This window comes from Amycolatopsis sp. NPDC088138 (genome assembly GCF_044741685.1).
Lineage (GTDB): Bacteria > Actinomycetota > Actinomycetes > Mycobacteriales > Pseudonocardiaceae > Amycolatopsis.
Window position 1 is genome coordinate 924,073 of record NZ_JBIUTB010000003.1, and the last position, 54,780, is coordinate 978,852.

At 70.3% G+C, this 54,780-nt stretch carries 57 protein-coding genes and 3 tRNA genes (1 of these 60 only partly in view); 34 read left to right on the top strand and 26 right to left on the bottom strand.

What is annotated here, in order from left to right; translation table 11 throughout:
* The 14 genes in view from ACIOD2_RS19575 to hypB are tightly spaced (at most 25 nt apart) and all read left to right on the top strand, a layout consistent with a single transcriptional unit that may run on beyond the window.
* On the top strand, positions 1-87 hold the end of the coding sequence (locus ACIOD2_RS19575; RefSeq protein WP_400539736.1) for a HypC/HybG/HupF family hydrogenase formation chaperone. The gene continues 150 nt to the left of window position 1, outside the view; the window shows 87 of its 237 coding nt (coding positions 151-237); the start codon falls outside the window, past its left edge; the stop codon is at positions 85-87.
* An 18-nt stretch (positions 88-105) separates the two neighbouring features.
* A complete protein-coding gene (locus ACIOD2_RS19580; RefSeq protein ID WP_400539738.1) occupies positions 106-795 on the top strand; it encodes an SIS domain-containing protein in 690 nt (229 codons plus the stop codon).
* Positions 792-1,841, top strand: coding sequence for a hydrogenase expression protein HypE (locus ACIOD2_RS19585; protein ID WP_400539740.1), 1,050 nt, complete (start codon positions 792-794; stop codon positions 1,839-1,841). The genes ACIOD2_RS19580 and ACIOD2_RS19585 overlap by 4 nt, the downstream gene beginning before the upstream one ends.
* Positions 1,842-1,854: 13 nt before the next feature.
* Positions 1,855-3,639 (top strand): nickel-dependent hydrogenase large subunit, encoded by a 1,785-nt coding sequence (locus ACIOD2_RS19590; protein ID WP_400539742.1) that lies wholly within the window; start codon positions 1,855-1,857, stop codon positions 3,637-3,639.
* Complete coding sequence (locus ACIOD2_RS19595; protein ID WP_400539744.1) at positions 3,636-4,157, top strand: NifU family protein; 522 nt, start codon at positions 3,636-3,638, stop codon at positions 4,155-4,157. The genes ACIOD2_RS19590 and ACIOD2_RS19595 overlap by 4 nt, the downstream gene beginning before the upstream one ends.
* Positions 4,154-4,771, top strand: a complete 618-nt coding sequence (locus ACIOD2_RS19600; protein ID WP_400539746.1) for a DUF5947 family protein — start codon at positions 4,154-4,156, stop codon at positions 4,769-4,771. The genes ACIOD2_RS19595 and ACIOD2_RS19600 overlap by 4 nt, the downstream gene beginning before the upstream one ends.
* A complete protein-coding gene (locus ACIOD2_RS19605) occupies positions 4,764-5,393 on the top strand; it encodes a DUF6084 family protein (RefSeq protein WP_400539748.1) in 630 nt (209 codons plus the stop codon). Before ACIOD2_RS19600 ends, ACIOD2_RS19605 begins: the two co-directional genes overlap by 8 nt.
* Positions 5,390-6,538, top strand: a complete 1,149-nt coding sequence (locus ACIOD2_RS19610) for a hypothetical protein (protein WP_400539750.1) — start codon at positions 5,390-5,392, stop codon at positions 6,536-6,538. Before ACIOD2_RS19605 ends, ACIOD2_RS19610 begins: the two co-directional genes overlap by 4 nt.
* Positions 6,535-7,032: a hydrogenase maturation protease gene (locus ACIOD2_RS19615; RefSeq protein ID WP_400539752.1), complete on the top strand. Its 498-nt coding sequence runs from the start codon at positions 6,535-6,537 to the stop codon at positions 7,030-7,032. The genes ACIOD2_RS19610 and ACIOD2_RS19615 overlap by 4 nt, the downstream gene beginning before the upstream one ends.
* Before the next feature lie 4 nt (positions 7,033-7,036).
* A complete protein-coding gene (locus ACIOD2_RS19620) occupies positions 7,037-7,309 on the top strand; it encodes a HypC/HybG/HupF family hydrogenase formation chaperone (protein WP_392757908.1) in 273 nt (90 codons plus the stop codon).
* Between the two features lie 9 nt (positions 7,310-7,318).
* Positions 7,319-8,455, top strand: a complete 1,137-nt coding sequence (gene hypD, locus ACIOD2_RS19625) for a hydrogenase formation protein HypD (RefSeq protein WP_326956280.1) — start codon at positions 7,319-7,321, stop codon at positions 8,453-8,455.
* Positions 8,456-8,480: 25 nt separating this feature from the next.
* Complete coding sequence (gene hypE, locus ACIOD2_RS19630; protein ID WP_400540417.1) at positions 8,481-9,557, top strand: hydrogenase expression/formation protein HypE; 1,077 nt, start codon at positions 8,481-8,483, stop codon at positions 9,555-9,557.
* The gene (locus ACIOD2_RS19635) at positions 9,558-9,887 is read left to right on the top strand and encodes a hydrogenase maturation nickel metallochaperone HypA (RefSeq protein WP_400539755.1); all 330 of its coding nucleotides are present in this window, start codon (positions 9,558-9,560) and stop codon (positions 9,885-9,887) included. It begins immediately after the preceding gene.
* 1 nt (position 9,888) lies between these two features.
* Positions 9,889-10,587 carry a hydrogenase nickel incorporation protein HypB gene (gene hypB, locus ACIOD2_RS19640; RefSeq protein WP_400539757.1) on the top strand — a complete coding sequence of 233 codons (699 nt, stop codon included), beginning with the start codon at positions 9,889-9,891 and terminating at the stop codon, positions 10,585-10,587.
* On the opposite strand, the gene hypF is transcribed toward hypB, so the two are convergent.
* Positions 10,544-12,694 carry a carbamoyltransferase HypF gene (hypF, locus tag ACIOD2_RS19645; protein WP_400539759.1) on the bottom strand — a complete coding sequence of 717 codons (2,151 nt, stop codon included), beginning with the start codon at positions 12,692-12,694 and terminating at the stop codon, positions 10,544-10,546. The two genes, hypB and hypF, sit on opposite strands and share 44 nt — an antisense overlap.
* Positions 12,695-12,698: 4 nt before the next feature.
* The gene (locus tag ACIOD2_RS19650) at positions 12,699-13,610 is read right to left on the bottom strand and encodes a LysR family transcriptional regulator (protein WP_400539761.1); all 912 of its coding nucleotides are present in this window, start codon (positions 13,608-13,610) and stop codon (positions 12,699-12,701) included.
* 87 nt (positions 13,611-13,697) lie between these two features.
* Between ACIOD2_RS19650 and ACIOD2_RS19655 the strand changes: the two genes are divergently transcribed.
* The 3 genes from ACIOD2_RS19655 (at position 13,698) to ACIOD2_RS19665 (ending at position 15,821) form a co-directional block, all read left to right on the top strand.
* Positions 13,698-15,026 carry an aspartate aminotransferase family protein gene (locus tag ACIOD2_RS19655; protein WP_400539763.1) on the top strand — a complete coding sequence of 443 codons (1,329 nt, stop codon included), beginning with the start codon at positions 13,698-13,700 and terminating at the stop codon, positions 15,024-15,026.
* 241 nt (positions 15,027-15,267) lie between these two features.
* Positions 15,268-15,621: a hypothetical protein gene (locus ACIOD2_RS19660; RefSeq protein WP_400539765.1), complete on the top strand. Its 354-nt coding sequence runs from the start codon at positions 15,268-15,270 to the stop codon at positions 15,619-15,621.
* Positions 15,618-15,821 (top strand): DUF6186 family protein, encoded by a 204-nt coding sequence (locus ACIOD2_RS19665; RefSeq protein WP_400539767.1) that lies wholly within the window; start codon positions 15,618-15,620, stop codon positions 15,819-15,821. The genes ACIOD2_RS19660 and ACIOD2_RS19665 overlap by 4 nt, the downstream gene beginning before the upstream one ends.
* Here ACIOD2_RS19665 and ACIOD2_RS19670 read toward each other — a convergent pair.
* The 9 genes from ACIOD2_RS19670 to ACIOD2_RS19710 form a co-directional block, all read right to left on the bottom strand.
* Positions 15,818-16,222, bottom strand: a complete 405-nt coding sequence (locus ACIOD2_RS19670) for a VOC family protein (protein WP_400539769.1) — start codon at positions 16,220-16,222, stop codon at positions 15,818-15,820. The genes ACIOD2_RS19665 and ACIOD2_RS19670 overlap by 4 nt on opposite strands.
* Before the next feature lie 103 nt (positions 16,223-16,325).
* Positions 16,326-17,678, bottom strand: coding sequence for a cellulose binding domain-containing protein (locus ACIOD2_RS19675; protein ID WP_400539771.1), 1,353 nt, complete (start codon positions 17,676-17,678; stop codon positions 16,326-16,328).
* The gene (locus ACIOD2_RS19680) at positions 17,675-19,303 is read right to left on the bottom strand and encodes a glycosyl hydrolase family 18 protein (RefSeq protein WP_400539773.1); all 1,629 of its coding nucleotides are present in this window, start codon (positions 19,301-19,303) and stop codon (positions 17,675-17,677) included. Before ACIOD2_RS19680 ends, ACIOD2_RS19675 begins: the two co-directional genes overlap by 4 nt.
* 286 nt (positions 19,304-19,589) lie before the next feature.
* On the bottom strand, positions 19,590-20,984 hold the full coding sequence (locus tag ACIOD2_RS19685; RefSeq protein WP_400539775.1) for a hypothetical protein: 1,395 nt from the start codon (positions 20,982-20,984) through the stop codon (positions 19,590-19,592).
* 150 nt (positions 20,985-21,134) lie between these two features.
* Positions 21,135-21,208, bottom strand: a tRNA-Arg gene (locus tag ACIOD2_RS19690).
* Positions 21,209-21,249: 41 nt separating this feature from the next.
* Positions 21,250-21,339 (bottom strand) — tRNA-Ser (locus ACIOD2_RS19695).
* A 66-nt stretch (positions 21,340-21,405) separates the two neighbouring features.
* Positions 21,406-23,121 (bottom strand): phosphatidylglycerol lysyltransferase domain-containing protein, encoded by a 1,716-nt coding sequence (locus tag ACIOD2_RS19700; protein ID WP_400539777.1) that lies wholly within the window; start codon positions 23,119-23,121, stop codon positions 21,406-21,408.
* Positions 23,122-23,158: 37 nt separating this feature from the next.
* Positions 23,159-25,138 carry an acetoacetate--CoA ligase gene (locus ACIOD2_RS19705; protein ID WP_400539779.1) on the bottom strand — a complete coding sequence of 660 codons (1,980 nt, stop codon included), beginning with the start codon at positions 25,136-25,138 and terminating at the stop codon, positions 23,159-23,161.
* Between the two features lie 18 nt (positions 25,139-25,156).
* Positions 25,157-25,786, bottom strand: a complete 630-nt coding sequence (locus ACIOD2_RS19710; protein WP_392757868.1) for a dienelactone hydrolase family protein — start codon at positions 25,784-25,786, stop codon at positions 25,157-25,159.
* 126 nt (positions 25,787-25,912) lie between these two features.
* On the opposite strand from ACIOD2_RS19710, the gene hisC reads away from it, so the two are divergent.
* The gene (gene hisC, locus ACIOD2_RS19715) at positions 25,913-26,968 is read left to right on the top strand and encodes a histidinol-phosphate transaminase (RefSeq protein WP_400539781.1); all 1,056 of its coding nucleotides are present in this window, start codon (positions 25,913-25,915) and stop codon (positions 26,966-26,968) included.
* Here the strand turns inward: hisC and ACIOD2_RS19720 are convergent.
* From ACIOD2_RS19720 to ACIOD2_RS19730, 3 genes are all read right to left on the bottom strand, one after another.
* Positions 26,958-27,731, bottom strand: coding sequence for a sulfite exporter TauE/SafE family protein (locus ACIOD2_RS19720; protein ID WP_400539783.1), 774 nt, complete (start codon positions 27,729-27,731; stop codon positions 26,958-26,960). The two genes, hisC and ACIOD2_RS19720, sit on opposite strands and share 11 nt — an antisense overlap.
* A 79-nt stretch (positions 27,732-27,810) precedes the next feature.
* The gene (locus ACIOD2_RS19725; RefSeq protein WP_400539785.1) at positions 27,811-28,158 is read right to left on the bottom strand and encodes a VOC family protein; all 348 of its coding nucleotides are present in this window, start codon (positions 28,156-28,158) and stop codon (positions 27,811-27,813) included.
* Positions 28,155-28,769, bottom strand: coding sequence for a GNAT family N-acetyltransferase (locus ACIOD2_RS19730; protein ID WP_400539787.1), 615 nt, complete (start codon positions 28,767-28,769; stop codon positions 28,155-28,157). The genes ACIOD2_RS19725 and ACIOD2_RS19730 overlap by 4 nt, the downstream gene beginning before the upstream one ends.
* A 38-nt stretch (positions 28,770-28,807) precedes the next feature.
* On the opposite strand from ACIOD2_RS19730, the gene ACIOD2_RS19735 reads away from it, so the two are divergent.
* On the top strand, positions 28,808-29,518 hold the full coding sequence (locus tag ACIOD2_RS19735) for a FadR/GntR family transcriptional regulator (protein WP_400539789.1): 711 nt from the start codon (positions 28,808-28,810) through the stop codon (positions 29,516-29,518).
* Positions 29,519-30,331, top strand: a complete 813-nt coding sequence (locus ACIOD2_RS19740) for a class I SAM-dependent methyltransferase (RefSeq protein ID WP_400539791.1) — start codon at positions 29,519-29,521, stop codon at positions 30,329-30,331. It abuts the gene before it with no gap.
* On the opposite strand, the gene ACIOD2_RS19745 is transcribed toward ACIOD2_RS19740, so the two are convergent.
* Positions 30,328-30,825, bottom strand: coding sequence for an FBP domain-containing protein (locus ACIOD2_RS19745; RefSeq protein WP_400539793.1), 498 nt, complete (start codon positions 30,823-30,825; stop codon positions 30,328-30,330). The two genes, ACIOD2_RS19740 and ACIOD2_RS19745, sit on opposite strands and share 4 nt — an antisense overlap.
* A gap of 72 nt (positions 30,826-30,897) precedes the next feature.
* Between ACIOD2_RS19745 and ACIOD2_RS19750 the strand changes: the two genes are divergently transcribed.
* Positions 30,898-32,394 (top strand): adenylate/guanylate cyclase domain-containing protein, encoded by a 1,497-nt coding sequence (locus tag ACIOD2_RS19750; protein ID WP_400539795.1) that lies wholly within the window; start codon positions 30,898-30,900, stop codon positions 32,392-32,394.
* Here the strand turns inward: ACIOD2_RS19750 and ACIOD2_RS19755 are convergent.
* A complete protein-coding gene (locus tag ACIOD2_RS19755; protein ID WP_400539797.1) occupies positions 32,382-33,377 on the bottom strand; it encodes a beta-ketoacyl-ACP synthase III in 996 nt (331 codons plus the stop codon). The genes ACIOD2_RS19750 and ACIOD2_RS19755 overlap by 13 nt on opposite strands.
* Positions 33,378-33,592: 215 nt before the next feature.
* Here ACIOD2_RS19755 and ACIOD2_RS19760 point away from each other — a divergent pair, with 215 nt between their 5' ends.
* The 3 genes from ACIOD2_RS19760 to ACIOD2_RS19770 all read left to right on the top strand — a co-directional run bounded on the left by ACIOD2_RS19760 (position 33,593) and on the right by ACIOD2_RS19770 (position 35,866).
* Positions 33,593-34,066 carry an Lrp/AsnC family transcriptional regulator gene (locus ACIOD2_RS19760; RefSeq protein WP_400539799.1) on the top strand — a complete coding sequence of 158 codons (474 nt, stop codon included), beginning with the start codon at positions 33,593-33,595 and terminating at the stop codon, positions 34,064-34,066.
* Positions 34,067-34,107: 41 nt separating this feature from the next.
* Entirely contained in the window at positions 34,108-35,307 is a 1,200-nt protein-coding gene (locus ACIOD2_RS19765) for an MFS transporter (protein ID WP_400539801.1), read from the top strand.
* A 154-nt stretch (positions 35,308-35,461) separates the two neighbouring features.
* Positions 35,462-35,866 (top strand): SsgA family sporulation/cell division regulator, encoded by a 405-nt coding sequence (locus ACIOD2_RS19770; protein WP_400539803.1) that lies wholly within the window; start codon positions 35,462-35,464, stop codon positions 35,864-35,866.
* A 99-nt stretch (positions 35,867-35,965) separates the two neighbouring features.
* Here the strand turns inward: ACIOD2_RS19770 and ACIOD2_RS19775 are convergent, their stop codons facing one another.
* A complete protein-coding gene (locus tag ACIOD2_RS19775) occupies positions 35,966-37,069 on the bottom strand; it encodes a S1 family peptidase (RefSeq protein WP_400539805.1) in 1,104 nt (367 codons plus the stop codon).
* 448 nt (positions 37,070-37,517) lie between these two features.
* On the opposite strand from ACIOD2_RS19775, the gene ACIOD2_RS19780 reads away from it, so the two are divergent.
* Both ACIOD2_RS19780 and ACIOD2_RS19785 read left to right on the top strand, forming a co-directional pair.
* A complete protein-coding gene (locus ACIOD2_RS19780; protein ID WP_400539807.1) occupies positions 37,518-40,418 on the top strand; it encodes an ATP-binding protein in 2,901 nt (966 codons plus the stop codon).
* 133 nt (positions 40,419-40,551) lie between these two features.
* Complete coding sequence (locus ACIOD2_RS19785) at positions 40,552-41,160, top strand: hypothetical protein (protein ID WP_400540419.1); 609 nt, start codon at positions 40,552-40,554, stop codon at positions 41,158-41,160.
* Between the two features lie 34 nt (positions 41,161-41,194).
* On the opposite strand, the gene ACIOD2_RS19790 is transcribed toward ACIOD2_RS19785, so the two are convergent.
* A complete protein-coding gene (locus tag ACIOD2_RS19790) occupies positions 41,195-41,920 on the bottom strand; it encodes a G1 family glutamic endopeptidase (RefSeq protein ID WP_400539809.1) in 726 nt (241 codons plus the stop codon).
* Positions 41,921-42,131: 211 nt separating this feature from the next.
* Between ACIOD2_RS19790 and ACIOD2_RS19795 the strand changes: the two genes are divergently transcribed.
* Positions 42,132-43,151, top strand: coding sequence for a LysR family transcriptional regulator (locus ACIOD2_RS19795; protein WP_400539811.1), 1,020 nt, complete (start codon positions 42,132-42,134; stop codon positions 43,149-43,151).
* A gap of 6 nt (positions 43,152-43,157) precedes the next feature.
* On the opposite strand, the gene ACIOD2_RS19800 is transcribed toward ACIOD2_RS19795, so the two are convergent.
* Genes ACIOD2_RS19800 through ACIOD2_RS19810 form a run of 3 tightly spaced genes read right to left on the bottom strand, consistent with a single transcriptional unit; the run spans position 43,158 to position 45,892 of the window.
* A complete protein-coding gene (locus tag ACIOD2_RS19800) occupies positions 43,158-44,213 on the bottom strand; it encodes an ABC transporter substrate-binding protein (protein ID WP_400539813.1) in 1,056 nt (351 codons plus the stop codon).
* 1 nt (position 44,214) lies between these two features.
* Positions 44,215-45,096, bottom strand: coding sequence for an ABC transporter permease (locus ACIOD2_RS19805; protein ID WP_400539815.1), 882 nt, complete (start codon positions 45,094-45,096; stop codon positions 44,215-44,217).
* Entirely contained in the window at positions 45,086-45,892 is an 807-nt protein-coding gene (locus ACIOD2_RS19810) for an ABC transporter ATP-binding protein (RefSeq protein WP_400539817.1), read from the bottom strand. Before ACIOD2_RS19810 ends, ACIOD2_RS19805 begins: the two co-directional genes overlap by 11 nt.
* Positions 45,893-46,082: 190 nt before the next feature.
* Here ACIOD2_RS19810 and ACIOD2_RS19815 point away from each other — a divergent pair, with 190 nt between their 5' ends.
* Both ACIOD2_RS19815 and ACIOD2_RS19820 read left to right on the top strand, forming a co-directional pair.
* Positions 46,083-47,666 carry an ATP-binding protein gene (locus tag ACIOD2_RS19815; RefSeq protein WP_400540421.1) on the top strand — a complete coding sequence of 528 codons (1,584 nt, stop codon included), beginning with the start codon at positions 46,083-46,085 and terminating at the stop codon, positions 47,664-47,666.
* Complete coding sequence (locus ACIOD2_RS19820) at positions 47,663-48,322, top strand: response regulator (RefSeq protein WP_400539819.1); 660 nt, start codon at positions 47,663-47,665, stop codon at positions 48,320-48,322. Before ACIOD2_RS19815 ends, ACIOD2_RS19820 begins: the two co-directional genes overlap by 4 nt.
* 1 nt (position 48,323) lies before the next feature.
* Here ACIOD2_RS19820 and ACIOD2_RS19825 read toward each other — a convergent pair whose 3' ends face one another.
* On the bottom strand, positions 48,324-48,953 hold the full coding sequence (locus tag ACIOD2_RS19825) for a hypothetical protein (protein WP_400539821.1): 630 nt from the start codon (positions 48,951-48,953) through the stop codon (positions 48,324-48,326).
* Positions 48,954-49,143: 190 nt separating this feature from the next.
* Positions 49,144-49,962: an SDR family oxidoreductase gene (locus ACIOD2_RS19830; protein WP_400539823.1), complete on the bottom strand. Its 819-nt coding sequence runs from the start codon at positions 49,960-49,962 to the stop codon at positions 49,144-49,146.
* A 139-nt stretch (positions 49,963-50,101) separates the two neighbouring features.
* Between ACIOD2_RS19830 and ACIOD2_RS19835 the strand changes: the two genes are divergently transcribed.
* Positions 50,102-50,899, top strand: coding sequence for a trypsin-like serine peptidase (locus ACIOD2_RS19835; RefSeq protein WP_400540423.1), 798 nt, complete (start codon positions 50,102-50,104; stop codon positions 50,897-50,899).
* Positions 50,900-50,916: 17 nt separating this feature from the next.
* On the top strand, positions 50,917-51,141 hold the full coding sequence (locus tag ACIOD2_RS19840; protein ID WP_400539825.1) for an RNA-binding S4 domain-containing protein: 225 nt from the start codon (positions 50,917-50,919) through the stop codon (positions 51,139-51,141).
* On the opposite strand, the gene ACIOD2_RS19845 is transcribed toward ACIOD2_RS19840, so the two are convergent.
* Positions 51,138-52,094, bottom strand: coding sequence for an Ldh family oxidoreductase (locus tag ACIOD2_RS19845; RefSeq protein WP_323328957.1), 957 nt, complete (start codon positions 52,092-52,094; stop codon positions 51,138-51,140). The genes ACIOD2_RS19840 and ACIOD2_RS19845 overlap by 4 nt on opposite strands.
* 102 nt (positions 52,095-52,196) lie before the next feature.
* Between ACIOD2_RS19845 and ACIOD2_RS19850 the strand changes: the two genes are divergently transcribed.
* Positions 52,197-52,478 carry a DUF2277 domain-containing protein gene (locus ACIOD2_RS19850; protein ID WP_400539827.1) on the top strand — a complete coding sequence of 94 codons (282 nt, stop codon included), beginning with the start codon at positions 52,197-52,199 and terminating at the stop codon, positions 52,476-52,478.
* 40 nt (positions 52,479-52,518) lie between these two features.
* Positions 52,519-53,355 (top strand): patatin-like phospholipase family protein, encoded by an 837-nt coding sequence (locus ACIOD2_RS19855; RefSeq protein WP_400539829.1) that lies wholly within the window; start codon positions 52,519-52,521, stop codon positions 53,353-53,355.
* Here the strand turns inward: ACIOD2_RS19855 and ACIOD2_RS19860 are convergent.
* Positions 53,342-53,737 carry a hypothetical protein gene (locus tag ACIOD2_RS19860; RefSeq protein ID WP_400539831.1) on the bottom strand — a complete coding sequence of 132 codons (396 nt, stop codon included), beginning with the start codon at positions 53,735-53,737 and terminating at the stop codon, positions 53,342-53,344. The genes ACIOD2_RS19855 and ACIOD2_RS19860 overlap by 14 nt on opposite strands.
* Before the next feature lie 67 nt (positions 53,738-53,804).
* On the opposite strand from ACIOD2_RS19860, the gene ACIOD2_RS19865 reads away from it, so the two are divergent.
* Positions 53,805-53,891, top strand: a tRNA-Ser gene (locus ACIOD2_RS19865).
* Positions 53,892-53,914: 23 nt separating this feature from the next.
* On the opposite strand, the gene ACIOD2_RS19870 is transcribed toward ACIOD2_RS19865, so the two are convergent.
* Positions 53,915-54,388 (bottom strand): MarR family winged helix-turn-helix transcriptional regulator, encoded by a 474-nt coding sequence (locus tag ACIOD2_RS19870; RefSeq protein ID WP_400539833.1) that lies wholly within the window; start codon positions 54,386-54,388, stop codon positions 53,915-53,917.
* Positions 54,389-54,780 lie beyond the last annotated feature (392 nt).

Genomic DNA, 54,780 nt, shown 5'->3' on the forward strand with positions numbered 1-54,780 from the left:
GTGAGCGTGGCGCTGGTCTCGGCCGGCGTCGGCGACCGAATCCTGGTGCACGCCGGAGAAGCCATCGCTCGCCTGGAGAATTCCTAGCCGAGGAGTTGACGCGCCATGACGCGGGAACAATCCCCCGTGGGCGCGGACGGTCTCGAAGCGCTGTACCCGTTCCTCTACGCGGGGACCAGTGACGTCGACGCCGTCCTCGATCAGGTCGAAAAGTCCACTGTGGACAAGGTGCACGAGATCGTCGCCCTGCGGGCGCAGGTGCTGGCGGCCGACCGCGAGCGCCTGTTCGCCTGCGCGCAGGACGTCGCCCGCGCGTTCGCCGGTGGCGGCCGGCTGCTCGCGTTCGGCAACGGTGGCAGCTCGACCGACGCCCAGGACCTCGCGAGCCTGTTCCTCAGCCCGGCGGGGGACGCCCGTCCGCTGCCCGCGTTCGGGCTGACGAACGACATCGCGGTGGTGACCGCCCTGTCCAACGACATCGGGTTCGACGTCGTGTTCGCCCGGCAGCTGGCCGCGTTCGGGCGTCCCGGTGACATCGCGGTGGGCCTGTCCACCAGCGGGAACTCCGCGAACCTGTTGCGCGCTTTCGACGAAGCCGCCCGGCGCGGCATGGTGACCGTCGGCATCTCCGGTTACGACGGGGGGAAGATGGCCGAGCTCGACAGCGTCGACCACCTCTTCGTCGTCCCGTCGCCTTCCGTGCACCGCATCCAGGAAGCCCAGACGACCCTTTACCACGCGCTGTGGGAACTCACCCTCGGCGCGCTCGACGAGCTTGGGGTTGATCAGCCGTGACGCACGCCCAGCAAGAAGAGAAGCCCATTCACATCCTCTGGATCAACGCCGGCCTGTCGTGCGACGGCGACTCCGTCGCGCTGACCGCCGCCACGCAGCCGAGCATCGAGGAAATCGTCCTCGGCGCCCTGCCCGGCCTGCCCAAGATCGCGGTCCACTGGCCGTTGATCGACTTCGAGTGCGGTCCCGAGACGGGGGCCGACACGTTCATCGAGTGGTTCCACAAGGCCGACCGCGGTGAGCTGGACCCGTTCGTTCTGGTCGTCGAGGGGTCGATCCCGAACGAAGCGATCAAGGAAGAGGGTTACTGGTGCGGCTTCGGGAACAACCCCGAGACCGGCCAGCCGATGACGACCAGCGAGTGGCTGGACCGGCTGACGCCCAAGGCGCTGGCCGTGCTGGCGGTCGGCACCTGCGCCACCTACGGCGGCATCCACGCGATGGAGGGCAACCCGACCGGCGCCATGGGCGTGCCCGACTACCTGGGCTGGGACTGGAAGTCCGGTGCCGGCATCCCGATCGTCTGCGTGCCCGGCTGCCCGACCCACCCGGACAACCTGTCCGAGACCATCGTCTACCTGCTCTACCAGGCCGCCGGCCAGGCGCCGATGATCCCGCTCGACGACCACCTGCGGCCGCAGTGGCTCTTCGGCGCGACCGTGCACGAGGGCTGCGACCGCGGCGGCTACTACGAGCAGGGACAGTTCGCCGACACCTACGACTCCCCGAAGTGCCTGGTGAAGCTGGGCTGCTGGGGCCCGGTCGTGAAGTGCAACGTGCCCAAGCGCGGCTGGATCAACGGCGTCGGCGGCTGCCCGAACGTCGGCGGCATCTGCATCGGCTGCACCATGCCCGGCTTCCCCGACAAGTTCATGCCGTTCATGGACGAGCCCCCGGGCGCGCACGTGTCGTCGCTGGCCAGCGGCGCGTACGGGTCGGTGATCCGGCGGCTGCGGCAGATCACCGAACGCAAGCTCGACAAGGAGCCCAAGTGGCGGCACACGGGCAAGAAGCTCAACACCGGCTACAAGTCCTCGTGGCGCTGAAAGGGATCGGGACATGACGGACAAGGGCGTCAGCACCAAGGGCCGGACCGACCTCGTCGAGATGGCCTGGGACCCGATCACCCGGATCGTCGGCAGCCTCGGGATCTACACGAAGATCGACTGGGCGGCCAAGCGCGTCGTCGAGTGCCACAGCACGTCGTCGGTCTTCCGCGGTTACAGCATCTTCATGAAGGGCAAGGACCCGCGCGACGCGCACTTCATCACCAGCCGGATCTGCGGGATCTGCGGCGACAACCACGCGACGTGCTCGGTGTACGCCCAGAACATGGCCTACGGCGTCCGCCCGCCGCACCTGGGCGAGTGGATCCTCAACCTCGGCGAGGCCGCCGAGTACATGTTCGACCACAACATCTTCCAGGAGAACCTGGTCGGGGTGGACTACTGCGAGAAGATGGTCGCCGAGACCAACCCCGGCGTCCTGGAGCAGGCCAACCGCACCGAAGCGCCGCACGCGCGCGACCACGGGTACAAGACCATCGGCGACATCATGCGCTCGCTGAACCCGCTGGAAGGCGAGTTCTACCGGGAAGCCCTGCAGGTCTCCCGCAGCACGCGCGAGATGTTCTGCCTGATGGAGGGCAGGCACGTCCATCCGTCCACTTTGTACCCGGGCGGCGTCGGCACGGTCGCCACCGTGCAGCTGTTCACCGACTACCTGACCCGGCTCATGCGCTACGTCGAGTTCATGAAGCGCTGCCTGCCGATGCACGACGACCTGTTCGACTTCTTCTACGAAGCCATCCCCGGTTACGAAGAGGTCGGCCGGCGCCGGATCCTGCTCGGCTGCTGGGGCAGCCTGAACAACCCGGAGTACTGCGACTTCAGCTACGAGAACATGGAGTCCTGGGGCCGGAAGATGTACGTGACGCCCGGCGTCGTCGTCGACGGCAAGCTCGTCACCACCAGCCTGCTCGACATCAACCTCGGCATCCGGATCCTGCTCGGCAGCTCGTTCTACGAGGACTGGGCCGACCAGCCGATGTTCGTCACGCAGGACCCGCTGGGCAACCCGGTCGACCAGCGCCACCCGTGGAACCAGCACACGATCCCGCGCCCGGCCAAGCGCGACTTCGACAGCAAGTACTCGTGGACGATGTCGCCGCGCTGGTTCGACGGCAAGGACCACCTGGCCCTCGACACCGGCGGCGGCCCGATCGCGCGCCTGTGGGTGACCGCGCTCGCCGGGCTCGTCGACACGCCCTACGTCAAGTCGACCGGGCACAGCGTGACGATCAACCTGCCGCGCACGGCGACCAAGCCCGAGGTCAGCTTCGAGTGGAAGATCCCGCAGTGGAGCAACGCGCTCGAGCGCAACCGCGCCCGGACGTACTTCCAGGCGTACTCGGCCGCGATGGCCCTGCACTTCGCCGAGCAGGCGCTGGGTGAGGTCCGCAAGGGCAACACGAAGACGTGGGAGCCGTTCAAGGTCCCGGACGAGGGCGTGAGCTGCGGCTTCACCGAAGCGGTGCGCGGCGTGCTGTCGCACCACATGGTGATCAAGGGCGGCAAGATCGCGAACTACCACCCCTACCCGCCGACGCCGTGGAACGGCAGCGTCCGCGACAACTTCGGCACGCCGGGCCCGTACGAGGACGCCGTGCAGAACACGCCGATCTTCGAGGAGAACACGCAGGAGAACTTCAAGGGCATCGACATCATGCGCGCGGTCCGCAGCTTCGACCCGTGCCTGCCCTGCGGCGTCCACATGTACACCGGCAAGGGCAAGGTCGTCGAACGGCTGCACACCCCGCACGCGTTCGGCGGGGAGATCGCATGACGGACGTCGGCCAGGTCGGGGAACGCATCGAGCGGCTGCTGGGCGAGTTCTCCGGCCCGGACGCCGAGGTCGCCGAGGAGCTCGTCCACACGCTGCTCGAGTTCTACGGCGCGGGGCTGGAACGGATCGTGGAGATCGTCGACCGCCCGCTGCTGGACCGGCTGGCCGAGGACGACCACGTCCGGGGCCTGCTCGTGCTGCACGACCTGCACCCGAAGTCCACGCACGAGCGCGTCGCCGAGGCGCTCGACAAGGTCCGGCCGTTCCTCGGCTCGCACGCCGGCGACGTCGAGCTGGTCGAGATCGACAGCGAAGGTGTCCTGAAGCTGCAGCTGCAGGGCACGTGCGACGGCTGCCCGTCGTCGACCGTCACCGCGAAGTACGCCATCGAGAAGGTGGTGCGGGAGGCGGCGCCGGAGATCTCCGACGTCGTCGTGGCCGGGGTGGTGCCCGAGCAGACCGGCCCGGGCGGACGTCCGCTGCTGCCGCTGGTCGACTGCCCCGTGGAGGTCCCGTGACGGGCGGACTGCGCCGGTTCCGCAACCCCGTCCAGCGGACGGCACCCGGCGAACGGTGCGAGCTGTGCGCCGAGCCGATCGGCGGCGAGCACGGGCACGTGATCGACCTCGAATCGCGGGCGATCATGTGCACCTGCCGGGGCTGCTACCTGCTCTTCACCCACCGCGGGGCGGGCGGGAAGCGGCACCGCGCGGTGCCGCAGCGGTTCCGGCACGCCCCGCGGTTCGGCCCCGGCACGGCGTTGTGGGAGTCGACCGGGATCCCGGTGAAGACGGCGTTCCTGTTCCGCAACTCGGTGCAGGACCGGACGGTCGCGTTCTACCCGAGCCCGGCGGGGGCGACCGAGTCGCTCCTGCCGCTCGGCACCTGGGACGAGCTGCTGGCCGAGACTCCGGGGTTCGCCGACGTCTCCGACGACGTCGAAGCGCTGCTGCTGAACAAGCTCGACCTGGGTTTCGAGTGCTTCCTGGTGCCGATCGACGTCTGCTACGAGCTGGTCGGGATCGTCCGGACGACGTGGCGCGGCTTCGACGGCGGTACCGAGGCGCACGAGGCCATCGACGGTTTCTTCGCGAACCTGCGGGACCGCAGTGAGGTCGTGGCGGATGGCTGAGCTGACCTTCGACTGCATCGACGTCCAGCCGCTGAAGTACGCGGCTTCGCCGACGCTGGCGTTCAAGCTGCGGATCACCGAGCTGTCCGGGCAGCCGATCCACGCGATGGTGCTGCGCGTCCAGATCCGCATCGAGCCGCAGCGGCGCCGCTACGCCGACGACGAGTCCGAGCTGCTCACCCACCTCTTCGGCGACCGCTCCCGCTGGGGCGAGACGCTGAAGCCGTTCCAGTTCACGACGGTGTCGGTCATGGTGCCCGGCTTCACCGGCGCCACCGAGATCGACGCCGAGGTCCCGTGCACCTACGACCTGGAAGTGGCGGCCGGCAAGTACTTCCACGCGCTGGCCGAGGGCGTCGTGCCGATGGTGCTGCTGTTCAGCGGCACGGTGTTCGGCAAGGGCGGGCCCGGGTTCTGGGTGGAGCAGGTGCCGTGGCACGCCCAGGCCGAGTACCGGATGCCGGTGAAGGTGTGGGACGAGCTGGTCGAGCGCTACTTCCCGAACGTCGCGTGGATCAAGCTGCCCAAGGACACCGTCGACGCGCTGCTCAAGTACAAGGCGCGGCACGCGATCCCGACCTGGGAGGCGGCGATGGAACGACTGCTGGCCGGTGAGCCGTGAACGTGCTCGAGCAGGCCCGCGCGGTCGGGGACGCCGTGCTCTACGAGGGTTACCTGCTCTACCCGTACCGCGCGTCGGCCGGGAAGAACAAGGTGCGCTGGCAGTGGGGTGTGCTGATGCCGCCGTCGTACGCCTCGGCCGACATCGGCGAGCACGCCTCGGCGCGCGTCGAATGCCTGCTGGAACCGCTCGCGCACACGATCCTGCACGTCAAGCTGCGGTTCCTGCAGACGCGGACACGGCTCGGGTGGGACGAAGCCGTCGAGCACGAGATCGACTTCGAGCTGCCGCTTTCGGAGCTCCCGGTCGAGTCGCCGTTCCAGGTCCCGGGCGAGCTGGAGGGCACGAACGAGCTGTCCGGCGTCCTCACCGTCCGGGTCGACCCGCTCGACGGGCCGTTCGGCGGCACCCGGCTGCACGTCGAGCTGCACAACACGACGTCGTGGCCCGCCGACGGCGTCCGCGAGCACGCTCTCCGGCACGCGCTGCTCGCCGCCCACCTCGTGCTCGGCGTCGACACCGGGCACTTCCTGTCGATGCTGGACCCGCCGGAGTGGGCGAAACCCGCCGTCGAAGCGTGCCGGCAGGAACGGCTCTGGCCGGTGCTGATCGGCGACACCTCGCGCAGCACGGTGATGCTCGCGTCGCCGATCATCCTCTACGACGACCCGTCGATCGCGCCGGAAAGCCCGGGTGACCTCTTCGACGGCACCGAAATCGACGAGATCCTCACGCTGCGCACGATGACCCTGACCGACGAGGAGAAACGCGAGGCCCGCGCCACCGACCCGCGTGCGGCGGCGATCGTCGACCGGGTCGACACGATGCCGCCCGAGCTACTCGAACGGCTGCACGGCGCCGTCCGGTCCGTGCGGCCGGTCGAGCCGTCGGTGACCGTCGCGGGCGTCCGCGTCACCGCGGGATCGCGCGTGCGGCTGCGGCCGAACCTGCGCGGCACCGACGCCCAGGACATGTTCCTCACCGGCCGGGACGCCACCGTCCGGCTCGTCCTGTCCGATGTGGACGGTGGCACGCACGTCGCGGTGACCCTCGACGACGACCCCGGCGCCGACCTGCAGCACGCCCACGGCCGGTACCGGTACTTCTCCCCCGACGAGATCGAGCCCCTGGAGGTCGCGGAATGAGGCCACGAGTGCTGGTGGCGGGCATCGGCAACATCTTCCTGAGCGACGACGGCTTCGGCGTCGAGGTGATCAAGGAGCTCGAAGGCACCGAACTGCCGGAGTGGGTGCAGATCGCCGACTACGGCATCGCGGGCATGCACCTGGCCTACGACCTGCTGGGCGGTTACGACACGACGATCCTGCTCGACGCCACGCCGCACGGGAAGCCACCCGGCACGCTCTCGCTCATCGAAGCCGACGTCGACGACCTAGCGGCGTCGGCGTCGATCGACGCCCACGGCATGCAGCCCGAGGCGGTGTTCCGGCTGTTGCGGCTGCTCGGCGGGGACGCCGGGCGCGTGCTGATCGTCGGCTGCGAACCCGGGTGCCTCGACGAAGGGATCGGGCTGTCGCCGGCGGTCCAGGCGGCGGTGCCGGCCGCGGTCCGCGCCGTCACCGAACTGGCTTGGGGCACCAGCCCGACCCTGCCCGACAAACAGAAGACGGAGGTCTGAGCCCATGTGCCTCGGGATTCCGGGCGAGATCATCGAGATCAGCGAGGATCGACCGGACCTCGCGAAAGTCTCGGTCAGCGGCGTCAAGCGGCTCATCAACATCGGCCTGCTGGACGACGACCCACCGGTGCCGGGCGACTGGATCCTCATCCACGTCGGCTTCGCACTGTCCAAAATAGACGAAGCGGAGGCGGCGGCCGCGCTGGACTTCCTCGAGAGCATCGGCAAGGCGTACGAGGACGAAATGGCCGCGCTGCTCGAATCGCAGATCGAATAAGGAGACGTCATGCGTTTCGTCGACGAGTTCCGCGACGCGGAGAAGGCGCGGGCGCTGTCCGCGAAGATCACGTCGCTGTGCGAGCCGGGCCGCCAGTACAAGTTCATGGAGGTCTGCGGCGGGCACACGCACACCATCTACAAACACGGCCTGGAGGACTACCTGCCCGAGAGCGTCACGCTGGTGCACGGCCCCGGCTGCCCGGTGTGCGTGATCCCGATGGGCCGCGTCGACGACGCCATCCACATCGCGCGCCAGCCCGGCGTGCTCATGACGTCGTTCGGCGACATGATGCGCGTGCCCGGCTCCGGCGGGAACTTCTTCGACTCGAACGCCGAAGGCACCAACATCCGGATGGTGTACTCGCCGCTGGACTCGCTGAAGATCGCCCGGCAGAACCCGGACCTGCGGGTCGTGTTCATGGCCATCGGCTTCGAGACGACGACGCCGTCCACCGCGATGACGCTGCTGCGCGCGGCCGCCGAGGGCATCGAGAACTTCTCGGTCTTCGCCAACCACGTCACCATCATCCCGGCGATCAAGGCCATCCTCGACTCCCCCGACCTGCGGCTCGACGGCTTCATCGGCCCGGGGCACGTCTCGACGGTGATCGGCTGCCGTCCGTACGAGTTCATCGCCCGCGACTACGGCAAGCCCGTTGTCGTCGCCGGGTTCGAGCCGCTCGACATCCTGCAGTCGATCTACATGCTGATGGTGCAGCTGTCCGAGAAGCGGTCCGAAGTCGAGAACCAGTACTCCCGCGTGGTGCCGTGGAACGGGAACATGGTCGCGCTCAAGGCGATCAACGAGGTCATGGAGCTGCGGCCGTACTTCGAGTGGCGCGGCCTCGGGTTCATCTCGCACTCCGCGATGGCCGTCCGCGAGAAGTACGCGTCCTTCGACGCCGAGCGGATCTTCGAGATCCCCGGCCTGCGGGTCGCCGACCCGAAGGCGTGCCAGTGCGGCGAGGTGCTCAAGGGTGTGCTGAAACCGTGGGAGTGCAAGGTGTTCGGCACCGCGTGCACCCCGGAGACACCGATCGGGACGTGCATGGTCTCACCCGAAGGCGCCTGCGCGGCGTACTACAACTTCGGGCGGTTCAGCCGCACGCGCGTCCGGGAGGCGAGCCGGCATGAGCACGTCTGAGCAGCGCTCGACGATCCCGGTGCCGATGACGACGTCCGACCGCGAGCAGCAGGTGCTCGACCGGATCGACCGCGCCCGGCGCCGGCGTGCGAAGGTCCGCGAGGAGCGCATCACGCTGTCCCACGGCGCGGGCGGCAAGGCGACGCAGACGCTCATCGAGGCCGTGTTCCTCGACGCCTTCCGCAACCCGCTGCTGGAGCCGCTGGAAGACGCGGCGACGTTGACCATCGGCGACGCCCGCCTCGCGCTGACCACGGACTCCTACGTCGTCTCGCCGCTGTTCTTCCCCGGCGGCAACATCGGCGACCTGGCGGTCAACGGCACGGTGAACGACCTCGCCGTCTCCGGCGCGCGGCCGCTGTACCTGACCGCGGGGTTCATCCTCGAGGAGGGTTTCCCGGTCGAGGACCTGCTGAAGATCGTCGAGTCGATGAGGGCGGCGGCTGAATCCGCCGGCGTCCAGATCGTCACCGGCGACACCAAGGTCGTGCAGCGCGGCAAGGCCGACGGCGTCTACATCAACACAGCGGGGGTCGGTGTCCTCACGCGCACCGGCCTCGGGGTGGCCACCGTGAAGCCCGGAGACGCCGTCCTCGTCTCCGGGCCGATCGGCGACCACGGCGTCACGATCATGCTGGCCCGCGGCGAGCTGGACATCGACGCCGACCTGGAGTCCGACACCGCGCCGGTGCACGACCTGGTCGCCGGCCTGCTGGCCGCGGTCCCGGGCGTGCGCGCGATGCGGGACGCGACCCGCGGCGGTGTCGCGACGATCCTCAACGAGATCGCCAAGGCGGCGGACGTCGCGGTGGTCGTCGACGAGAACACCATCCCGGTCCGCACCGAGGTCCGCGGCGCGTCCGAGCTGCTCGGCATCGACCCGCTGTACGTCGCGTGCGAGGGCCGGATCGTGGTGGTCGTCGACGGCGCGCAGGCGTCGGACGCGCTGGAGGCGTTGCGCTCGCACCCGCTGGGCGCGGACGCGGCGGTGATCGGCCGCGTCGCCGACGACCCGCCGGGCCTGGTGCTGCTGAACACGGCGTTCGGCGGCACCCGGATCGTGGACCTGCTGGTCGGGGACCCGCTGCCGAGGATCTGCTGAATGCACGAAATGTCGATCACGCAGTCGGTCGTCGACGCGGTCGTCGCTCGCCTCGGCGAGGCGAGCGTGTCGTGCGTCCGGCTGGAGATCGGCCGGCTGTCCGGCGTGGTGCCGGACAGCGTCCGCTTCTGCTTCGACGTCCTGTGCAGCGGCACCTCGCTGGACGGCGCCCGCCTGGAGATCGAGGAGCCGTCCGGGCGGGCGCGCTGCCGCGACTGCGGCGCCGAGTTCACCCTGGACGACTTCATCCTGCTCTGCCCGTGCACCAGCGCGAACGTCGAAGTGCTGGCCGGGCGGGAACTGCGCATCACATCGGTAGAGGTGGTCTGACATGTGCGACACGTGCGGTTGTTCCGACACCACGGACGTCCGGCTCACCGACCACGGCCACACGGTGGTGCTGGAGCAGGACATCCTGGCGAAGAACGACGACCTGGCTTCCCACAACCGCACGCACCTGCGCGCGGCCGGCGTCTTCGCGATCAACCTGATGAGTTCGCCGGGCGCCGGCAAGACGACGTTGCTGGAGCGCACCATCCGCTTTCTGGACACACCGTGCGCGGTGATCGAGGGCGACCAGGAGACGATGCTGGACGCCGACCGCATCAAGGCCACGGGCGCCCCGGTCGTCCAGATCAACACGGGTGCCGGCTGCCACCTGGACGCGTCGATGCTGCACCGGGCGCTGCACTCGCTGGCGCCGCCGCCGGGGTCGACGTTGTTCATCGAGAACGTCGGCAACCTGGTCTGCCCCGCGCTGTTCGACCTCGGCGAGGCCGCGCGCGTGGTGATCCTCTCGGTGACCGAGGGGCCGGGCAAGCCGCTGAAGTACCCGCACATGTTCGCGGCGACGGACCTGGTGCTGCTGAACAAGGTCGACCTGCTGCCGTACGTCGACTTCGACGTCCCACAGTTCGTCGAGGACACCAGGCGAGTGAACCCCACGGCGGTGATCCTGCAGGTCAGCGCCACCCGCGGCGACGGCCTCACCGAGTGGTACGACTGGCTACGGCAACCTGCCCGAAGCTGATCCCGCCGTCGTTCGTCGGCACCCTCTGGTGAGTCAGCACGCGGAATCCTTGGCTCTCCAAGTTTTCCACGGTCCGATCGAGCAAGAAGACGTTCTGGAACACACCCCCGGACAACGCGACGGTGGTGCTGCGCTCACGGAACCGGTCGCAGGTCCGGGCAATGGCGTCGGCGACACCGTTGTGGAACCGCGCGGCTCGCGTCGCCGTGCTGCTGGGGTCGTCCAGAAGAGCGGCGATGAGGTCCTCACCGTGAACGACGTCGTCGATCCGCGCCCGATAGGCGGTCCGCTCGGCCGGATCGGCGAGCTGTTCCAGCTCGATGGCGGCCTGACCTTCGTAGTTGACGGTCTCCCGCACCCCGAGCAATGCCGCGGCCGCGTCGAAAAGTCGTCCCGCACTGGACGTCAACGGTGAGTTGAGACCGCTGCGGATGAGCTTGACGACGTCCTCCCGCGCCGGCCGCCCCAGCGCGTCCACATAGGACTGGCCCATCCGCCAAGGCTGCCGGATGGCTTGCGCCCCGCCAGGCATCCTCACCTGCCTCAGATGCGTGAGGCGCTCGTAGGTGGTGAGGTCGGCGAGGAGGAACTCACCACCCCAGATGGTGCCGTCGGGCCCGAACCCCGTCCCGTCGAAGGCAACCCCGAGCACGGGCCCGTCCTCGCGATTGTCGGCCAGGCAGGAGGCGATGTGGGCGTGATGGTGCTGCACGCCCAGCAGCTCGACGTCCTGCTCGAGTGCGTATTTCGTGGACAGGTACTCGGGGTGCAGGTCGTGCGCGATGAGCACGGGGTCGACGGCGAAGAGCCGTTCGAAGTGGGTGATGCCTTCGGTGAAGGACCTGAGCGTCTCGTAGTTCTCGAGGTCGCCGATGTGGTGCGAGACAAACGCGTGGCGGCCTTTGGCCAGGCAGAAGGTGTTCTTGAGTTCGGCACCACAGCCGAGAAGGTGCAGTTTCGTGGCGTGTTTCAGGCTGACGGGCTCGGGCGCATAACCCCGCGAACGCCGTTGCAACTGCTCCCGGTTACGCACAATCCGCACCACGGAATCGTCGGTCCGGATGTGAATAGGGCGATCGTGGGTGAGCACAGCGTCGGCGATGGTGTCCAGCCGCTTCAGTTCCTCATCGCGGTAGACGATGGGCTCATCGGAGACGTTGGCACTGGTCAGCACGATCGGCCCGGTCTCCTGGAGCAGAAGATGGTGCAGCGGAGTGTAGGGCAGCATGACCCCGATCCGCCGATTCCCGGGCGCGACAGCCTGTGCCAGCTCCCCCTTCTTCGGCAGCAACACAATGGGCCGTTGCCGACTGCTCAACGCCGTTTCCGCAGCCTCACTCACCTCGGCGATTTCCCTGGCCTGCCTCAAATCGGCGACCATGACAGCAAAAGGCTTGTCCTCCCGATGTTTCCGCGCACGCAGCTTCCGAGCGGCCTCTTCATGCCGAGCCCCGACAGCGAGGTGATAACCGCCGAGCCCTTTGACGGCCAGAACTCCCCCTTGCGCCAACGCCGCAGCAGCTTCGCGGATCGCGTCACCACCCCCGGGCTCGAACCGCAAGGCAGGCCCGCAAGCCGGACAACAGACAGGCTGGGCGTGAAACCGCCGATCCCCGGGGTCGTCGTACTCCCGCTTGCACTCGGCACACATCGCGAACCCGGCCATGGTCGTGAACGGCCGGTCATAGGGAACCCCGGTAACAATGGTGAACCGCGGTCCGCAGTTGGTGCAGTTGACGAACGGATACCGATAACGCCGATCGCGCGGATCCCCCAGCTCACGCAGGCAGTCGTCGCAGGTGGCGGAGTCGGCGGAGATCAGGGTATCGGCAACACCCCCGCCGGGACTCTCGACGATGACAAACCCGACGTCACCCTTCGCCGCGATTTCCCGGACCTGAACCTCGTCGACAACAGCCAGTGGCGGCGCTTCGGTCTTGAGCGCCGCCAGAAAGGCGTCAACGGCCTCCCCTTCGACCTCGGCGAAAACCCCGCGAACGTCGTTTCCGACGAATCCGGCGAGCGCGAGCCGCGAGGCAAGCTGGTGCACGAAGGGCCGAAACCCCACCCCCTGCACAACCCCGAAAACCCGGACGGCCACCCGCACGCGCTCAGTCTGCGCCCACACCGGACCATTCGGCCAGCGCCGGGAGGTCCGGTTGCTGCCGCAGGGCGTCCAGCACCACGTTGACCGCCGCTCGCAATGGCGACCCACGACGCACCGCCGCCACGATCGTACGGTTCACCGGCGTTGTCAGCTCGCGCGTCGCCACCCGATACCGGCGGTCCACGGCCAAGCCCGGGAGCAGCGCGATCGAGAGCCCGGCCTCGACGTGCTGCAGGGTCATCAGGTAGTTGGCGAAGCGGCACACCACCCGCGGCTCGAAGCCGGACTCGCGGCACAGGCGCAGCGTCAGGTTCGCCATGTACGACTGCGGGACGTCCAGGGCCCACGGCTCGTCCGCGAACGCCGCCAGGGAGACGGGCGGGCCGCCCGTGGCCGTCACCAGCACGATCGGGTCGGTGGCCAGCGGGACGATGTCCAGGTCCGGGCCCAGGGGCAGCTCGACGAAGTCGGTCGTCGTGATGATGACGTCCGCGTCGCCGCCGCGCAGGGCCGGGATGCTCTCGTGCGGCTCCAGCTCCAGGAGCTCGACGTCCAGGTGGGGGTACGCCGCCGCGAGGCGGGTCGTCGCCGGGACCGCCATCGTGTGGATCGCGCTCTGGAACGCGCCGAGGCGGACCAGGCCGACCGGCTCGTCGCCGAGGCCGCGCAGCTCCGCCTCGACCGTGTCCATGTGGTCGAGGATCGCTCGCGCGCGCCGCGCCAGCATCAGGCCGGCCGGCGTCAGCCGGACCCGGCGGCCGGTGCGTTCCAGCAGCTGGGTGCGGGTTTCCGCTTCGAGAACGGCCAGCTGCTGCGACACGCTCGACGCGCTCAGGTTCGCGTCCTGTGCGACCGCGCGGACCGTGCCCAGGGTGTCGAGGCGGCTCAGGAGCCGCAGGCGCCACGGGTTCAACATCCACTCATTGTTGTGCAGGAAAACCGAACAAGACAGTCGGAATTGTGAGATGGACGTGACGCTCGAACCGGACTTACCGTCAAGGGCATGGCTGCTCCGACTTCCGAAACCACCTCCGCAGACGTCTTCTGGGCCGACGCCGACAAGCACCTGGTGCGCTACGGCGGCGCCTTCACCCACGAAATCATCGACCACGCCGAAGGCAGTTTCGTCTTCACCGAAAACGGCCGCCGGATCCTCGACTTCACGTCCGGCCAGATGAGCGCGATCCTCGGGCACTCGCACCCCGAGATCGTCGACACCGTCCGGCGGCAGGCCGCGAAGCTCGACCACCTGTTCAGCGGCATGCTGAGCCGCCCGGTCGTCGACCTCGCGCGCCGCCTCGCCGAGACGCTCCCGGCCCCGCTGGAGAAGGCGCTGCTGCTGACCACCGGGGCCGAGTCCAACGAGGCGGCCATCCGGATGGCCAAGCTCGTCACCGGCAAGCACGAGATCGTCTCGTTCGCCCGGTCCTGGCACGGCATGACGCAGGCCGCGGCGAGCGCCACCTACAGCGCCGGCCGCAAGGGCTACGGGCCCGCCGCGCCCGGCAACTTCGCCATCCCGGCGCCCAACGCGTACCGCCCGGACTTCACCGACGCCGACGGTCACCTGGACTGGCGCCGCCAGCTCGACTTCGGGTTCGAGATGATCGACGCGCAGTCGGTCGGCAGCCTGGCCGCGTGCATCGTCGAGCCGATCCTCAGCTCCGGCGGCATCATCGAGCCGCCGCCCGGCTACTTCGCCGCGCTAATGGAGAAGTGCCGTGAGCGCGGCATGCTGCTCATCGTCGACGAGGCCCAGACCGGCCTCTGCCGCACCGGGAACTGGTACGCCTTCGAGCGCGACGGCGTCGTCCCCGACATCCTCACGCTGTCCAAGACGCTCGGGGCCGGCCTGCCGCTGGCCGCCGTCCTGACCAGCGCCGAAATCGAGCAGGAGGCGTACGACCGCGGCTTCCTGTTCTTCACCACGCACGTCGCCGACCCGCTGCCCGCCGCGGTCGGCAACACCGTGCTCGACGTCCTGGCCCGCGACCACCTCGACGAACGCGCGCTGCAGCTGGGCGGCCTGCTCCGCCACGGCCTCGAGCGGATCGCGCACCGGCACGAGGTCGTCGGCGACATCCGCGGCCGCGGCCTGCTGGCCGGCCTGGAACTGGTGGTGGACCGGGAAACCAAGCGCAGTTCGGACGAACTGGGCGCGCACGTCACCCGCCGCTGCCTCGAACTGGGGCTGCACATGAACATCGTGCAGCTGCCCGGAATGGGCGGGGTGTTCCGGATCGCCCCGCCGCTGACGGCGTCCGAGGAGGAGATTTCCCTCGGGTTGTCCATCCTCGACGAGGCGATCGGAGACGCCGTCAAGACGCTTTGAGACCCGTTCGTGGCCCCGACGGGGGATCCACCGTGGTGAGTGCGGCCGTCCGTCCCCCAGACATATCCACAACCGATCGGGTTGTGGACAACTTGCCTCGCAACACCGGCAACGGAGCCCTTCGTCGGTAGGCCCCGATACGCTGGACAAGGGCACGCCCCCCTAGGGAGGGCGGGTGGCCGCCTGGGCGGCGGATGGCTGCGCGGGATGAGGTGGCCCGGGGCATACGCCCGCTCGCTCAGTGAGGCCGGGGCTGGTGTTCGGCCGCGACAGCGTCCCGGTGGCGATCGCCGTCTCCGTGATCGGCCTGGTCGCGCTGTTCGCCGAGTGGCGCGACCCGTCGCTGCCGGTGGACCGCCCGGTGCCGCGCCGGGCGTGGGTGTGGTCGGCGGTGGCGCTGAGCTGGTGCGGCTGGGAGCTGCTGTCGTTCGTCTTCGAGCAGGCGGCGGGCGGCCTGTCGCTGACGCACCCGACCATGAGCGACCTGGTCGACCCCCTCCTGACGAGCCGGTGGGTCCAGGCGCCGGCGATCACGGGCTGGTTCGCGGCGGGCGTCGCGATGCTGCGCGCGGCGGCCGCGGCGAGGCGATCGTGAGCAGCCGGGTCGTCACCGAGCTGGGCTTCGGCCTGATCGTTCTGGCCGCCATCGGCCTCTGGGTGGCGAGCCACCTGCTGCCGAAGCGGATCCCGAAGCTGACCAGCGTGCTGGCCGTGGTGATGCGACGGCGGAGTGCGCGGATCGCGTTCGTGCTGGCCTGGTGGTGGGTGGGCTGGCACTTCTTCGTGGGCCACTAGCGCGCCCACTTGGCGATGGCCTGCTCGGTGACCGGCCTGAAGAGGTTGACCAGCGTGCCGTCCGGGTCACGCAGGAGCAGGGAGCGGTTGCCCCACGGCATCGTCGTGGGCTCGTTGACGAACTCGATGTCACCCTGCTGGAGCCGCGCGTACTCGGCGTCGACGTCGTCCACGAGGAACTCGATGATCGCGCTGTGGTTGTCGGCCGGCCGTGCCGAGCCCGGGGCGAAGATCCCGACCGTGCGCGTGCTGCCGATGGCGAGGGTGAACGACGGCGTCTCGACCTCGGCGAAGTCCGGCGTGGCCCAGGTCGCGGTCAGGCCGGTGACGTGCTCGTAGAACCCGACGAGCCGCGCGACGTCGTCGGTGATGATGCGGAGGGAAGCGATCTTCGTGGTCATGACGACGACGTTAAAGCCAATACCGGACAGGATCCGCCCGGTATAAGAAAGAACCTCCTTGCCGGCCCGGGGAGCCGGCAAGGAGGCCTCTTTCAGGACGGCGTCAGAAGCCCGCCGTCACCCTGGTGAAGTCCCAGTCGTTCTGCGCGATGCCACTGCACGCCGACTGCACACCGCCGCCGGGACACCCGCGGTCCCGGTTGACCGACCAGAACGCCAGGCGGCCGATCTTGTTCGTCTTGGCCCAGTTCGTGATCTGGGTCCACGTCGAAAGATCGGTCAGCTCCTGCTGATCGGACAGGCCGTTCATGCCCGAGATGCCCACGTGGTTGTACGCCGTGGCGTCGTTCCAGCCGAACGTCGACTTCAGCTTGTCCCGCAAGCCGTTCGCCGCGCCGGTCGTGCTGGCGTACATGTTGGCGCCGCCGCCGAAGTCGAACGGCATGATCGTGTAGATGTCGACCCCGGCGCCCAGCGCCTTCGACTGGTCGATGAGCCGGTTGCCGTAGTAGTTCGGGCCGGTCGTCGAGGTGCCGAAGGTCAGGATCGTCTGGATCCCGGGGTTGTTCTGCTTCACGATCTTCAACGCGTTCAGGATGCGGTCCTGCACGGCCTCGTTCTCGAACTCGTCGGAGTTCTCGATGTCGATGTCGATCGCCTTGAGGCCGTACGCGTTGATCACCTGCTGGTAGGCGCCGGCCAGCGCGGCCGGCGTCGAGCAGTTCGGGCCGAGCTTGTTGCCGCTCCAGCCACCGAACGACGGCACGACCTGGCCACCCGCCGCCTTGATCTGCGCGATCGCGGTGGCGTCCGCGCTGCCGCTCAGCGGACGGCTGCTGTCCCACGCCGGGTTGCAGCCACCGGAGGCGTTGACGAACGCCATGGTGAACCACTTGACCCCGGTCGCGTTCATCACCGTCTGCGGGTTCGGCGGGCTGCCCCAGCCCATGTAGAGGTACGGCGCACCGCGCCCACCCGGCTGGTTCGGGGGCGTGGTGGTCGGCGGGGGCGTCGTCGTAGGCGGCGGTGTCGTCGTGGTGGGAGGAGTCCCCCCGGCCGCACACGACCCACCGTTGAGCTTGCAGTTCGACGGCGCGACGTACGAACCCGAGTACGTCACGTTGAAGCCGAAGCTCGCGCTGCCGCCGTTGCCGACGTTGCCGTTCCACGTGTTCTTGACCGTGACGTGCTGGCCGGCCGCGGTGTAGCTGCCGTCCCAGAGCGACGCGATCTTCGCGCCGCTCGGCAGGTCGAACTCCACCGTCCAGGTCGGCAACGCCGAGCCCGAGCCGTTGGCGATCGTGTACTTGCCCTCGTAGCCGGTGCCCCAGTCGGAGCCCTTCGCGAAGGTCGCGGACACGCCGCCCGCCGCGTTCGCCGGCGCGATCACGAACATCGCGCCGATCGTGGCGGCCGCGGCCGCCAGCCCGAGTGCGGGCAACCACCGGCGGGTCACGACAGGCCGTTCTTCATCGCGCTGATCAGCTCACCGTTGGTGGTGTCACCGGACAGCTCCCAGAAGAACGCACCGCCGAGGCCCTGCTGCTTGGTGTAGCTCATCTTGCCGCCGATGGTCGACGGGGTGTCGTAGCTCCACCAGTTGCTGCCGCACTTGGCGTACGCGGTGCCGGCGATGGTGCCGGTCGACGGGCAGGCCGTCTTGAGGATCTTGTAGTCCTCGATGCCCGCCTCGTACTTGCCCGGCGCCGCACCGGTCGCGGTGCCACCCGGCGTCGACTGCGTGACACCGGTCCAGCCGCGGCCGTAGAAGCCGATGCCCAGCAACAGCTTGCTCGCCGGGACACCCTTGCTCTTGAGCTTCTGGATCGCGGCGTCGGAGTAGAAGCCCGGCGTCGGGATGCCCGAGTACGACGTCAGCGGCGAGTGCGGGGCGGTCGGGCCCTGCGGGGCGAAGGCGCCGAAGTAGTCGTACGTCATGACGTTGAACCAGTCGAGGTACGGCGCCGCACCGGCGTAGTCGGCGACGTCGAGCTTGCCGCCGTTGGTGCCGTCCGCCGAGATGGCCGAGGTGACCAGGAACGACGAGCCGAACTTCGACCGCAGCGCGGAGATCAGGTTCTTGTAGGCTGCGGCACCACTGGCGTCACAGCTCAGGCCGCACGCGTTGGGGTACTCCCAGTCGATGTCGATGCCGTCCCAGACGTCGGCCCAGCGCGGGTCCTTCAGCAGGTTGTAGCAGGACTGCGCGAACGCGGCGGCGTTCTGCGCGGCCTGGCCGAAGCCGCCGGAGTACGTCCAGCCGCCGAACGACCAGATCACCTTGAGCCCGGGGTGCAGGCGCTTCAGCTTGCGCAGCTGGTTGAAGTTGCCGGCGACGGGCTGGTCCCAGGTGTCGGCGACACCGTCGACGCTGGTCGAGGCGTCGTAGGTCTTCTGGTAGTCGGCGTACGGGTCGTCGTTGGCCGTGCACTGGCCGTTCTTGACGTTGCCGAACGCGTAGTTGATGTGGGTCAGCTTCGCCGCCGAACCCGAGGTCTCGATGTTCTTGACCTGGTAGTTGCGGTCGTAGACGCCCCACTGGACGAAGTAGCCGACGTTCTTCAGGCCACCGGGCGGGGGCGGCGTGGTGGTGGTCGGGGTCGTCGGCGTGGTGGGCGTCGTCGGGGTGGTCGTCGGCTGGGTCGGGGTCGTCGGCGTGGTGGTGGGGGTGCCACCGCCGGCGTCGCAGGAGCCGCCGTTCAGCTTGCAGTTCGCCGGCGCGGAGTAGGTGCCGGAGTAGCTGACGTTGAAGCCGAAGCTGGCGTTGGCGCCGTTGCCGACGTTGCCGTTCCAGGTGTTCTTGACGGTGACGTGCTGGCCGGCCGCGGTGTAGCTGCCGTCCCAGAGGGAGGCGATCTTCGCGCCGGACGGGAGGTCGAACTCCACCGTCCAGGCGGCCAGCGTCGAGCCGGAGCCGTTGGCGATCGTGTACTTGCCCTCATAGCCGGTGCCCCAGTCGGAGCCCTTGGTGTAACTGGCGCTGACCCCACCGGCGGCACTCGCCGGCACGGTGATCAGGCCGACGGTGATCGCGCCGACCGCGGTGAACAGACCGAGGAGGTGCCATCTCTTTCTGGACATTCGTCTCCCTTGACGCAGGTGCTTGTGCGACGTTCCGGGCACGGCGTTCACGAACACCACCGACGGGGACCAGTTGGTGTTTTTGTGCCGTTTGCGAAGACGGTACGTGGTCCAGACCAATTATGGAAGCACCAGTACGGAGAGTGCCGAAAGGCGGCTGAACGGCTGATTTCCGTGATCGGCGTTGCGCGTTTACTGGTCCAGTCCAGTTACGCAAAGCAGCCGTTCAAGGGACGGCGAAAGGGAACTTCCGGTTCGCCGCCGAGGTGGTCTTGCGGCGCTCGCGTCAGCGGTTTTCGTTCAGCCACTCGTCGGCGCCACCGATCGGGTCGTGCCCGCTGCCGGTGAGTTTCGCGGCGTGCCGGCGCAGGGCCGCCTCCACCTCGGCCTCGTTCTGCCCGATCCGGTCGGACGCGATCTCCAGGTGCTCCGCGCTCGCCTTGATCTCCCACGCGAGGTCGAGCACGAGGTCCTCGGCCAGCGACACCAGCGCGGTCCAGGCCGCGCAAGGCCCGTCCGGCGAGTCGGAGACGTCGATCTCGGCCGGCCGCATCCACTCGCGGGAGCACCCGCCGCCGGAGTTGAGTGCGTCGGACGCCACGTAGAACTCGTGTCCGATGTGGGGCAGCGTTTCCGCGGCGAGGAAGTGCAGGTCGCCGAGGTCGACCTTCATGCCGGCGAGTTTCGTCTCCTCGAGCAGCTTCGGCTTCGGCATGGCGAAGGAGCTGGGATGACTGGTCACCGTTTCCATCCCTTCGGTGATCAGCCGCTTGATCTCGGTCTCACCGTCGCGGGCCTGGTTCGTCAGCGTCTTCAGCGCGTCCGTCGCCTTGCCGATCACCTCGTCCGGTGAGCTGCCGGCGAACTGCACCTCGGTCTTGTTCGGCGGACTGGCCGCGTCGAGCAGCGTGGCCAGCGCCGGGAGCGCGGCGGTGACCCCGGCCAGGACCGGCGCGATCGGGGTGGGGAACAACGCGGCGACGCCGAACACAGCGGTGACGATGGCGAGACCGTCGTTGACGACGCCCCTGCCCCGGTCTTCCATCGCCTCGAGGGTGCGCCGGGCGATGGTGAGGACGTCTTCCCGGGCCTTGCGCCAGATCTCCTGCTCAGCGCACAGGGTCGCCCCGGCCAGCGCGGCGACGGCGTACTGGCCGTGGATCACGGCCGGCAGCGGAGTGCAGAAGTTCTGGTCGAACGCGAGGATCATCGCCCCGTTCATGTCGTCCCCGCCGATCTTCTTCTGCAGGAATTCGACGTCCTTGAGCACGGGGTTGCCGACGCCGCTGACCTTGTTGCCCTCACTGGTCATCGAGATGGTCCAGGCGGCTTCGCGGAGCTGCTCGAGGTACGGCTCGAAGCCATCGGGGTCCGGAAGGTTCCGCCACGGCCGGAACAGGTCCCGAACGGCCGACTCGAAGTGGCCGTAGATGAGCGTGCCGGCGTCGTTGCCGGACCCGTACTCGAAGCCGTCGACGAACGAGACCCCGAACCCGAGCACCTGGCCGCCCGACGTCCGCTCCGGCTTCCCCGGCGGCGTGATCTGGAGCCCGTCGCTGCCCATCTCCCGCTCGTAGTTGCCTTGGATGTTGAGCGCCCAACCGTGGGAAGACATGTAGAACTCGATCGCCCTGTCAATGATCTTCTCGACGAGTTCGTCGACCTCGGCCGCGTTCGTCATCGCCGTCCCTTCCGTGCCCCGACAGATCACTGGAGCCACGCGCGAAGGGGCCGAACGGGTTAGTGCGCAAACTGATCCGGCTATTCACCGAAAAGAAAGAAGCCCCCCTGCAAGCAGGAGAGCTTCTTGTACTGCTGTCTCAACCAGACGTGCGCCCGAAGGGATTCGAACCCCTGACCTTCTGATCCGTAGTCAGATGCTCTATCCAGCTGAGCTACGGGCGCGTGTTCAGTTGTAACCTAGCACCCGGCTAACCGAGTACCAGCGGAGGCTCCGGGATTTGAACCCGGGAGGGGGGGTTACCCCCAACCGCATTAGCAGTGCGGCGCCATAGACCAGACTAGGCGAAGCCTCCTGGGCCCAACGACCACTGCTCAGATAGGTTACACACCCCCCGAACCCCCTGTGTAACCACCCCCCGTCACGCCCGGCGCAGCAGTCTGAGCAGGCGTGGAGATCGTCCGCCGAGGCCTTCCGCCTCGAACGTCGCGATGCCCACCCGGGGTAGTTCGCGGACTCCGGGGTAGACCAGGTACCTCGGGACCCAGCGCGGCTGGAACTTGGCGTTGAACTTGTAGAGCGTCTCGATCTGGATCCAGCGCGAGAAGAAGTGCAGCACCTTCGCCGCCGTCTTGGCCACCGGGCCGGCGCCGATGCGCTGGCCCTGTTCCATCAGCGCGCGGAACGCCGCGAAGTTCAGCGACACCTGCGTGACGCCGTGGCGGGACGCCGACAGCAGCAGTTCCGAGATCATCAGCTCGTTGACGCCGTTGTCGGCCGTGCGGTCGCGGCGCATGACGTCCAGGGACAGCCCCGCCGCGCCCCACGGGACGAACTGGAGGACACCCCGCACGCGCCCGCCTTGCTCAGCCGTCACCAGCACCGAACCCTTGTCCCCCATGCGCCCCAGGGCCATCGAGAAACCACGCTCGGTGTCCGTGCCGCGCCAGTTCGCCGCCAGGACCTCGAGCTCGGCCAGCTCGCCCGGGCGCAGGTCCTCGGTCCGGCGCACCAGGACCTTGTAGCCCGCGCGCTTCGTGCGGGCCGCCGCCTGGCGGACGCCGCGCATGATGCGGCCGTCCAGCGTGAAGCCGCCGACGTCGACGACGGCTTCGTCGCCGATCTCCAGGACCTCGAGCCCGAAGCGGGCCCAGACCGTCGCGCCCAGCTCCGAGACACCCATCGCCGCCGGGACCCAGCCGTTGCGCTTGCAGACCTCCAGGTACTCCTCGATCGCACCCGGCCAGGCTTCGTGGTCGCCCAGCGGGTCGGCCGAGCAGAGCGCGACGCCGGCGATCACGCGGTAGGTGACCGCGGCCTTGCCCGTGCGGGAGAACACCGCGAACTTGTCGCGGCGCAACGCGAAATAGCCCAGTGAGTCACGCTCGCCGTGCTCGTCGAGCAGCTTGCGCAGGCGGGTGACCTCGTCGTCGGACAGCCGGGGCGCCGGTTCGGCCGAGCGCAGCAGGAAGTACGCCGAGACCAGCACCGCCGCGATGCCGAACAGCAGGCCGACGGCCGCCGTCAGGTCTTCCAGCCACATGCCGTGGAACACCGCCGGCCCGCTGACGCCGACCAGCGCGAGCGACGACTCCGCCATCCGGTCCGCGAAGCTCATCGGTTCCAGCACCGCGCGCGACGCCACCGACAGCAGGATCAGGTTGATCACGAACCCGGCCAGCGCGAGCTCCGCGAAGCTCCGCACCGCGCGCCAGCGCCCGACCACCGGGTCCGGCTTCGCGACGAAGTACTTCCTGGTCGCGATCAGGCCGACCAGCAGCACGACCGAAACCATCCCGGCGCCGAAGACGTGCTTGAGGCCGATGTGCGACACCGTGAGCAGCACCGTCGCGCCGACGGCCAGCTGCCACGCGCGCCGCTTGCGCCGCCGCAGCCCGGCGGCCAGCAGCACCAGCAGGACACCGGTGACCAGCGCGACGGTCGCCGCGGCCACCGTCGCCTCCTGCGGCAGCTCCAGCCACTCCGACAGGTGCCCGCGCAGGTTCCGGCGCCCGGCCGGGACCAGGACTGCGACGAGCGTCATCAGTCCGGCCAGCCGGGTCACCCAGGTGATCACCCCCACGGAAGTGGTCCCCGCCACCCGCCAGGTGGTCTGCGCGCGAGTCCCCGTCACCACCTGTGCAACCCGTTGCAGGCGATCATGCTTCCCCCATTCACCCCCCGGCGAGCTCCACGAACGGCGTCAGCGCCGCCGGGTTGGCCAGCGCGTCACGGCTGACGGCCCGGTCGGGAGCCACACCGGCGAGGATCTTCTTCACCGGTACCTCACACTTCTTACCGTTCAAGGTACGAGGTATCTCGGAGACCACGACGAACCGATCGGGTACATGGCGCGGTGACAGGGCGCTACGGAGCTCTTTCCGCAGCGTGGGCTCGATGTCCTCGATCTTGACGCGGTCGGCGAGCACCACGAAGCAGATCAGCCTGCCGTCCTCGTTCCCGGCCGCCGAGGTGTCCACGACCAGCGAGTCCGCGACCTCGTCGTAGCCCTCGACGACGCGGTAGAACTCCGCGGTGCCCATCCGGACGCCGCCGCGGTTGAGGGTCGAGTCGCTGCGGCCGTAGATCACCGCCGACCCGCGGCTGGTGATCCGGATCCAGTCGCCGTGGCGCCACAGACCCGGGTACATCTCGAAGTACGCCTCACGCAGCCGCGAGCCGTCCGGGTCGTTCCAGAAGAACACCGGCATCGACGGCATCGGCTGGGTGATGACCAGCTCGCCGACCTGCTCCACGACGGCGTTGCCTGCCTCGTCGAACGCGTTGACCGCGGCACCGAGCGCCGGGCAGGAGAGCTCACCGAGCCAGACCGGGACGTCGGGCGCCGACGCCACGAACGCCGCGCACAGGTCGGTGCCGCCGGAGACCGAGCAGATCTGCACCTGGCCGCCGACCTCGTTCACGATCCACCGGAAGCCTTCGACGCTCAGCGGCGCGCCAGTCGAGCCGACCGCGCGCAACGCCGTCAGGTCGTAGCGCTCCGCGGGCTTGATGCCGGCCTTCAGGCAGCTCTGGATGAACGGCGCCGACGTGCCGAAGTACGTGACGCGGTGCTGCTCGGCCAGGTGCCAGAGCGCGGTCAGGTCCGGATGGCCCGGGCTGCCGTCGTACAGGACGATCGTGGTGCCGACCAGCAGGCCGGAGATGAGGAAGTTCCACATCATCCAGCCGGTGGTGCTGAACCAGAAGAACCGGTCGCCGGGGCCGAGGTCGGTCTGCAGCGCGAGCGCCTTGAGGTGCTCCAGCGTGATGCCGCCGTGGCCGTGGACGATGCCCTTGGGCAGGCCGGTGGTGCCCGACGAGTAGAGCACCCACAGCGGGTGCGCGAACTCGACCGGCTCGAACGCCAGCGCCGCGCCCTCGTGCGCCGCGAGCAGCTCGGCCCAGTCGTGCGTGCCTTCCATGCGGCCGTCGCCGACGTACTCGACGAGCACGGTCGCGGCCAGCGACGGCAGCTTCTGCTGCAGGTCGGCGACGGTGGTGCGGATGTCGAACCGGCGGCCGTTGTAGGCGTAGGCGTTGACCGCGAAGAACAGCTTCGGCTCGATCTGCACGAACCGGTCCGCGACGGCGCGGACGCCGAAGTCCGGCGAGCACGACGACCAGATCGCACCGAGGCTCGCCGCGGCGAGGAACGCGACCAGCGTCTGCGGGCAGTTCGGCGCCAGCGCGACGACGCGGTCGCCCTTGCCGACCCCCAGTTCGACGAACGCGGCCCGCGCGGCGGCGACCTGCGCGCGCAGGTCGCCGTAGGTGAGGTGGTTCGCGAAGCCGTCTTCGCGGTGGAAGATCACCGCGGTCTCGTCGTCACCCTTCGCGGCGCCCGCGACGCCGGGGGTGAGCGCGTGCTCGGCGTAGTTCAGCGTGCCGCCCTCGAACCAGACGGCGTCCGGCATCCCGCCGGAGAGCACCTCGCCCGGCTGGTCGTGCCAGCGAACGCCGAGGAAGTCCGCGACCGCCGCCCAGAATTCCGGGACGCGCTCGACGGAGAACTCCCAGAGCGAGGCGTAGTCGTCCACCTCGACACCGCGTTCGGCGCGCAGCCACCGGCGGAAGGCTTCGATCTTGGTGTCGGCGACGTGGCCCGGCTCGGGGCGCCAGAGGACTTCGGGAGCGTCGGCGGTGTACGTCACTCCCCGAGCGTAATCCGCCTAACGCAGGTGTGCGTCGAACCAGTTGAGGGTGCGCTGCCAGGCCTCCGCGGCCGCGCCGGGGTCGGCGTCGAAGCGGTGGTTCGCGCCCGGGTAGTGCACGACGTTGGTGGCCACCTTCGCCGACGCGGCCGCGTCACGCAGGCGCTCCACCTCCGCGCCGCCGGCTTCGTCACCGGCGTCGCCGTACATGCCGAGCCACGGGCTGGTGAGCTTCCCGGCGATCTCGACCAGCGTGGGCAGCTCCGCGGCTTGCTGGCCGCCGACGCTCACCGCGGCGCCCAGCCTCCGGTGCGAGGCGACGACCAGCGCGGCCGAGCCGCCGAGGTCGAAGCCCATCACGCCGAGGAGATCACCCTGGACACCGCGTTCGACGAGCCAGGCGAGTGTGATGTCCGTCGCGTCGAGCAGGTCCTGCTGGGTGAGGCGCCGGCCGTCGAGGTGCGGGGTGACGGTCAGCCAGCCCTCCGTCGCGAGGCTGGCGAGCAGCAGCTTCACCCCGTCGGTGACCCCGTCCGCTTCGTGCAGCACGACCAGGCCGCCGCGTAGCGCGCCTTCGGGTTCCGAAAACGTGAGGCGCAGGGCCGCGCCGTCGGTGCGCTGGTAGTCCACGGTGCTGGTCGACGTCATTGCGTTACTCAATCACTTCGAGGTGAACGGAAGGAACCCCGGCGCCCGCCCGAAGGGAGTCGCGGGACGGCGGCCGGAAAAGATACGGTTGCGGGGCCGTACCGCTGAACCCGAGGAGCGCCGAAGATGTCGTCCGTGTCCCCGCGTGCCGATCTCGAATCGTTGCCGAAATACATCCCTGGCCGGACGATCGAAGGCGCGATCAAGCTGGCGAGCAACGAGGTGCCCGGCGGCGCGCTGCCGAGCGTCGCGGCGGCGATCGCCGAGGCCGCGGCCGGCATCAACCGGTACCCGGACACCGGCTCGCAGGCGCTGCGGGAGCGGCTGGCGCGCGACCTGGACGTCCCGGTCGAGCGCGTCGCCATCGGCTGCGGCTCGGTTTCCCTGTGCCAGCAGACGATCCAGGCGGCCTGCGCCCCCGGTGACGAGGTGCTCTTCGGCTGGCGCTCGTTCGACGCTTACCCGATCGTGACGCAGGTGGCGCACGCCGTGCCGGTGCTGGTCCCGATCACCGAGGGCCAGGAGCTCGACCTCGACGCGATGCTGGCGGCGATCACCGACCGCACGCGCGTCGTCTTCGTCTGCAACCCGAACAACCCCACCGGCACCGCGGTGCGCCGAGCCGAGCTGGAGCGGTTCCTGGACGCCGTCCCCGAGCGCGTGCTCGTCGTGCTCGACGAGGCGTACAAGGAGTTCGTCACCGACCCCGAGGTCCCCGACGGCGTCGAGTACACGCGCAGCCGCTCGAACGTCATGGTGCTTCGCACGTTCTCGAAGGCGTACGGCCTCGCGGGCCTGCGGGTCGGTTACGCCGTGGCGCCGGAGGCGATCGCGGACGCGCTGCGGCAGGTGTACGTCGCGTTCTCGGTGAACATGCTGGCCCAGGTGGCGGCGCTGGCGTCGCTCGACGCCGCGGACGAGCTGCTCGCGCGCTGCGAGGACATCGTCGCCGAGCGCGGCCGGGTGCGGGACGCCCTGATCGCCGCCGGGTACCAGGTGCCGGAGACGCAGGCCAACTTCGTCTGGCTGCCGCTGGGTGACCAGGCGGTGCCGTTCGCCGAGCACGCGCTGGACCGCAAGCTGGTGGTGCGCCCCTTCGCCGGCGACGGTGTGCGCGTGACGATCGGCACGCCCGAGGAGAACGACCTGTTCCTGGCGGCGGCGCGCGAGTTCAGCCGCTGAACTGCTTGACGACCAATTGGATGACGGCCGCGGTGCCGACCACGACGATCACGCCGCGCAGCACCGCCGGCGGCAGCTTCCGGCCGATCTTCGCGCCGAGGAAGCCGCCGGCGGTCGAGCCGACCGCCAGCCACAGCACGACGGGCCAGCTGATCGGCGCGACGAACGCGTAGATCAGCCCGGCGACGACGTTGACCACAGCGGCCAGGACGTTCTTCACGCCGTTGAGCTTCTGCAGCGGTTCCGACAGCAGCATGCCCATCACGGCCATCAGCATCACACCCTGCGCGGCGGTGAAGTACCCGCCGTAGATGCCGATGAGGAAGATGAAGAACATCAGCAGCGGGCCGGCTTTGTGCTCGGCGCCGTTCTCTTCGCGGCGCTTCGCGACCCACTTGGACACGCGCGGCTGCACGATCACGAGGACCACGGCCAGCCCGACGAGGATCGGGACCACGGCCTCGAAGGCGTCCTTCGGCAGCGACAGCAGCAGGATCGTGCCGCCGATCGCGCCGAGGAACGACGCGACGGCGAACTTCGCCGTCTGCCGCCAGTAGCCCTTGAGCTCGTGCCGGTAACCCCAGGCGCCGCTGAGCGTGCCGGGGGCGAGCCCGATCGCGTTGGAGGTCGTCGCCGTCACCGGCGGGTACCCCAGCGCGACCAGCACCGGGAACGTCACCAGCGTCCCCGACCCGACCACGGCGTTGATGGTCCCGGCCCAGATCCCGGCGACCAGGACGATCGCCGCGTGCCACCACGTCATGAAGCACTCACGTGCGGAGCCTAAGCATCGTGGCCGCGTCCCGCGACGCAGATGTGTCTGGTCAGACACCCACCGCGCTTCAGGACGGTGCGAAGACGCAGAACTCGTTGCCTTCCGGGTCGGCGAGGATGTCCCACCGGATGTCGTCGTCCTCGGCCCTGACCAGGGTCGCGCCCAGGGCGAGCAGCTCCGCGCGGTCGCCCACGACGTCCAGGTGCATGCGGTTCTTGACCGTTTTCACTTCGGCGACCGGGTTGAGCCAGATCAACGGGCCCTTGCCGTCGGGGTCGGCGATCGGGATCGGGTCGGTCGGCGGGCGCTCGGTGGCCGATTCGTGGCGGACGTAGCCGATGGCCTGGCACCACCAGTCCGCCAGGGCCTGGTGGTCGTTCGCGTCGAGCGCGAGGTCCTTGAACCGTGCAGTCATGCCGCTTCCTCTTCCGGTACGTGAGCGGGGACCACCGAGGACACCACGCGCCAGCCCAGCGCGCCGTACAGGCCGCGCCCGGCTTCGCTGGCCAGCAGGACGCTCGTGGGCGCCGACGCCGCCACGCCCAGCCGGTGCACGACCACCTTGCCGAGGCCGCGCCGCCGGTGGGCCGGCTCGGTGACGATCTGGTCGAAGACCGCGACGCCCGCGGCCACCGCGACCCGGCCGCGCGCCGCCAACGCGCCCTCCGACGTCACGACCACCTCCCAGACCGGCCCGTCGCCGGTCACCGCCACCTCGTACGACGGCGGGGCCTCGGCCGCGGGGCCGACGCCGGCCGACGTCATCAGGTACTCCGTCTCCCCCGCCGTCCACGCCGGGGTCAGGCCCGCCAGCACCGCTTCGCGCGGGCCGCACGCCTTCAGCCACGTGCCGGGCTCCGCGACCGACCGGGCGCGCGCCGCCACCGTGTCCGGTGTGCGCAGCAGGTAGCGCACCCGGTGCCCGGGCCGGCCGACGTCGACGCGGTGGCCGTCCGGCTCCGCGACCGGGGGCGGTGCCGCCCGCGACACCGCCCAGCCGCGCACCCACGCTGTCAGAGCGTCCATGCCCGCGATCATGGCAGCCACCCCCGACAATTCCCGGCGTGCGGCAGGATGGGGCCGTGGGCGAGGACACCGAGCAGGTCTGGAGCGCGACCGTCGACCACCTGCGCGCGATGATCGACTCCGGCGAGCTGGCGCCCGGTTCGCGGCTGCCCGCCGAGCGCGTCCTGTGCGAGGAGCTGGGCATCAGCCGCGGGTCGCTACGGCAGGCGCTGCGCGTGCTCGACTCCATCGGTTACGTCCAGATCCGCGCCGGCTCCGGCACCTACGTCGCCGAGCAGCGCGAGCAGCCGCTGAGCACCTGGTTCACCGAGCACGACCAGCTCGTCGAGAAGCTGTTCGACCTGCGCGCGACCGTCGAGCCGACGCTGGCCGACCGGCTCGCGCGCCACGCGACGGCCAAGGTCGTCAGCCGCCTCGAGGACAACGTCGCGGAGATGGCGCAGGCCGCCGCGGACGGCGACATGCTGCGCGTCATCGCCACCGACGCCGAGTTCCACCGGGTGATCGCGCAGAACGCGGGCAACGACGACGTCGCCGGGCTGCTGCGGTCGGTCCTCGCGCTGGTCGGCGAGGAGCGGCGGGCCGCGCTGCGGCTGCCGGGGCAGATCCGCAAGGCCGTCGACGACCACCGCGCGATCCTCGACGCGATCCGCCGCTCGGATCCGGCCGAAGCCCGTGAACGCACCCTCAAGCACCTGGTGGACGCGAAGACGTACGCGCACGACTTCGCCGCGCACCCGGAGGACTGAATGGAAAAGGTTCACTTCACCGAAGAAAAGGCCACCATGCTGGCCACCCTCTACGGCCGCGCGCTCGACAGCCGCGAGGCGAACCCGGTGCTGGGCGACCGCGCCGCGGACGAGGCCGTCCGGCAGATCGACTACGACTTCACCAAGCTCGGCATGACCCGCGACGCCGCGGTGAGCGTCGTCCTGCGGGCCAAGCCGATCGACGAATGGGCCGCGGAGTACCTCGCCGCGCACCCGGACGCGATCGTGCTGCACCTGGGCTGCGGCATGGACACGCGGTTCCAGCGCCTCGCGCCGCCGGAGACCGTGCACTGGTACGACGTCGACTACCCCGAGGTCGTCGACCTGCGCGAGAAGCTCTACCCGGCGGCGCCGAACCACACGAACATCGGCACGTCCGTCGTCGACTTCGGCTGGCTCGACCAGGTGCCGTCGGACCGTCCCGCGCTGATCGTCGCCGAGGGCCTGACCATGTACCTGACGGCCGGCCAGGGCACCGAGCTGGTCCGCCGGCTGGTCGCGAAGTTCCCCTCCGGCGAGCTGATCTGCGACCTGTTCAGCAAGCTGGGGATCAAGGCGCAGAAGCTCAACACGCCGGTCCGCAAGTCGGGCGCGACCCTGATCTGGGGTGTCGACGACCCGCGCGAGCTGGAGCGCCACGGCCTGACGCTGGTGTCCTCTTTGGACGCTGGCCACTGGACGACCCCGGAGGTCATGGCCCGGGTCCGGCCGATCACGCGCCTGCAGCTGCGGATGCTGAAGTACTTCCCGCCGCTGGCGAAGATGGCGCACATCGTCCGGTACCGCTTCTAACGGGACTCGAGCACCCGCGCGACGAACTTGTGCACCTTCTCCTCGAGCCGCGCGAGACGCTCTTCCAGCGTGATCGTCTCGAACGGCTGCGGCACGTCGGACTTCAGCTCGCCGCGCACGTACTGGCAGCAGCCGAGGTTGCCGCAGGCGTAGACGCCCAGCGTGTTGCCCTCGCGGCCGAGCTTCCCGGCGCGCTTGCCGGAGAACAGCGTGACGTCGGCCAGGCCGTGGGTCGTGGTGCAGAAGCCGCAGATGCTGCTGCGCAGCCGTGACTTCGGCGACGGCGCGGCCCGCAGCGCGAGACCGACGACCTCGCCGTCGTAGGGCAGCACGAGGTAGGCGCGCCCCGGTGCCTTGGGGTCGCGCCAGCCCAGGAACTCCCGCCGGTCCCACGGGATCTCCTCGGGCCGGGCGGGCAGCGTCACGCCCTTGGCCTCACCGCGGGTGCAGTTGACGAACGAGGCCCGGATCTCCTCCTGGCCGAGTGGCTCCATGATCGGCACCGTAACCGGCGGTGCGGCGCTGCGGCCACGCCTTTTACCGCCGCACCCCATACGATCGACGCCGTGCGCAAGAGCGGCGGGAGGTTCCGGATCGTGCTGCGCACGAGCCTGGGCTTCGCCGGGCTGGGGCTCGGCTCCAGCGTCGCCGGGTCGGGGGTCGTCGCGCTGCTCCTGCTGCTCCAGGGCTTGCCCAACGACGTCGGGGACCGCGGCTGGATCCTCGGGCTCACCGCGGCCGGGATCGTCGCCGTCTCGCTGCTCGCCGGGACCGTGTGGACGGCCTGGCTGCAGCGGCGGACCGCGATCTGGTTCGTGCTCGGGCGCCCGCCCGCCGAAAGCGAGGCCAGGCGTGCACTGCGGCTGCCCGTCGACATGGCCGTCGTCAGCGGGACGCTCTGGCTGATCGGGACCACCGTCCTGGGCGTGCTGGCCGGCGTGCTCGGCTCGGCGGCGGACGCGGCCGCGATGGCCACGACCATCGGGCTCGGCGGCCTGACCACCGTCGGGCTCACCTACCTGGCCGCCGAGTGGGTCGCGCGGCCGGTGATGACGATCGCGCTCGACGTCGTGCCGCCGCGCGGCTCGCTGCCGGTGACCGTGCTGACCCGGCTGATCGTGACGTGGGCGCTGACCTGCGGCGTTCCCCTGGTCGGCGTGCTGCTCGTCGCGACCCCGCCGGACCTCGGCTCGGGTGACCACACCGCGAGCCTGATCATGCTGTCGGTCATCGGCCTGGTCGTCGGCGCGCTCGGCACCGGCCTGCTGGCCCGGGCGGTCGCCGCGCCGCTGCACCGGCTGCGCGTGGCGCTCGACAAGATCGCGCGCGGGGACAACGAGGTCGTCGTCGACGTCGACGACTCCAGCGAGATCGGGCTGCTCCAGACGTCGGTGAACCAGCTCGCCGCCGGGCTGCGGGAGCAGGCGCGGATGCGGGACCTGTTCGGCAGGCACGTCGGCGCCGAGGTCGCCCGGCACGCGCTGGAGTACGGCGCGTCGCTGTCCGGCGACGTCCGCGACGTGACGGCGTTGTTCGTCGACGTCGTCGACTCGACCGCGCTCGCCTACCGGACGCCGCCACAGGAGCTGGTCGGGAAGCTGAACCGGCTGTTCGCCGTCGTCGTCACCGCGGTGAACGCGCGCGGCGGGCTGGTCAACAAGTTCCAGGGCGACGCCGCGCTGTGCATCTTCGGCGCCCCGACGCGCCTGTCGGACGCGCCGACCGCCGCGCTGGCCGCGGCCCGCGCGATCCGGGACGCCGTGCGCGAGACCGGCGAGCTCGACCTCGGCATCGGCGTCTCGAGCGGCCCGGTGTTCGCCGGGCAGCTCGGCAGCAGCAGCCGCCTCGAGTACACCGTGATCGGGGACGCCGTGAACGAGGCCGCGCGGCTCACCGAGCTGGCCAAGGCGACGCCGTCACGGATCCTCGCGAGCGACGCCGCCGTCTCCGGCGCGCTGCAGGGCGAGCGGGCGTTCTGGGTCGAGCACGGCGAGCTCGAGCTGCGGGGCCGCCAGGAGCCGACGCCGACTTGGACAGCCGGCCCGCAACCTCAGGACAGCTGACCCAGATCCGGCCAGCGCAGCACCGTCGAGCCCCAGGTCAGGCCCGCGCCGAACGCGCTGAGCAGGACGCGGTTGCCGGGCGCGAGCGTGCCGTCGCGCCGGGCGTCGTCCAGCGCGAGCGGGATGGACGCGGCGCTGGTGTTGCCGACGCGGTCGATGTTGGCGACCACGGCGTCGGCGGGCATGCCGAGCTGCTTCGCCGTCGCCTGCAGGATCCGGATGTTCGCCTGGTGCCCGACGAAGCGGTCGACGTCGCCGACCATCCAGCCCGCGCGCTCCAGGACCGTCCGCGACGACTCGGCCATGCGCGCGCAGGCGTGCCGGAACACCGCGGTGCCCTGCATCGCGAGGAAGCGGTCACCCGGGTCGTCGGAGAGACGGCGACGCGAGCCGCCGGCCTCGACCCACAGCAGGTCGGCGTGCTCCCCCTCGCTGTGCAGGTCGAACGGCCCGAGCGCGCCGGGCTCGTCGGCGTCGCCGGCCCGCAGGACCACCGCGCCCGCGCCGTCGCCGAAGATCGGGACGGTGGTGCGGTCCTCCGGGTCGATGAGCGTGGTGAAGGTGTCGGCGCCGATCACGAGCACCCGCTCGGCGAGCCCGCCCGCGATGAAGCCCGCGGCGGTGGCCAGGGCGTAGACGAACCCGCTGCACACGGCGTTGACGTCGAACGCCGCGGCCGTGCCGAGCCCGAGCCGGGCGGCGACCTGCGGCGCACTGGCCGGGCAGGGCTGGTCGGGCGTGGAGGTGGCGAGCACGACCATGTCGGCACCGCCGTCCGTGGAGGCCAGCGCCTTGCGGCCCGCCCCGACGGCGAGGTCCACAGTGGACTCCCCGGGGCCGATGACGCGACGCTCGCGGATGCCCGTGCGGGTGCGGATCCACTCGTCCGAGGTGTCGAGCCGGGCGGCGATCTCGTGGTTGTCCAGGACTTTTGTCGGCAACCACGAACCGATTCCGGTCAACACGGCGGCAGGTGCGGGCACGGGAGAGCCTCCCCACGCCGGCGGGTTGGCGGAGACGTCCGGCTGGTCTCTCCACTTGTATGGGCTACCCCCTGGTAGACCGGTCAGTTGTGTTCCAGGTCACTGAAAAAGTTGTTTCATCTTCCCGGCGTCCGGAGTAGTGAGCGCCGTCACGAGCGAGTGAGCCGTCGGAGAACTCGCGGCGAATCGTCGGTGGTCCCGGTTAGCCTGCTGAGGTGCAGACTCCCGACCTCGACCAGCTGGACATCGCCATCCTCGCCTGCCTCCAGGCGGACGCCCGCACCATCGCCGAGACGATCGGCGCGAAGGTCGGCCTCTCGGCCGCGGCGGTGCAACGGCGGATCAAGCGGCTGCGCGAGGCGGGCGTCATCGAGCGTGAGGTGGCCGTGCTGTCGCCGCAGGCGCTCGGGCTGAGCATGACGTTCGTGGTCATGGTCGAGATGGAGCGGGAGAACCTCGCCGTCCTGGACGCGTTCCGCCGCCAGGTCCTCGGCGACGACTGCGTCCAGCAGTGCTACTACGTCACGGGCAGCGCCGACTTCGTGCTGATCGTGACGTGCCCGGACATGGCCGGCTTCGAGGCGTTCACCCGGCGGATGTTCTTCGACAACCCGAACGTCCGGCACTTCACCACGAGCGTGGCGATGGACCGGGTCAAGGTGGGCCTCAACCTGCCGCTGGGCCCGTAGGCGGGCCGATATCCTGAAGCGCTGTCCACCTGGGGGAAAGCATGCTTCGGAATCGTCGGATCTTCCTGGTCGCGACCCTGATCGACGCGCTCGGCAGCGGGCTCTGGGGTCCGTTCGCCCTGCTCTTCCTGGTGCACGCCCAGGGCCTCGGCCTGCTCGACGCGGGCACGTCGCTCAGCACCGGCGCGCTGCTCGCGCTCGTCTCCGGCCCGGCGACCGGCGCCGCGATGGACCGGTTCGGGCCGCGGGCGCTGCTCATCACCGGCAACCTGGTGCGGCTCGTCGCGTTCTGCGCGTACCCGCTGGTGCACACCGGCTGGCAGGTGATCGTGGTCTCGGTCGTCGCCGGGGTGGGCGACCGGCTGTTCTGGACGTGCAACGCGCCGATGGTCGGCCGGCTCACCGAGGGCCGGGACACCGACCGCGTGCTGGCCACCCAGACCGCCGGGCGGTTCGCCGGCGCGGGGATCGGCGCCGGCGCGATCGCCGTGCTGCCCGCGATCACCAGCCCGTGGGCCTTCCACCTGCTGGCGTACGTCAACGCGGCGAGCTTCGCCGTCGCGGCCGTCCTGATCCGGCTGCTGCCGCGGGCCGAAGCCCACGCGGACCGGCCGTCGGGTAGCTGGCGGGCGGTGCTCGGCGACCGGCCGTTCACCGGCTTTTGCGTCACCCACATGGCTTTCACGCTCGCCAGCGCGAGCAAGTTCGCGGTGCTGCCGATCATCGTCCACGACCTGCTGCACGGTCCACAGTGGATCGCCGGGACGGCCATCACGCTCGGCACGGTGGCCGTCGTGCCGGGGCAGCGCCCGATCGTCGCGTTGCTGGCCGGGCGCAGCCGGACGGCCGGGCTGATCGGGGCCGCGACGATCTTCGCGGCCTGCTTCGGGCTGCTGATTCCACTGGACGCGGTTTCGCTGCCGGTGGCGACCGGCTTGATCCTCTTCACGAGCCTCGGCTTCTCGATCGCGGAGGCGATGTTCGGCCCGACCGCCACCGCGGCGGCCGCCGCGGCCGCCCCGCCGGGTGCCGAAGGACGGGCGAGCGCGATCTTCCAGCTCTCCTGGGGCCTCCCGATCGCACTCGCCCCGGGCCTGCTCGCCGCCCTGCTCAGCGCCGGCAACGCCCTGACGTGGTCGGTACTGGCCCTGACCTGCGCGGCAGCCGTCCCAGCCCTGCTCGTCCTGCGCCGGAAACTGCCGGAAGCGCTGCGCGAGCCGTCACCATCAGTCGTGGCCTGAACGCAAGGGGTATGTGCCCGGCGTTACACCACAATGGACGGATGCAACCGATCAAGTGAACGTGAGAGTTTCTCCGTCATGACCGTAGGCCCAGGTCATCTCCTCCTCGAACAGTTCGCGCCGCGCGAACCACCGCGAGACTCCAGGAGGGGCCGTGCACACCGAAGCCGTACACCAGAGCCAGTTCGTGGTGCTGAACGAGAGCACCACGCCCGTCCTGTCCCGCCTCTCCTTCCACGCGGAAGAGCCGTTCGCGGCCACCGTGGCGTTCCGGACCGAGCGCGGCCGGTGGATCGAGTGGACGTTCGCCCGTGACCTCCTCGTCGAGGGCCTGGACGAGCCGGCCGGCCTCGGCGACGTCCGCGTCCGCCCGGACCTGTCCGAGGACGACGACTTCCTGACCCTCGAAATCGAGTCACCGGACGGCTATGCGTCGTTCGAGCTGGAGCGTGAAGACATCCGGACGTTCCTCGAGGCGTCCTACGAGCTGGTGCCGCTCGGCGAAGAGAGCGCGCACTTCGACGTCGACGGGCTGATCGAGGAGATCAGCAACGTCTGACCCCTGAAACCTCCCATTCCCGCGGCGAGGAACGAAGGGCGGGTTTCGGCAGCGCTGGAGGCTGCCGAAACCCGCCCTTTCGCTGTTTCAGAAGACAGATCAGCCGAGCCGCAGCGTGGTGCCGGTCGCCGAGAGCGCCGCGCCGATCGGGAAGAAGTACGTCACGGTCGTGTTGCCGCCGGACAGGATGCCCTGCGCCGAGTTGCCGGCGATGAAGCCGCCGCCCGAGTCACCCGCGGCCGAACGGACGTTGGTCGCGGTCATGCCGTTGACCGTGCCCTCGGCGTAGCGGACGCTCTGGTTCTTGGCGCCGACCGTGCCGCAGGTCCAGCCGGTGGTCGAGCCGGCCTTGCAGACCGAGGTGCCGGTCGCCGCGTTCGACGAGCCGCGCACCGCGGTGCCGTTGTTCATCTGGCCGACCGGGGTCCAGCTGCTGTTCGTCCGGACCGAGGCGTAGTCGCTGCCCGGGAACCGGTAGGTGCCCCACGAGCCGAGCGCGGCGCCGTTGGACCCGGTCAGCGCGCCGCCGCCGGTGAGCGCGGCGCAGTGCCCGGCGGTGAGGAAGCCGGTGGTCGTCGAGAACCCGACCGAGCAGCGCGACGAGCCGCCGATGTAGTAGGCGTCACCACCGCGGATGTTGGCGTACAGGGAAGGCTTCGCCGTCGTCTCGAGGATCGTGATCGACGACTTGTCCACACCGGACTTCGCGATGAACGTGTCGGCCGCGCTGTTGTGGCCCTGCAGCACGGTCATCGTGACGCGGTTGGTGGTGGAATCCACGCCCCAGCCGGTGATCGAGGCGGGCGCCGAGCGGTCGGCCGCGTTCAGGGTGTCCACAGTGGAGTCGAGCTGGCGCGCGCTGAACTTCACGAGCTCGGCTTCCGCGCCCGCTTCGCGGATCTTGCCCAGCAGGGCGGCGTTCGTCGTCTCGACGTGCGCCTTGCCCGTCGTGGCGTTGTAGGTGACGCCGCCGAGTGCGTCGCCGAGGGTCGCGGAAACGGCTTCCGAGACCTTGTTCGCGACGTCCTCGCTCTTCAGCCGGGCCACCGCCTGGTCGTGGGTCAGGCCGAGGTCGCGCTGCATCGCGGGCACGATGTCGGGGTTCAGCAGGTCCTGGCCGGACGCGGGAACGGCGATCGCGGCGAGCGCGCCCGTCGTCATCACGGCTACGGCAGCGGCACCGAAGAGTCTGGCGATCTTCATGCTTCTCCCTAGTGGTGGTTACGCGCGGCTCCCCACCGGCCACGCAGAGGAACTCCCCCGGCAGAGCGTCCCCGTTGTGGGCGTTACGGTGCAATCCGGGCACCGAGCGAATGGGTATACGCATTCACCTCGGACGTATCCCCTGCTCCAGGCGGCCCCAAGAGGGTTGTGTCACCCGGTCGGACAGGTCCGTAAGTAGGGTTTCCGCGAACTACTTTCGGTAGTCGGCGCCCCTCCCGGAACGCGTTAACCACTGCCGGAACGCCTGAGCCGCCGACGTTTCCGGCGCGCGGCGACGCGGGACCGGCGATTCCACCGGCGAACCGGTGACAGCCGGTAGGCAGACGTGCGAGCACGGTACCGACCACCTATTCGGTTAAAGGTTTACGGACCGTTGAGCGCTGCTTAGGCTCCGCGCACAGCCCCCGGTGTGCGTCGAGGAGGTCATATGTGGCTGACCGCGCCCCGCCCCACCTCCGTCTCCGTCCGGTCCGGACCGGCCCGCCTGACCGGCCGCGACGCCGAGCTCGACGCCGTCGCCGGCGTGCTCCGGCAGCGCCCGGCCGCCGTGGTGATCGAGGGTGAGCCCGGCATGGGCCGCACCCGCCTGCTCGCCGAGATCGCGCGACGCCCCGAGTTCGACGGCGGCCGCGTGCTCGGCGGCGCCTGCCAGCCACTGCGGGAACCCTTTCCCTACGGCCCGATCCTGGACGCGCTGCGGTCCGCGGGCGACGCGCCGCTCGGCCCGCTCAGCCCGGTCGCGGGTGTGCTGCGGCCGCTGCTGCCCGAGCTCGCGGAAGCGCTTCCCCCGCGGCCCGAGCCGCTGGCCGACCCGGTCGCCGAGCGCCACCGCGTGTTCCGCGCGGTGCGGGAGCTGCTGACCGCGTGCGGGCCCGCGCTCGTGCTGATCGACGACCTGCAGTGGGCCGACGAGGACACCCTCGACCTCCTGCGGTTCCTCGCCGGGTCGATGCCGCCCGAGCTGGCCGTGGTCGTCACCCACCGGTCCGCCCCCGACGCCCGGCCCGGTCCGCCCTTCCGCACCGGGCCCGACGTGCACACCGCGCGCGTCGCGCTGGGCGCGCTCGACGTCGCCGCGGTGCGTGAGCTCGCCGTCGAACTCCTCGAACTGCCCCGCGTCACGGCCGAGTTCGCCGCGAAGCTGCACGAGTGCACGGCCGGGATCCCGTTCGTCGTCGAAGAAACCCTGCGCGCCCTGCGAGACGCGGCCGAACGGCTCCCGGTCGGCGAAGTCCTCTCCGACCGGTTGCTGGAGAACCTCGAAGTCCCGGTGCTGCTGCGGGAAGCCGTCACCGAACGGCTTTCCGGACTGCCCGAGCCGGCGGTGCGGCTGGCCGGCGCCGCCGCGGTGCTCGGGGTCGGCGCCGAAGCCGGGGTGCTCGGCGAACTGGCCGGGCTGTCCGACGACGACCTGCGCACGGCGTTGCTCGCCACGCTGTCCGCCGGGGTGCTCGGCGAGGCCGGCGACAGCAAGTACGCCTTCCGGCATCCGCTGGCGCGCAAGGCGGTCTACGACACGGTGACCGGACCGGAACGCGCGCTGCTGCACGCGCAGGCGATCCGGGTGCTCGCCGCGCAGCCGTCACCCCCGCTCACGTTGCTCGCCCGGCACTCCCGCGCGGCGGGCCGCGTCGACCAGTGGCGCCACTACGCCGAAGCCGCGGCCGACGAGGCGATCGCCCGCGGCGAGACGTCCCGCGCGATCGACCTCCTGCAGTCGGTGCTGGCCGAGCCTGGCCCGGCGCAGTCCGACGTCGGGCGTGTGGCGGGAAAGCTGAGCCAGGTCGCGCTGCGAGGTTTCCGCCCGGACGTCATCGGCACGCTGGAGCACGTCCTCGAAGAGGTGGCGCTGCCGCCGTCGGTGCGCGGCTCGATCCGGTTGAGCCTCGGCATGCTGCTGGTCCGGACCATTGGGCAGCTCGGCCGCGGCCGCCTGGAGGTCGAGCGCGCGGTCGGCGAGCTGGTCGATCGGCCCGACCTGGCCGCGCGCGGGATCACCCTGCTCGCCCAGCCGATCGACGGGCTGACGCCGGTGTCCTGGCACGAGCTCTGGCGCGCCCGCGCGGGTGAGGTGTACGACCGACTCGAGGACCCCGAGCTGCGGCTGGCCCTGACGGCCGACCGGATCGCGGCCGCTTCGCACGTCGGCGACGGCTCGGCGTGGACCGAGTTCGAGGCGATGTCGGACACCGTCGGCACGGTCGCCGAGCGCGTCCAGCTGGCCCGGCTGTGGTGCAACCTCGCCGACGGGCAGGCGTGGGCCGGCTACCTCGACCGGGCGCAGCGGCTGGTGACCGAAGGCGTCCGGCGCGCGACCGACGCGGGCGCGCTGTACGCGATCGGCCTGATCCAGGGCACCCGCGTCCGGCTGGACTGGGTGCGCGGGCAGTGGGCCGGCCTCGCCGAAACCGCCGAGCAGCTGCGCGACAGCTATCCGGAGCTGGGCCCGATCGTCATGGAGTCGTCGCTGGTGCTCGGCGGGCTCGCCGCCGTCCGCGGGGAGTTCGCGGCCGCGCAGCGGCACCTGACCGCGGCGGGCGTGCACGCGCCGGACCAGGGCCCGATCCCGGTGGTGCTGTCGGCCGCGGGCGTGCTGATCAGCGTCCGCCTCGCGACCGACGACGTCGACGGCGCGTGCGCGGTGGCCGACACGGCGGTGGCCGCGGCCGGGCGCAAGGGCGTCTGGATCTGGGCGGCCGCGCTGGTCCCGGCGGCGGCGCAGGCGTACGCGCGGGCCGGGCGCTGGCCGGAGGCGGACAGCGTGGTGGAAGCGTTTGCGCGGGGCATCGAAGGCCGGGACGCACCGTTCGCGACGGCCGCACTCGTGGCCGGCCGGGCCGTGCTGCTCGAAGCCCGCGGCAAGCACCTGGCCGCGGCCGCGCTGTTCGACGAAGCCGCGGCGGGCTACGGGGCGTTGCCGATGCCCTACCCGGCGACGGCCACGCGGGAGCGGGCCGCGATGTGCCGCCTCGCCGCCGGCAACCGGGACGCAGTGGACGAGCTGACCGCGGCGGCCGAGGCGTACGAGCAGCTCGGCGCCACCCGCGACGCCGGGCGTTGCCGTCACCAGCTGCGTGAGCACGGCGCGTGGGCGCCTTCCCAACGCGGGCGGCGGGGTTACGGCAGTGAGCTGTCCCCGCGCGAGCGCGAAGTGGCACGGATGCTCGCCGAGGGCCGGACCAACCGCGAGATCGCGGACGGCTTGTTCCTGTCGCCGCGCACGGTCGAGCAGCACGTCGCGAAGGTGCTGCGGAAGCTCGGCGCGCGCTCCCGCACGGACGTCGCGCGCAAGATGCCCGCGGACGTGACGACCGCGCCCGCGGGCTGAGCACGCCGAGGTCGGCTTCGCGCTGTGGTGCTCGCTGGCGGGGCGACCGTGATCGACCTACCGTGACCCGGTGACCGAAGAGGCTGTTCCCGCATGGCGCCGCCGGACCGCCGGTGAGACGCGCTGGCCCGCGATGGGCGTCGTCGTGGCCACGCTCGCCCTGCAGCTGGCCCTGCCGGGCGAGGTCGCGGTGCGGCCGTGGTGGCTGCTGCCTTCGCTGTCGGCGTTGCTCGTGGGCTCGTTGCTGCTGGTCAACCCGGGCAAGATGGACCACTTCAGCGCCGTCGAGCGGGTGATCTCGCTGCTCGTGGTGGCCGCGGTGACGCTGGTCAACGGCGGGTCGGCGGTGCTGCTGGTCTACGGCATCGCCACCGCGACGCTCACCGCCCCGGCGGGCGCGGTCCTGCTCAGCGGCGGCATCGTCTACTGGACGAACATCGTGGCCTTTTCGCTCTGGTACTGGGAGTTCGACCGCGGTGGCCCCGGTCGGCGGGCGCTGGGCCGCCACGTGTTCCCGGACCTGCAGTTCCCGCAGATGGCCGACCCGGACCTGGCGAAGCTGGACTGGGAACCGTCCTATTTGGACTACCTGTACTTCTCGTTCACCAACGCGGCGGCGTTCAGCCCGACCGACGTCCTGCCGCTGCGGATCTGGGCGAAGATGACGATGATGCTGCAGGCCGCGATCTCCCTGGTGCTGGCCCTGATGGTGGTTTCCTGGGCGATCAACAACCTGAAGTGACGCCCCCGGCGGACCGGGGGCGTCACTTCGGCGGTCAGCGGCGGGCGATGGTGAAGCTCTGGCCGTCCGAGCCGATCGCGCCCGGGGTCCAGGTGCCGGTGCCGCGGTCGTCGGCGCTCAGCGCGGACGGGCTGGTCGAGGCCAGGTTCGTCCCGTTGAACTTGACGCCGGTGAACTTGATGCCGCCGGAGATCGTCGGGTAGGAGTCGGTCGGGGACTCGATGATCGCCTCCGCCGACGCGTGCTTCGAGGTCAGGGTCTTGGTGGTGGTCTTCGTCCAGCCCTTGGTGGAGTCGGTGAGGTCCAGCTTGTACGTGTTGGTCGCGGTCCGCGTCACGGTCGCGGTGATCTTGTCGCCCGCGCCGACCGACACGTTGTAGTACACCGGCGCGGCCGGGTACATCTCGTACCAGGCCGAATACACCGCACGGCCGCTGGAGCAGTCCGTCTCGACGCCGGTCTGCTCCACAGTGGACGATCCGTCGCCGTCGATGCCGACCCACGGGGCGAACAGGTCGTTGCTGGAGCGGCACGTCACGGTCGGTTCGGTCCAGCTCGCCGTGGCCGTGGTGAAGCTGCCGAAGCTGACGTAGCCACCCCAGTTGCCCCCGGCGAACTGGTGCCCATGGAAGTGCACATCAAAACCGTGCGCCCCGTACTCGACCGCGGCGTGGGCCGGGCCGGCCATCGCCAGTCCGGCGGCCGCGGCGGCGGCCACCGTGAGCACGCGGACAGCACGCGAAGAAACGAATCTGGTCATGACGGAGACTCCGTTCACAGGGTGGGGACCCGGGAAAGCCGTGGGACCAGTGTTGAATCCGCGACAACCGGAAGGTAGCTACTTTCGAAGGGTCTTCACATTCCGGGAACGAATCACGATATTTGCCGGATTTACTCCGAAATGGACGAAAAGAGACTCTTCAATCCCGCGCAGTCGCCACAACCCTCTGTTGTGCGGCTACCGTGTCCGCGTGGACCTCGACGCGGTGCGGACCTTCCTCGCGGTCTGTTCGGGAGGCCAGTTCCAGAGCGCGGCCGACGAGCTCGGCATCACCCAGCAGGCGGTCTCGAAACGCATCGGCGCGCTCGAGCGCAAGCTCGGCGTGACCCTCTTCGCCCGCGGGCCCCGCGGTGCCACGCTGACCGTGGACGGTGCGGCGTTCCTGCCACACGCTCGAGAGCTTCTCCGGGCTGAAGACCGGGCCCTCGCATCGGTGATGCCCGGCCGGCGCGCGCTCAGGGTCGACGTGCGCAACCGGCGGACGGCGCCTGCCACGCTGCTGCACGCCTTCTACCAGCAACACCGCGAGCTCGACCTGGACGTCGTCGCCTTGCCCGACCTCGACCTCGAGGCGGCGCTCACCGCCGTCGCGAGCGGCACCGTCGACGCCACGTTCCGGGGCCTGACCGATGCGAAGAAACAACTCGCGGGTACCGGACTTTCGAGCGCCCTGGTCATCGAGGACCGCCATGAGCTCCTGGTCGGCCCGAACCACCCGCTTGCCGACGCCTCTTCCGTTACGCCACACCAACTCGCGGACCACCGGATCTGGATGCCGGGCCTGCCGCGCGGGGACGAGGTCGCCACCTACTACGACGAACTCGCCACCGCCTTCGGGATCACCATCGACGTCCTGGGTCCCGCCTTCGGAGCCGAAGTGCTGCTGACCGAGATCGCCGAGTCTCCGACATTGGCGAACCTCATCGGCGAAGGCTCCCGCTACCTGTGGCCCGCGCACTACGACCTTCGCCGGATCCCGATCGTCGACCCCACCCCGGTCTTCCCGCTCTGGGTCGTCTGGCGCACCGACAACCAGCGCGCCGACCTCGCCGAGCTGCTCGCCTACCTCGAAACCGATCTGGCCGGCCGGCGAACCGGTAACACCTGGCTCCCGTCGTGGGCTTGCGACGAACGAAAGACCCGTGAAGGCCTCCGCGGGGGAAGAGGCCTTCACGGGTCCATGGAGCTCACCAACCGCCCGGTCAGGTGAGCGGGGCTACTGGGCGGCCTGCGCGTGCGCCGTGTCCACGAACTTCGTGGTGTACGTCTTCGACAGGTCGATCTTGTCCTTCTTCGGCTTGACGTTGCTGGACGAGTCACCCAGCACCTTCAGGACGTTCTGCGCGCCCGCCTCGTCCATCCGGCCGTCCTTGGTGAACATCGGCAGGCTGTCCTTGAGCGACTTCACGTACAGCGCCTTGTCCCCGCCGGCGAACGACGGCGGCATGATCGCCGCGACGTCCTCCGGGGTGTGCTTCGAAAGCCAATTCAGGGACGCGACATAGGCATTCGCGAGTTTCTGCACGATGTCGGGATAACGCTCGACGATGGTGCAGCTCATGTACAACGAGCTCGCCGGGTACAACCCACCCAAAGCGGCTTTGGTGCCCTCGACCGTGCGCATGTCGTAAAGCACCTTCGCCTGGCCGGTGTTCGTCAGCTGCGCGATCGTCGGGTCGGTCGTCATCCCGGCGTCGATCGTGCCCTGGTTCAGCGCGGTGATGAACGTTTGCCCGGCGCCCGCCTTGTACGGCGTGTAGTCCTTCGAGCTGACGCCGCCGCGCTGCGCGAGCGCCTTGGTCAGGAAGTCGGTCGACGAGCCGAGCGACGTCACGCCGAGCGTGCGGCCCTTGAAGTCCTTGCCGGACTTGACCTCGCCGGCCTTGGCCGTGGCGACCATCTCCGCCTCACCCGGCACGTTCGCGAACTGCACCACGCTCTGGATGCACTGCTCCTTGGCCTGCAGGTCGATCGTGTGGTCGTAGAACCCGACCACCCCCTGCACCTCGCCGGCCAGCAGCGACGTCTCCGCGTTGGCCCCGGACGGCTGGTCGAACAGCTCGACGTCGACGCCCTGCTTCTGGTACTCGCCGAGCTGCTGCGCGAGCTGCGCCGGCAGGTAGATCACCTTGGACAGGCCGCCGACCATGATCTTGACGTGCGGCCGGCCGCCGTCCCCGAAGTCGATCGAGCGCGAGTCGCGGCAGGCGGTCACCCCGCCCGCGGTGACGGCCAGCGCGGCCGCGATCGTGAGTGTCCTCTTGAGACGCATGTCAGATCCCCTGCGCCTGGGAGCCGACGTTCGGCCGCCAGCGCAGCAGGCGGCGTTCCAGGGTGCCGATGCCCCATTCGGCCAGCAGCGCGACGACGGTGATGATCAGCATCCCGGCGTACACCCCGGCGGTGTCGAACGTGCCCTGCGCGTTGCTGATCAGGAAGCCCATGCCGGCCTTGGCGCCGGTGTACTCGCCGACCACCGCGCCGATCAGCGCGAAGCCGAACGCGACGTGCAGCGAGGAGAGGATCCAGGACGTCGCGCTGGGCAGCACGATCGACTTCAGCACCTGGCCGCGCGTCGCGCCCAGGATGCGGGCGTTGTCGATCAGGTTGCGGTCCACCTCGCGAGCACCGGTGAAGGCGTTGAAGAACACCGCGAAGAACACGAGCACGACGACGGTCGCGACCTTCGACGACAGCCCGAGCCCGAACCAGATCACGAACAGCGCGGCGAGCACGATGCGCGGCAGGGCGTTGGCGGCCTTGATGAACGGCGCGAGCACCTGCGCGAAGTACTCACTGCGGCCCAGGATGACCCCGAGCACGACCCCGGCGATCGCGCCGATGACGAAGCCCAGCAAGGCTTCCTCGACGGTGGTGAAGATGTTGTACCAGATCGAGCCGAAGTCGGTCCCGGTGCTGAACCACTCGACCAGCCGCTGCCAGATGTTCGACGGCTTCGAGTAGAAGAACGGGTCGATCCAGTACGTCGCGGTCAGCTCCCAGCTGCCCAGCCAGACGACCACGATCGCCAGGCGCAGCAGCCAGATGTTGCGCTTGCGGCGCGAAGAAGCCTGCTTCGCGCGGGCCATGATGTCCTGCTCGGTCTCCAGGACCGGCAACGGGTTCGTGTTCACCGCCGGGGTGTCAAGCGACATTGCTCGCTCCCTTCTCGCGGGCCTTGTCGACCTCGCTGCGCAGCGATTCCCAGATGTCGGCGTACAGCTTGCGGAACTCCTCGGTGAGCCGCAGCTCCTCGACCTTGCGCGGCCGCTCCAGGGGAATCTCGAAGACGTCCTTCACGGTGGCCGGCGACGACGTCAGCACGACGACCTTGTCCGCCAGCGCGATCGCCTCGTCCAGGTCGTGGGTCACGAAGATCACCGCGGCCCCCGAACCGGACCACAGCCGCAGCAGCTCGTCCTGCATGAGCGCGCGGGTCTGCACGTCCAGCGCCGAGAACGGCTCGTCCATCAGCATGATCTTCGGCTTGGTGACGAGCGTCTGGGCCAGCGCGACGCGCTTGCGCATGCCGCCGGAGAGCTGGTGGGGGTAGTACTTCTCGAACCCGGCCAGCCCGACGCGGCCGATCCAGTCGGCGGCCTGCGCGCGGGCCTCGGCCTTCGGCACCCCGCGGAAGCGCGGCCCCGACGCGACGTTGTCCAGCACCGAGCGCCACGGCATCACGGCGTCGGTCTGGAACATGTAGCCGACACCGTCCGGAATGGACTTCACGTCGGTGCCGTTCACCTGCACCCGCCCCGCGGACGGCGGCTGGAGCCCGGAGACCAGCGAGAGCGTCGTCGACTTGCCGCAGCCGGTGGGGCCGACGACGGCGACGAACTCGCCGGGCTGGACGGTCATGGTCAGGTCGCGGACGGCCGTGTGCACGGAACCGGACCCGCTCGGGAACCGTTTGGTGGCTCCGGTGAGTTCGATCAGTGGGGGAACCATGGGGAGGTGACTCCTTCGTCACGTGGTGGGGATCACGCTGGAAGGCACGTTAAGTACGCGTGGCGGTCAGGTGAAGCTTGTCGACGTTCTGCGTCGCCGCCGCGCGTTATGCATGTTTTGCTCATTTAGCGCATGCCCGTGAGCTGGGGGTATGTTCCCAGCCATGCCAAAGTGGGCGCTCTTCCCGCGGATGCGGTTCAGCAGGCAGGTGCTGCTGCTGCAGATCGGCGTGGTCGTCCTCGTCGTCGGGCTCGGCGTCGCGCTGGTCAGCGTGCTGCTGCAACGGACCCTCACCGACCAGTACGGCCAGCGGGCCCTGGCCATCGCGAAGTCGATGGCGGCGGACCCGGTCGTGGTCACCGAAACCACCGCGAAGGTCCCGGGTGGCGCGCTGCAGGAGCGGGCCCTCGCGGTGCGGGAGCGGACCGACGCGCTGTTCGTCGTGATCACCGACGACAACAGCATCCGGCTCGCGCACCCGACGGCGACCGAGATCGGCAAGCGCGTCAGCACGTCGGCGGACCGGGCCCTCGCCGGGTTCGACGAGGTCAGCGCCGTGCAGAGCGGCACGCTCGGGCTGTCGGTCCGCAGCAAGACGCCGATCTGGACCGCCGATCACCGGCGCGTGGTCGGCGAGGTGAGCGTCGGGTTCGACGTCGCCGACCCGACCGGCGCGTTCAACCGGCTCCTGGTGATCACGCTGATCTTCGCGGGCGGCGCGCTACTGCTCGGCGCGGGCGCGTCCGCCCTGCTCAACCGGCGGCTGCGGCGCGTCACGCACGGCCTCGAGCCGCACGAGCTCACCGAGCTGCTCTACGAACGCGAAGCCGTGCTGCACGGGATCGGCGAGGGCGTGCTGGCCGTCGACGAGGCGAACCGCGTCTCGGTGCGCAACGGCGAGGCCGAGCGCCTGCTCGGCACCGAGCTCCCGATCGGCGCGGCGATGGCCGAGCTCGAGCTTTCGCCGCGCGTGCACAAGGCCGTCGCCGAAGGGCGGCCGGTGGACAACCTGCTGGCCGTGGCCGGGAACCGCGTCCTGGTGATCAACTCGCGCGCGGTGCGCCTGGACGACCGGCCGATCGGCACCGTGCTGACCTTCCGCGACCGCACCGACCTCGACACGCTCACCCGCGAGCTGGACGGCATCCGCTCCCTGTCCGACGGCCTGCGCGCGCAACGCCACGAGTTCGCGAACCGGCTGCACACGCTCTACGGGCTGCTGCAGCTCGGCCACCACACCGAGGCCGTCGAATACCTGCAGACGCTCACGGACTCGCCGTCGGCGCACCCCAGTGAGCTGGGCGACGCCGTCGCCGACCCGTACCTGCAGGCGCTGCTGGTCGCGAAAACCGAGCAGGCGCAGGAAAAGGGCCTCACGCTCAAGCTGGCCGACGACACCTGGGTGCCGGCGGCGGTGACCGACCCGATCGCCGCCAACACCGTGATCGGCAACCTCGTCGACAACGCGCTGCACGCCGCGCGGATGGGCCCGCGACGCCCGGCGACCGTCGAGATCGGCCTGCTCACCGACGGCACCACGCTGCACGTGTCCGTTGTGGACAGTGGGCCGGGCGTGCCGGCCGACCTGCGCCGGACGTTGTTCGACGAAGGCGTCTCGACGAAGATCGCACCCGGGCACGGACTCGGGCTCGCCCTGGCCCGCCAGGCCGCGCGGGCGCGCGGCGGCGACGTCTGGCTGGCCGACCCCGGCGAAGGCGAGGCGGGCGCGCTGTTCGTCGCCAAACTGCCCGGAATGCTGACGGAGGACGGATGATCCGCACGCTCATCGTGGACGACGACTTCCGGGTCGCCGGCGTGCACGCCGGGTTCGTCGAGGAGGTCGACGGCTTCGCGGTCGTCGGCACCGCGCACACCGCGGCCGAGGCGCGGGCCCGGGTGCGCGAGCTGACCCCCGACCTGGTGCTGCTCGACGTCTACCTGCCCGACGAGTCCGGCCTCGTGGTGCTGCCGGAGCTGCAGACCGACACCATCGTGCTGTCCGCGGCGACCGACAGCGCGTCGGTGGCCGCGGCGATCCGGGCCGGCGCGCTGAACTACCTGATCAAGCCGTTCACCACGCGGCAGCTGGCCGAGCGGCTGACGTCGTACGCGCGGTTCCGCGGCCTGCTCGCCGAAGGGCGCGCCTTCGCCCAGGACGACGTCGACCGCGCGTACCGGGTGCTGCACGACCAGGACCGGACGTCCGCGCCGAAGGGCCAGTCGACGGCGACGTCACGGCTGGTCTCGGAGCAGCTGCGGCGTGCGGGGCGGCCGCTGTCGGCGGCGGAGGTCGCCGGTGAGCTGGGCATGGCGCGCGCGACGGCGCAGCGGTACCTGACGGCGCTGGCCGAGTCGGGCACGGTGCAGATGCGGCTGCGCTACGGCGCCACCGGCCGTCCGGAGCACGAATACCGCTGGTCCGGCGCCTGACTCAGCGCCCGGAGCCGTACTGGTACTGCTGCATCATGCTCTCCGCCGCGTTCACCCACTGCTGGACCGGGTTGGTGGTCGACGGCGGCGTGGTCGACGGCGGGAGGTCGACACGCGGCACGTCCTCTTCCGCGGGTGCCTTCTTCGCCAGGCCCTTCGCCTGCACCTGAACGCGTTTCGGCGTTTCCTGCTTCGCCGGCACCGGTACATAGACGGTGGTCGGCGGCGGTGCGACGGCCGGCGCCTGGGGCTGCGGTTGTGGTTGCGGCGCGGGGGCGGCCGCGACGGCGGGCCGCGGGTCCACCTGCGCGACGTCGTCGGGCGGTGTCTGCGTGAACATGCTCCCGCCCAGCAGGCCGCCGGCGACCCAGCCGGCCGCGACGAGCAGCACCGCGGCGCCGCTGCCGAGCCAGGTGCGGGCGCGGCGGCGGATCACCACGGACTTCTCGCGCAGGTCCCGGTCGCACACCGGCGGCCGGGTGTAGATCGGCTCGGCGAGCTCGGGCAGGTCGTCGTCCGTGCGGCGCCGCTTGGGCAGGCTGGCCGCGATGATGCCGGTGCGATCCAGCAGCTCGACCGCCGCGGGTTCGCTGGACGAACGGGTCGCACTGCGCTGTGCGGTGCGCGGCATCAGGACCTCCGGTAAGGGGCTCGCGGACCCCACGCATTCTGGACCATTTCAGACGGCCTTGTCAGAAACGCAACTCCATTGAGTGACGCGTTGACGATCTTCGCAGGCCGCGAAGAGTGATCCAGAGTGGCCCAGGTCTCCTTCCCGGACCAGAGCGTTCGCCCGAAAGTCGCAAGCGGAGAAAAGAGTTTCAGCTTTTCATCTGTTTCAGGCCCAGTCGCGCGAGGACGGCGAGCGGCCGCTGGTAGGCGGAACCGAGCACCCGCGGGATGGCGTCGATCACGTACGCGTCCGGTCCGATGAGGACCCTCGCGGACTTGCGCTCGATCCCGCGCAGGATCGTCAGTGCGGCCTTCTCCGGCGTGGTCTGCGCGATCCGCTCGAAGCCCGCCGCGGCCTGCTCCTGATCACCGTCGCCGCCTCGCGAGTTGCGCACGATGTTGGTTTTGATCCCACCGGGGTGCACGCAGCTGACACCGACCGGGTGGCGCGCGATCAGCATTTCCTCGCGCAGTGCTTCGGTGAATCCGCGGACCGCGAACTTCGCCGCGTTGTACGCGCTCTGCGTCGGGACGCCGACGAAGCCGAACACGCTGGAAATGTTCACGACGTGCCCGTCGCCGGAGGCGATCAGGTGCGGCAGGAACGCCTTCGTGCCATTCACGACACCGCCGAGGTTCACGCCCATCAGCCAGTCGAAATCCTCGAAGGTCATCTCTTCGACGGTGGCGCCGAGCGCGACACCGGCGTTGTTCACGACGACGTTGGCCCCGCCGAAGTCGCGCACGACCTCCTCGGCGTGCGCGAGCACGGCGGCCCGGTCGGCGACGTCGAGCGTGTACGCACGCGCGTTCTCGCCGGCCAGCTTCGCCGTCTCCTCCGCGTTCGCGGTGTCGACGTCGGAGAGCGCGACCCGCGCGCCCCGCCGGGCGAACTCCAGCGCCAGCGCCCGGCCGATCCCCGACCCCGCCCCGGTGATCACCGCGACCTTGTCCGCGAACTGCTTCATCGGCCCTCCCGCCTGTTAGGTGTTACTCCCGAGTTACGGATATTAGCGGCTGTGAGCTTGCTGTGGGTGTGCTGATTGTGTCGGAGTGACGCCCTATGGTGATCTGGACGAGTCCGGGGGTGACAGCGGCGAGGAGGCGATGCACGTGCGGCGGCCCGCCGTCCTGCTCTCCCTCGCCGCCGTCCTGCTGCTCGGCGCGTCCTTCGTCGTGGTCGTGATGGCCCGCCGTCCCCAGTCCGCGGGCGCGACCACGCCTTCGCTCGAAGCGACCCCGGCCTCGACCGTCGACCTGCCCGCGGTGTCCAGCCCCGCGGTCGGCGCCCTGTTCGTCGACGGCGCGCACTACTGCACGGCGAGCGTCGTCCACAGCCAGCAGGGTGACGTGCTGCTGACCGCGGCCCACTGCATCCACGACGGTGAGGGCGGCGACTACCTCACCGGCGTCACCTTCGCGCCCGCCTACCACGACGGTGTCGCGCCGTTCGGCTTCTGGACGGTGTCCGACGAGCTCGTCGCCGGCGGCTGGAGCGATGCGTCGGACCAGGACCTCGACGTCGGCTTCGCCACCGCGCACCAGGCGGGCACCACGCAGTCCCTGGAGAGCCTGGTCGGCGCGAACACCCTGGTCACCGGCGGAGCGTTCGAGCAGGCGATCACGCTGACCGGCTATCCGGACGACTCCGAGACCCCCGCGGTCTGCCAGAACACGACCAGCCGGCAGGACACCTACCAGCTCAAGGTGGACTGCGCGGGCTTCCCGACCGGCACCAGCGGCGGGCCGTGGGTGGTCGGCCAGGACCCGCGGACCCGGCTCGGCACCGTCGTCGGCGTCATCGGCGGCTTCGAGTACGGCGGCGACGATCCCGACACGTCGTACTCGAGCTACTTCGACACGGACGTCCAAGCGCTCTACCGGCAGACGGCCGCCCGCACCTGAACCGGCATGATGCGGGTATGACCGACCCCGTCGACGTACCCATCAGCGGCGAGCCGATCCGGCTCGGCCAGTTCCTCAAGCTCGCCGGCCTCGCCGAAGACGGCTCCCACGCCAAGGACCTGATCGACGCCGAGGAGGTCACGGTCAACGGCGAGGTGGAGACCCGCCGCGGCCGCCAGCTGACCGACGGCGACGTCGTGGCCGTCGGCCCCGACCGCGGCAAGGTCGTCCTGGTCCACTAACCCACGTTGGTGAGCGGCGGCAGCCCGATCGACGCGGCCAGGGCGTCCAGCTCGCGGCGCACCGGGCCGGCCAGCGGGACGCCCAGCGCCCGGCACTGCTCGAGGTGCTGGGCCTCGCGCCAGCCGGGGTAGCGGATCGGGGCACCGCCCTCCCAGCCGAGCATGCTGCCGAACAGCGCGCTCGCCGCGCGGTAGAAGCCGTCGGCGCTGCGCAACGTCGTCGGCGCGATGGCCATCACCAGCAGCCCGGTGTCGTGCTCGTGGTCGGCGACGCCGGAGAGCACCCCGGCGAGGACCTCGACCAGCAGCGTGAACCCGGCGGCGGCCTCCTGGCCGGGGTGGTCCATGTCGAAGACGAACTCCGGGTACGCGCCACCCGGCGCGGCCATGCCCAGCGGGTTCATCGGCTGGCCGGGTTCACCGCCGGCCGCCAGCACCAGCCCGATCATCGCGTGCGGCAGCGCCCGGGCCGCGTGGTGGCCGGCCCGGCCGAACGGCCCGACCCCGCGCAGCGAAATCATGCCGACGCCGAAGCGCCCGGCCCGCGTCACCGCGCGGTCCATCGCGTCGCCGACGGCCCAGAGGCCGGACGCGCGCCGGTAGTCGAGCAACGCCGCGGCGCCGCGGTCGGCGATCATCAGCGGCTCGGCGTGCGGCACGACGTGGCCGTCCTTGAGCAACGGCAGGTGGGTCCGGGTCAGCTCGGCGACGCCGGTCCCCGGGGAACCGGTCAGATCGCCGTGGCAGAGCGCTTCGGCGGCGATGCGGGCCCGCGCTTCCGGGAAACCGTGGGCGGCGAAGACGTGTGCCACGAGGGTGACCAGCTCGTCGGCCCGCACGCGGGGCCAGGCCTGTTCCGGGATCGGGGTTTCCGGCTTCTTGACGTGGACGCTTTCTTCGAGGATGCCGGGTTCGGGGCGGGCGGAACGGAAGGGACGCGGTCTGAGGGGCACTTCCCCGACCTTGCCCAAGCGCGGGCAGCAGCGTCAACGAGGTCGGCGACAGCCAACCCGACCGTGTGATCCGGACCTCCGAAGAGTCGTACCCTGGGCGGCATGTGCCGAAACATCACCACCCTCCGGGGACTCCAGCCGTCCGCGACGGACGAGGAGATCGAGGCCGCGGCCCGTCAGTACGTCCGCAAGGTGACCGGTGTGCAGTCGCTGTCGGACGCCACGCGCGAGCCGTTCGAAGCGGCCGTCGCGGAGATCACCGAAATCACCACGAAGCTGCTGCAGCAGCTGCCCGAACGCCGTCAGCCGCCGGCGACCGTGCCGCCGCTGCGCCGGCCGGAGGTGCGGGCGCGGATCGCCGCTAAGCAGCTGCGCCAGCCCTGATTCCACGGAATTGTCGGTGGGTCCCGTTAGGGTTCCCGGCATGAGCGGACAGGCTTTGGTGCTGGGTGGCGGCGGGGTCGCCGGGATCGCGTGGACGACGGGACTGCTGGCCGGGCTGGCCGAGCGCGGGCAGGACCTGACCGGCGCGGATCTGATCGTCGGCACGTCGGCGGGCGCGACGGTCGCGGCGCAGATCACCAGCGGCGTCGCGCTGGCGGACCTCTTCGCGCGCCAGGCCGACCCGGCGCGGCAGACCCCGGAGATCCCGGCCGAGATCGACATGGAGAAGTTCGTCGCGGACTTCGGCGCCGTGTTCGCGGACGCCGGCTCGCCCGCCCAGGTGCGCCAACGGGTCGGCGAGATGGCGCTAGCGGCCGAAACGGTGCCCGAAGCGGACCGCCTCGCGGTGATCGCCGCGCGGCTGCCGTCCCACGACTGGCCGGCCCAGCGCATCGTCCTGGTGGCGGTCGACGCGGAAACGGGCGAACCACGGCTGCTCGACCGCGAGTCCGGAGTGCCGCTGGTGGACGCGGTGGCGGCGAGCTGCGCGGTCCCGGGCATCTGGCCCCCGGTCACGATCGACGGCCGCCGCTACATCGACGGCGGCGTCCGCGGCGAGAACGCGGACTACGCGGCGAGCGCCACCCGCGTCACCGTGATCGCGCCGATGGGCCTCGAATCGCCGCTGCCCGGGGAGAAAGCGCTCCTCGCCGTGCTGGAGGACCTGCGAGCGGCGGGCGCGGAGATCGCGGCGCTCAGCCCGGACGAAGCCTCGGTGGCGGCGATCGGCCAGAACCCGCTGGACCCGTCGACCCGCACCCCGGCCGCAGAGGCAGGCCGGACCCAGGGCGCGGCTTTGACGCTCACCTGGAGCTAGCGTCCGCACGGCGGTGTCGCACGAAGGTGCCGACCCCGCCTCCCAAGCCGAGCAGGACCACCACGCCGCCGACCGCCATCGTCGTCTCGTGGGAAACGCCGTGGTCGAGCGCGGCCCGGTGCTCACCGGGCCACACCCGGACCCGGACCGCGCTGCCGGTGACGAGCCCCTTGCTCGGCCGGACGGTCGCCGTCGTGGTCCGCCCGTCGGGTCCGGCGAAGTCAACGTCAACGGTCTGGCTCCGGCCGACGGCGACGATCCGTCCCGGGAAGACCCCGGCCGAGCGGTTCTCGTCCGCTCGCGCCCTCGCGCTCAGCACGATCATCACCAGGCCGCCGAGCACAACCACCACGGGCACCAGGTAACTCAGCCGTCTCACCATGTCCCGAGCACGCCCCGGGCCGGGCTCAGGTTGCCGCGAAAGACCGTCGGCTACCCTCGTCAGCAGAGGTAGCGTGTCCGAGCGGCCGAAGGAACATGTCTTGAAAACATGCGAGGGGGCAACCTCTCCGTGGGTTCGAATCCCACCGCTACCGCAAGCCGGCTGACGCGCGAAGCGTCAGCTCTCCACCTCAGCCAGGTGCTCCAGCACCCGGCCGAACGCCGAGGCGATCGTCGCCTGCTCTTCAGGGCTCAGCAGGTCGATCAGGTGCTCGCGCACCCCTTCGACGTGGGTCGGCGCCGCCGACTGCAGCAGCGTCACGCCTTCGTCCGCCAGCTCCGTGATGACGCCGCGTTTGTCCTCCGGGTCGCGGACCCGCCGGACCATCCCCGCGTCCTCGAGGCGGCCGATCTGGTGGGACAGCCGGCTCTTCGTCGATCCCATGAGCACGGCCAGCTCCGTCATCCGCATCCGGTGCTCCGGCTGCATCTCCAGGCAGACGAGCACCTCGTAGTCGGTCAGCGAGACGTCGTGCCGGTCGGCCAGTTCACGGTGCAGCCGCTGCCGCAGCTTCAGGGTCGCGACGATGTAGGAGCGCCACGCCGCCATCTCGGCATCGTCCAACCACTGCACAGGCCGCTCCTCGGTCATAAGGCAGCGTAGAACGTTGATCAAGGGACCGCGCGGTCCGAGTCCGAGTTGTCTACCGGTAAAAATGCCGTTGCAACATCGCCCGAAGGTGGGGTTACGAAAAGGTTGAGACTCGGCGCGAAAAGGCGCATTCTGCTTGTCGGTGGATGGTCGGCCAGGGTATAGGCGCGACGACGGCGACGTGCCGGCCCGGCTCCCCGCCAGAGAGGTCAGGTGGTTGCGTGACGGGTGATTTTCGCGGTTGACCGCCAGCTGCGTCCCCGCGACCGGAACGGACACCTACCGGGTCGGTCGTGACCGAGGCCCGAACCGGCCTCACTGCGAACAGCACCGCGCGGGCTTCCATGCGTTCACGCATTCGGCGTCGATCGGGCCTGTGTCAGGCCGCGGTC

Coding starts and splice junctions, on each gene's coding strand:
- ACIOD2_RS19650 (WP_400539761.1), bottom strand. CDS start 13,610: ATGTTGAACCCGTGGCGCCTGCGGCTCCTGAGCCGCCTCGACACCCTG.
- ACIOD2_RS19805 (WP_400539815.1), bottom strand. CDS start 45,096: ATGTCGCTTGACACCCCGGCGGTGAACACGAACCCGTTGCCGGTCCTG.
- ACIOD2_RS19815 (WP_400540421.1), top strand. CDS start 46,083: ATGCGGTTCAGCAGGCAGGTGCTGCTGCTGCAGATCGGCGTGGTCGTC.
- ACIOD2_RS19835 (WP_400540423.1), top strand. CDS start 50,102: ATGCACGTGCGGCGGCCCGCCGTCCTGCTCTCCCTCGCCGCCGTCCTG.
- ACIOD2_RS19745 (WP_400539793.1), bottom strand. CDS start 30,825: ATGGAGCCACTCGGCCAGGAGGAGATCCGGGCCTCGTTCGTCAACTGC.
- ACIOD2_RS19780 (WP_400539807.1), top strand. CDS start 37,518: ATGTGGCTGACCGCGCCCCGCCCCACCTCCGTCTCCGTCCGGTCCGGA.
- ACIOD2_RS19595 (WP_400539744.1), top strand. CDS start 3,636: ATGACGGACGTCGGCCAGGTCGGGGAACGCATCGAGCGGCTGCTGGGC.
- ACIOD2_RS19840 (WP_400539825.1), top strand. CDS start 50,917: ATGACCGACCCCGTCGACGTACCCATCAGCGGCGAGCCGATCCGGCTC.
- ACIOD2_RS19860 (WP_400539831.1), bottom strand. CDS start 53,737: ATGGTGAGACGGCTGAGTTACCTGGTGCCCGTGGTGGTTGTGCTCGGC.
- ACIOD2_RS19870 (WP_400539833.1), bottom strand. CDS start 54,388: ATGACCGAGGAGCGGCCTGTGCAGTGGTTGGACGATGCCGAGATGGCG.
- hypD (WP_326956280.1), top strand. CDS start 7,319: ATGCGTTTCGTCGACGAGTTCCGCGACGCGGAGAAGGCGCGGGCGCTG.
- ACIOD2_RS19775 (WP_400539805.1), bottom strand. CDS start 37,069: ATGAAGATCGCCAGACTCTTCGGTGCCGCTGCCGTAGCCGTGATGACG.
- ACIOD2_RS19820 (WP_400539819.1), top strand. CDS start 47,663: ATGATCCGCACGCTCATCGTGGACGACGACTTCCGGGTCGCCGGCGTG.
- ACIOD2_RS19790 (WP_400539809.1), bottom strand. CDS start 41,920: ATGACCAGATTCGTTTCTTCGCGTGCTGTCCGCGTGCTCACGGTGGCC.
- ACIOD2_RS19855 (WP_400539829.1), top strand. CDS start 52,519: ATGAGCGGACAGGCTTTGGTGCTGGGTGGCGGCGGGGTCGCCGGGATC.
- ACIOD2_RS19725 (WP_400539785.1), bottom strand. CDS start 28,158: ATGACTGCACGGTTCAAGGACCTCGCGCTCGACGCGAACGACCACCAG.
- hypB (WP_400539757.1), top strand. CDS start 9,889: ATGTGCGACACGTGCGGTTGTTCCGACACCACGGACGTCCGGCTCACC.
- ACIOD2_RS19670 (WP_400539769.1), bottom strand. CDS start 16,222: ATGACCACGAAGATCGCTTCCCTCCGCATCATCACCGACGACGTCGCG.
- ACIOD2_RS19680 (WP_400539773.1), bottom strand. CDS start 19,303: ATGTCCAGAAAGAGATGGCACCTCCTCGGTCTGTTCACCGCGGTCGGC.
- ACIOD2_RS19850 (WP_400539827.1), top strand. CDS start 52,197: ATGTGCCGAAACATCACCACCCTCCGGGGACTCCAGCCGTCCGCGACG.
- ACIOD2_RS19785 (WP_400540419.1), top strand. CDS start 40,552: ATGGGCGTCGTCGTGGCCACGCTCGCCCTGCAGCTGGCCCTGCCGGGC.
- hypE (WP_400540417.1), top strand. CDS start 8,481: ATGACGACGTCCGACCGCGAGCAGCAGGTGCTCGACCGGATCGACCGC.
- ACIOD2_RS19730 (WP_400539787.1), bottom strand. CDS start 28,769: ATGGACGCTCTGACAGCGTGGGTGCGCGGCTGGGCGGTGTCGCGGGCG.
- ACIOD2_RS19635 (WP_400539755.1), top strand. CDS start 9,558: ATGCACGAAATGTCGATCACGCAGTCGGTCGTCGACGCGGTCGTCGCT.
- ACIOD2_RS19825 (WP_400539821.1), bottom strand. CDS start 48,953: ATGCCGCGCACCGCACAGCGCAGTGCGACCCGTTCGTCCAGCGAACCC.
- ACIOD2_RS19740 (WP_400539791.1), top strand. CDS start 29,519: ATGGAAAAGGTTCACTTCACCGAAGAAAAGGCCACCATGCTGGCCACC.
- ACIOD2_RS19765 (WP_400539801.1), top strand. CDS start 34,108: ATGCTTCGGAATCGTCGGATCTTCCTGGTCGCGACCCTGATCGACGCG.
- ACIOD2_RS19590 (WP_400539742.1), top strand. CDS start 1,855: ATGACGGACAAGGGCGTCAGCACCAAGGGCCGGACCGACCTCGTCGAG.
- ACIOD2_RS19800 (WP_400539813.1), bottom strand. CDS start 44,213: ATGCGTCTCAAGAGGACACTCACGATCGCGGCCGCGCTGGCCGTCACC.
- ACIOD2_RS19720 (WP_400539783.1), bottom strand. CDS start 27,731: ATGACGTGGTGGCACGCGGCGATCGTCCTGGTCGCCGGGATCTGGGCC.
- hisC (WP_400539781.1), top strand. CDS start 25,913: ATGTCGTCCGTGTCCCCGCGTGCCGATCTCGAATCGTTGCCGAAATAC.
- ACIOD2_RS19615 (WP_400539752.1), top strand. CDS start 6,535: ATGAGGCCACGAGTGCTGGTGGCGGGCATCGGCAACATCTTCCTGAGC.
- ACIOD2_RS19710 (WP_392757868.1), bottom strand. CDS start 25,786: ATGACGTCGACCAGCACCGTGGACTACCAGCGCACCGACGGCGCGGCC.
- ACIOD2_RS19685 (WP_400539775.1), bottom strand. CDS start 20,984: ATGACGAACGCGGCCGAGGTCGACGAACTCGTCGAGAAGATCATTGAC.
- ACIOD2_RS19620 (WP_392757908.1), top strand. CDS start 7,037: ATGTGCCTCGGGATTCCGGGCGAGATCATCGAGATCAGCGAGGATCGA.
- ACIOD2_RS19830 (WP_400539823.1), bottom strand. CDS start 49,962: ATGAAGCAGTTCGCGGACAAGGTCGCGGTGATCACCGGGGCGGGGTCG.
- ACIOD2_RS19605 (WP_400539748.1), top strand. CDS start 4,764: ATGGCTGAGCTGACCTTCGACTGCATCGACGTCCAGCCGCTGAAGTAC.
- ACIOD2_RS19810 (WP_400539817.1), bottom strand. CDS start 45,892: ATGGTTCCCCCACTGATCGAACTCACCGGAGCCACCAAACGGTTCCCG.
- ACIOD2_RS19655 (WP_400539763.1), top strand. CDS start 13,698: ATGGCTGCTCCGACTTCCGAAACCACCTCCGCAGACGTCTTCTGGGCC.
- ACIOD2_RS19580 (WP_400539738.1), top strand. CDS start 106: ATGACGCGGGAACAATCCCCCGTGGGCGCGGACGGTCTCGAAGCGCTG.